General features: G+C 60.8%; 54 protein-coding genes, 1 tRNA gene and 1 pseudogene (2 of these 56 running past the window's edge). 33 read left to right on the forward strand and 23 right to left on the reverse strand.

What is annotated here, in order from left to right:
* Together CKW13_RS02390 and CKW13_RS02395 are read left to right on the forward strand one after the other, a co-directional pair.
* Positions 1 to 448, forward strand: the 3' portion of a protein-coding gene (locus tag CKW13_RS02390; RefSeq protein ID WP_095106594.1) for a glutathione S-transferase. 185 nt of this gene lie to the left of the window's left edge; only the last 448 of its 633 coding nucleotides appear in the window; its start codon lies beyond the left edge, outside the window; it ends in the stop codon at positions 446 to 448.
* A complete protein-coding gene (locus tag CKW13_RS02395) occupies positions 445 to 1389 on the forward strand; it encodes a Nudix family hydrolase (RefSeq protein ID WP_095106596.1) in 945 nt (314 codons plus the stop codon). The genes CKW13_RS02390 and CKW13_RS02395 overlap by 4 nt, the downstream gene beginning before the upstream one ends.
* 21 nt (positions 1390 to 1410) lie before the next feature.
* Here CKW13_RS02395 and CKW13_RS02400 read toward each other — a convergent pair whose 3' ends face one another.
* Genes CKW13_RS02400 through CKW13_RS02410 form a run of 3 tightly spaced genes read right to left on the reverse strand, consistent with a single transcriptional unit; the run spans position 1411 to position 4994 of the window.
* Complete coding sequence (locus tag CKW13_RS02400) at positions 1411 to 1992, reverse strand: cob(I)yrinic acid a,c-diamide adenosyltransferase (RefSeq protein ID WP_095106598.1); 582 nt, start codon at positions 1990 to 1992, stop codon at positions 1411 to 1413.
* Between the two features lie 2 nt (positions 1993 to 1994).
* Positions 1995 to 4031 carry a HAMP domain-containing sensor histidine kinase gene (locus CKW13_RS02405; RefSeq protein WP_095106600.1) on the reverse strand — a complete coding sequence of 679 codons (2037 nt, stop codon included), beginning with the start codon at positions 4029 to 4031 and terminating at the stop codon, positions 1995 to 1997.
* Positions 4032 to 4076: 45 nt separating this feature from the next.
* The gene (locus tag CKW13_RS02410) at positions 4077 to 4994 is read right to left on the reverse strand and encodes a putative 2-dehydropantoate 2-reductase (RefSeq protein WP_095106602.1); all 918 of its coding nucleotides are present in this window, start codon (positions 4992 to 4994) and stop codon (positions 4077 to 4079) included.
* 144 nt (positions 4995 to 5138) lie between these two features.
* Here CKW13_RS02410 and CKW13_RS02415 point away from each other — a divergent pair, with 144 nt between their 5' ends.
* A complete protein-coding gene (locus CKW13_RS02415; RefSeq protein ID WP_095106604.1) occupies positions 5139 to 5624 on the forward strand; it encodes a YajQ family cyclic di-GMP-binding protein in 486 nt (161 codons plus the stop codon).
* 134 nt (positions 5625 to 5758) lie between these two features.
* The gene (locus CKW13_RS02420; protein WP_095106606.1) at positions 5759 to 6601 is read left to right on the forward strand and encodes a mechanosensitive ion channel family protein; all 843 of its coding nucleotides are present in this window, start codon (positions 5759 to 5761) and stop codon (positions 6599 to 6601) included.
* Positions 6602 to 6881: 280 nt separating this feature from the next.
* On the opposite strand, the gene CKW13_RS02425 is transcribed toward CKW13_RS02420, so the two are convergent.
* Positions 6882 to 8195: an OprD family porin gene (locus CKW13_RS02425; protein WP_095106608.1), complete on the reverse strand. Its 1314-nt coding sequence runs from the start codon at positions 8193 to 8195 to the stop codon at positions 6882 to 6884.
* A 912-nt stretch (positions 8196 to 9107) separates the two neighbouring features.
* On the opposite strand from CKW13_RS02425, the gene CKW13_RS02430 reads away from it, so the two are divergent.
* The gene (locus tag CKW13_RS02430) at positions 9108 to 9533 is read left to right on the forward strand and encodes an HIT domain-containing protein (RefSeq protein WP_095106610.1); all 426 of its coding nucleotides are present in this window, start codon (positions 9108 to 9110) and stop codon (positions 9531 to 9533) included.
* Between the two features lie 3 nt (positions 9534 to 9536).
* Positions 9537 to 9743 (forward strand): SlyX family protein, encoded by a 207-nt coding sequence (locus CKW13_RS02435; protein WP_095106612.1) that lies wholly within the window; start codon positions 9537 to 9539, stop codon positions 9741 to 9743.
* Positions 9744 to 9810: 67 nt separating this feature from the next.
* Here the strand turns inward: CKW13_RS02435 and CKW13_RS24865 are convergent, their stop codons facing one another.
* Positions 9811 to 10413 (reverse strand): cold-shock protein, encoded by a 603-nt coding sequence (locus CKW13_RS24865; RefSeq protein ID WP_095106614.1) that lies wholly within the window; start codon positions 10411 to 10413, stop codon positions 9811 to 9813.
* 403 nt (positions 10414 to 10816) lie between these two features.
* Here CKW13_RS24865 and CKW13_RS02445 point away from each other — a divergent pair, with 403 nt between their 5' ends.
* The 18 genes from CKW13_RS02445 to CKW13_RS02530 all read left to right on the forward strand — a co-directional run bounded on the left by CKW13_RS02445 (position 10817) and on the right by CKW13_RS02530 (position 24750).
* Positions 10817 to 11287: a Dps family protein gene (locus CKW13_RS02445; protein ID WP_095106616.1), complete on the forward strand. Its 471-nt coding sequence runs from the start codon at positions 10817 to 10819 to the stop codon at positions 11285 to 11287.
* 288 nt (positions 11288 to 11575) lie between these two features.
* Positions 11576 to 11941 (forward strand): ribbon-helix-helix domain-containing protein, encoded by a 366-nt coding sequence (locus CKW13_RS02450; protein ID WP_095106618.1) that lies wholly within the window; start codon positions 11576 to 11578, stop codon positions 11939 to 11941.
* A gap of 178 nt (positions 11942 to 12119) precedes the next feature.
* Complete coding sequence (locus CKW13_RS02455) at positions 12120 to 12341, forward strand: FmdB family zinc ribbon protein (RefSeq protein ID WP_095106620.1); 222 nt, start codon at positions 12120 to 12122, stop codon at positions 12339 to 12341.
* Positions 12342 to 12449: 108 nt separating this feature from the next.
* Positions 12450 to 14225, forward strand: a complete 1776-nt coding sequence (gene aspS / locus CKW13_RS02460; RefSeq protein ID WP_095106622.1) for an aspartate--tRNA ligase — start codon at positions 12450 to 12452, stop codon at positions 14223 to 14225.
* A gap of 145 nt (positions 14226 to 14370) precedes the next feature.
* A complete protein-coding gene (locus CKW13_RS02465) occupies positions 14371 to 15117 on the forward strand; it encodes a YebC/PmpR family DNA-binding transcriptional regulator (RefSeq protein WP_095106624.1) in 747 nt (248 codons plus the stop codon).
* A gap of 140 nt (positions 15118 to 15257) precedes the next feature.
* The gene (ruvC, locus tag CKW13_RS02470) at positions 15258 to 15782 is read left to right on the forward strand and encodes a crossover junction endodeoxyribonuclease RuvC (RefSeq protein ID WP_095106626.1); all 525 of its coding nucleotides are present in this window, start codon (positions 15258 to 15260) and stop codon (positions 15780 to 15782) included.
* 115 nt (positions 15783 to 15897) lie between these two features.
* Entirely contained in the window at positions 15898 to 16506 is a 609-nt protein-coding gene (gene ruvA, locus CKW13_RS02475; protein WP_095106628.1) for a Holliday junction branch migration protein RuvA, read from the forward strand.
* A complete protein-coding gene (gene ruvB, locus CKW13_RS02480; protein ID WP_095106630.1) occupies positions 16507 to 17568 on the forward strand; it encodes a Holliday junction branch migration DNA helicase RuvB in 1062 nt (353 codons plus the stop codon).
* 139 nt (positions 17569 to 17707) lie between these two features.
* Positions 17708 to 18175, forward strand: coding sequence for a tol-pal system-associated acyl-CoA thioesterase (gene ybgC, locus CKW13_RS02485; protein WP_095106632.1), 468 nt, complete (start codon positions 17708 to 17710; stop codon positions 18173 to 18175).
* A complete protein-coding gene (tolQ, locus tag CKW13_RS02490) occupies positions 18165 to 18860 on the forward strand; it encodes a protein TolQ (protein ID WP_095106634.1) in 696 nt (231 codons plus the stop codon). Before ybgC ends, tolQ begins: the two co-directional genes overlap by 11 nt.
* Before the next feature lie 23 nt (positions 18861 to 18883).
* Positions 18884 to 19336: a protein TolR gene (gene tolR / locus CKW13_RS02495; RefSeq protein WP_161955761.1), complete on the forward strand. Its 453-nt coding sequence runs from the start codon at positions 18884 to 18886 to the stop codon at positions 19334 to 19336.
* The gene (gene tolA / locus CKW13_RS02500) at positions 19336 to 20415 is read left to right on the forward strand and encodes a cell envelope integrity protein TolA (RefSeq protein WP_095106636.1); all 1080 of its coding nucleotides are present in this window, start codon (positions 19336 to 19338) and stop codon (positions 20413 to 20415) included. Before tolR ends, tolA begins: the two co-directional genes overlap by 1 nt.
* Before the next feature lie 17 nt (positions 20416 to 20432).
* Positions 20433 to 21713: a Tol-Pal system beta propeller repeat protein TolB gene (gene tolB / locus CKW13_RS02505; RefSeq protein WP_176465027.1), complete on the forward strand. Its 1281-nt coding sequence runs from the start codon at positions 20433 to 20435 to the stop codon at positions 21711 to 21713.
* A 52-nt stretch (positions 21714 to 21765) separates the two neighbouring features.
* A complete protein-coding gene (gene pal / locus CKW13_RS02510; protein WP_003178634.1) occupies positions 21766 to 22263 on the forward strand; it encodes a peptidoglycan-associated lipoprotein Pal in 498 nt (165 codons plus the stop codon).
* A gap of 6 nt (positions 22264 to 22269) precedes the next feature.
* Complete coding sequence (ybgF, locus tag CKW13_RS02515; protein WP_095106640.1) at positions 22270 to 23103, forward strand: tol-pal system protein YbgF; 834 nt, start codon at positions 22270 to 22272, stop codon at positions 23101 to 23103.
* 167 nt (positions 23104 to 23270) lie between these two features.
* The gene (gene queE / locus CKW13_RS02520; RefSeq protein ID WP_095106642.1) at positions 23271 to 23918 is read left to right on the forward strand and encodes a 7-carboxy-7-deazaguanine synthase QueE; all 648 of its coding nucleotides are present in this window, start codon (positions 23271 to 23273) and stop codon (positions 23916 to 23918) included.
* A 1-nt stretch (position 23919) separates the two neighbouring features.
* Positions 23920 to 24612 carry a 7-cyano-7-deazaguanine synthase QueC gene (queC, locus tag CKW13_RS02525; RefSeq protein ID WP_095106644.1) on the forward strand — a complete coding sequence of 231 codons (693 nt, stop codon included), beginning with the start codon at positions 23920 to 23922 and terminating at the stop codon, positions 24610 to 24612.
* Between the two features lie 62 nt (positions 24613 to 24674).
* Positions 24675 to 24750 (forward strand) — tRNA-Lys (locus tag CKW13_RS02530).
* A 71-nt stretch (positions 24751 to 24821) separates the two neighbouring features.
* Here the strand turns inward: CKW13_RS02530 and CKW13_RS02535 are convergent.
* From CKW13_RS02535 to CKW13_RS02555, 5 genes are all read right to left on the reverse strand, one after another.
* A complete protein-coding gene (locus CKW13_RS02535; protein WP_095106646.1) occupies positions 24822 to 26060 on the reverse strand; it encodes an acetyl-CoA carboxylase biotin carboxylase subunit family protein in 1239 nt (412 codons plus the stop codon).
* A gap of 107 nt (positions 26061 to 26167) precedes the next feature.
* Positions 26168 to 27271, reverse strand: coding sequence for a mandelate racemase/muconate lactonizing enzyme family protein (locus CKW13_RS02540; protein WP_095106648.1), 1104 nt, complete (start codon positions 27269 to 27271; stop codon positions 26168 to 26170).
* Positions 27261 to 28340, reverse strand: a complete 1080-nt coding sequence (locus CKW13_RS02545; protein WP_095106650.1) for a hypothetical protein — start codon at positions 28338 to 28340, stop codon at positions 27261 to 27263. Before CKW13_RS02545 ends, CKW13_RS02540 begins: the two co-directional genes overlap by 11 nt.
* 122 nt (positions 28341 to 28462) lie before the next feature.
* A complete protein-coding gene (locus CKW13_RS02550) occupies positions 28463 to 29434 on the reverse strand; it encodes a hypothetical protein (protein WP_095106652.1) in 972 nt (323 codons plus the stop codon).
* Between the two features lie 263 nt (positions 29435 to 29697).
* Positions 29698 to 30201 carry a ClbS/DfsB family four-helix bundle protein gene (locus CKW13_RS02555; protein ID WP_095106655.1) on the reverse strand — a complete coding sequence of 168 codons (504 nt, stop codon included), beginning with the start codon at positions 30199 to 30201 and terminating at the stop codon, positions 29698 to 29700.
* Between the two features lie 73 nt (positions 30202 to 30274).
* On the opposite strand from CKW13_RS02555, the pseudogene CKW13_RS02560 reads away from it, so the two are divergent.
* The 3 genes and pseudogenes from CKW13_RS02560 to CKW13_RS24945 form a co-directional block, all read left to right on the forward strand.
* Positions 30275 to 30484: pseudogene (locus CKW13_RS02560) on the forward strand (ATP-binding protein); the annotation flags it as partial.
* Between the two features lie 397 nt (positions 30485 to 30881).
* Entirely contained in the window at positions 30882 to 31481 is a 600-nt protein-coding gene (locus tag CKW13_RS02565) for an AMP-binding protein (protein WP_095106660.1), read from the forward strand.
* Between the two features lie 140 nt (positions 31482 to 31621).
* Positions 31622 to 32008, forward strand: coding sequence for an acyl carrier protein (locus CKW13_RS24945; protein WP_371856215.1), 387 nt, complete (start codon positions 31622 to 31624; stop codon positions 32006 to 32008).
* On the opposite strand, the gene CKW13_RS02575 is transcribed toward CKW13_RS24945, so the two are convergent.
* Positions 31983 to 32363, reverse strand: coding sequence for a RidA family protein (locus tag CKW13_RS02575; RefSeq protein WP_095106663.1), 381 nt, complete (start codon positions 32361 to 32363; stop codon positions 31983 to 31985). The two genes, CKW13_RS24945 and CKW13_RS02575, sit on opposite strands and share 26 nt — an antisense overlap.
* A gap of 167 nt (positions 32364 to 32530) precedes the next feature.
* Between CKW13_RS02575 and CKW13_RS02580 the strand changes: the two genes are divergently transcribed.
* The gene (locus CKW13_RS02580) at positions 32531 to 33514 is read left to right on the forward strand and encodes a hypothetical protein (RefSeq protein ID WP_141233941.1); all 984 of its coding nucleotides are present in this window, start codon (positions 32531 to 32533) and stop codon (positions 33512 to 33514) included.
* Here the strand turns inward: CKW13_RS02580 and CKW13_RS02585 are convergent.
* Positions 33504 to 34412 (reverse strand): alpha/beta fold hydrolase, encoded by a 909-nt coding sequence (locus CKW13_RS02585; RefSeq protein ID WP_095106665.1) that lies wholly within the window; start codon positions 34410 to 34412, stop codon positions 33504 to 33506. The two genes, CKW13_RS02580 and CKW13_RS02585, sit on opposite strands and share 11 nt — an antisense overlap.
* 34 nt (positions 34413 to 34446) lie before the next feature.
* On the reverse strand, positions 34447 to 35244 hold the full coding sequence (locus CKW13_RS02590; RefSeq protein ID WP_095106666.1) for a crotonase/enoyl-CoA hydratase family protein: 798 nt from the start codon (positions 35242 to 35244) through the stop codon (positions 34447 to 34449).
* A 135-nt stretch (positions 35245 to 35379) separates the two neighbouring features.
* Between CKW13_RS02590 and CKW13_RS02595 the strand changes: the two genes are divergently transcribed.
* Entirely contained in the window at positions 35380 to 35964 is a 585-nt protein-coding gene (locus CKW13_RS02595; protein ID WP_095106668.1) for a TetR/AcrR family transcriptional regulator, read from the forward strand.
* Here the strand turns inward: CKW13_RS02595 and CKW13_RS02600 are convergent.
* From CKW13_RS02600 to CKW13_RS02610, 3 genes are all read right to left on the reverse strand, one after another.
* Positions 35958 to 38390 carry a TonB-dependent receptor gene (locus tag CKW13_RS02600; RefSeq protein ID WP_095106670.1) on the reverse strand — a complete coding sequence of 811 codons (2433 nt, stop codon included), beginning with the start codon at positions 38388 to 38390 and terminating at the stop codon, positions 35958 to 35960. The genes CKW13_RS02595 and CKW13_RS02600 overlap by 7 nt on opposite strands.
* A 101-nt stretch (positions 38391 to 38491) precedes the next feature.
* Positions 38492 to 39430: a FecR domain-containing protein gene (locus CKW13_RS02605; protein WP_095106672.1), complete on the reverse strand. Its 939-nt coding sequence runs from the start codon at positions 39428 to 39430 to the stop codon at positions 38492 to 38494.
* Positions 39430 to 39930 (reverse strand): sigma-70 family RNA polymerase sigma factor, encoded by a 501-nt coding sequence (locus CKW13_RS02610; RefSeq protein WP_095106674.1) that lies wholly within the window; start codon positions 39928 to 39930, stop codon positions 39430 to 39432. Before CKW13_RS02610 ends, CKW13_RS02605 begins: the two co-directional genes overlap by 1 nt.
* A 425-nt stretch (positions 39931 to 40355) precedes the next feature.
* Between CKW13_RS02610 and CKW13_RS02615 the strand changes: the two genes are divergently transcribed.
* From CKW13_RS02615 to CKW13_RS24595, 3 genes are read left to right on the forward strand one after another with little or no spacing between them, the layout of a single operon-like run.
* Positions 40356 to 41264 carry a YafY family protein gene (locus tag CKW13_RS02615; protein WP_095106676.1) on the forward strand — a complete coding sequence of 303 codons (909 nt, stop codon included), beginning with the start codon at positions 40356 to 40358 and terminating at the stop codon, positions 41262 to 41264.
* Complete coding sequence (locus CKW13_RS02620; protein ID WP_095106678.1) at positions 41261 to 42841, forward strand: hypothetical protein; 1581 nt, start codon at positions 41261 to 41263, stop codon at positions 42839 to 42841. The genes CKW13_RS02615 and CKW13_RS02620 overlap by 4 nt, the downstream gene beginning before the upstream one ends.
* Entirely contained in the window at positions 42838 to 45663 is a 2826-nt protein-coding gene (locus tag CKW13_RS24595; protein WP_256576489.1) for an AAA family ATPase, read from the forward strand. The genes CKW13_RS02620 and CKW13_RS24595 overlap by 4 nt, the downstream gene beginning before the upstream one ends.
* Here CKW13_RS24595 and CKW13_RS02630 read toward each other — a convergent pair.
* The 3 genes from CKW13_RS02630 to alkB form a co-directional block, all read right to left on the reverse strand.
* Positions 45660 to 49175, reverse strand: a complete 3516-nt coding sequence (locus CKW13_RS02630; RefSeq protein ID WP_095106680.1) for a hypothetical protein — start codon at positions 49173 to 49175, stop codon at positions 45660 to 45662. The genes CKW13_RS24595 and CKW13_RS02630 overlap by 4 nt on opposite strands.
* Before the next feature lie 161 nt (positions 49176 to 49336).
* On the reverse strand, positions 49337 to 49948 hold the full coding sequence (locus CKW13_RS02635; RefSeq protein ID WP_095106682.1) for a DNA-3-methyladenine glycosylase: 612 nt from the start codon (positions 49946 to 49948) through the stop codon (positions 49337 to 49339).
* Between the two features lie 4 nt (positions 49949 to 49952).
* Complete coding sequence (gene alkB, locus CKW13_RS02640; RefSeq protein WP_095106684.1) at positions 49953 to 50624, reverse strand: DNA oxidative demethylase AlkB; 672 nt, start codon at positions 50622 to 50624, stop codon at positions 49953 to 49955.
* A 249-nt stretch (positions 50625 to 50873) separates the two neighbouring features.
* Here alkB and nadA point away from each other — a divergent pair, with 249 nt between their 5' ends.
* Positions 50874 to 51932, forward strand: coding sequence for a quinolinate synthase NadA (gene nadA, locus CKW13_RS02645; RefSeq protein WP_095106686.1), 1059 nt, complete (start codon positions 50874 to 50876; stop codon positions 51930 to 51932).
* A gap of 58 nt (positions 51933 to 51990) precedes the next feature.
* Here the strand turns inward: nadA and CKW13_RS02650 are convergent, their stop codons facing one another.
* From CKW13_RS02650 to CKW13_RS02665, 4 genes are all read right to left on the reverse strand, one after another.
* Entirely contained in the window at positions 51991 to 52479 is a 489-nt protein-coding gene (locus tag CKW13_RS02650; protein ID WP_095106688.1) for an RDD family protein, read from the reverse strand.
* 96 nt (positions 52480 to 52575) lie between these two features.
* Positions 52576 to 52788: a cold-shock protein gene (locus tag CKW13_RS02655; RefSeq protein WP_003175786.1), complete on the reverse strand. Its 213-nt coding sequence runs from the start codon at positions 52786 to 52788 to the stop codon at positions 52576 to 52578.
* A 398-nt stretch (positions 52789 to 53186) separates the two neighbouring features.
* A complete protein-coding gene (gcvT, locus tag CKW13_RS02660; RefSeq protein WP_095106690.1) occupies positions 53187 to 54311 on the reverse strand; it encodes a glycine cleavage system aminomethyltransferase GcvT in 1125 nt (374 codons plus the stop codon).
* A gap of 40 nt (positions 54312 to 54351) precedes the next feature.
* A protein-coding gene (locus CKW13_RS02665; protein ID WP_095106691.1) for an L-serine ammonia-lyase crosses the window boundary here: on the reverse strand, positions 54352 to 55590 show its 3' portion. The gene runs 138 nt beyond the window's last position; only the last 1239 of its 1377 coding nucleotides appear in the window; its start codon lies beyond the right edge, outside the window; its stop codon occupies positions 54352 to 54354.

A 55590-nucleotide genomic window follows, 5' to 3' on the forward strand; every position in this document is an offset into this window, starting at 1 on the left:
CGGTGTGGTTGCCGACTCCCTGGCCATTGCCGAATACCTCAACGAAAGCTTTCCCCAGGCCCAACTCTGGCCAGCGGACAAGGCTGCCCGGGCCCAGGCCCGTTCGGCTTGCGCACAGATGCACAGTGGCTTTTTCGGCCTGCGCGCCAATTTGCCCTTTGACCTGAGCCGCAACGCGCCGTTGGTGCCGATGCCCGCCGAGGCTCAGGCCGATATCGAGCGCATGGCGGCGCTGTGGGCCGAGTGCCGGGCCCAATCCACCGAGGTCGGGCCATTCCTGTTTGGCGGCGCTACCTTGGCCGATGCCTTTTTCGCCCCTGTCGCCGTGCGCCTGCGCACCTATCAGGTGCCGCTGTCGGCAGCGGACGCGGCTTATGTCGAAACGATTTACCAGTGGCCGGCCTTTATGGCCTGGCACAAGGCTGGGTTGGAGGAAGTGGTACGGTGAAACGCGTTCATGTAGCGGCGGCGGTCATTCGTGATAGCGCCGGCAAAATCCTCATCGCCCGGCGTGCCGACACCCAGCACCAGGGCGGTTTGTGGGAGTTTCCTGGCGGTAAGGTCGAGGACGGCGAAGCGGTTGAGGCGGCCTTGGGCCGTGAGTTGCAAGAGGAGCTGGGCATCCAGGTCACGGCGGCGCGCCCTTTGATTAAGGTGCGCCACGATTACCCGGACAAACAGGTGCTGTTGGATGTCTGGGAAGTGTCCGGTTTTACCGGCGAGCCCCATGGCGCCGAAGGCCAGCCATTGGCCTGGGTGTCGGCGCGGGAGCTGGCGGGCTACGAATTTCCGGCAGCCAATCAGCCCATCGTTGCCGCCGCACGTCTGCCCAGCGAATACCTGATTACCCCCGAAGGCCTGGAAACACCGGCGCTGTTGCGTGGCATGCAAAAAGCCATCGCCAACGGCACACGCCTGTTGCAACTGCGCGCACCCAACGGCTACGACCCGCAATACCGCGACCTGGCGGTGGACGCCGTGGGCCTATGCGCGGGCAAAGCGCAGTTGATGCTCAAGGGGCCGTTCGAGTGGTTGGGGGATTTTCCGTCGGCGGGTTGGCACATCACCGCTGCACAATTGCGCAAATATGCGGACAAGGGCCGCCCGCTGCCGGCTTCGCGCTGGTTGGCGGCGTCCTGCCATAACGCTGAGGAGCTGTCCCTGGCCGAGCGCATGGGCGTGGATTTCGTCACCCTGTCGCCCGTGCAACCGACCCAGACCCATCCCGATGCCGAGCCTCTGGGTTGGGAGCAGGCGCGGCAACTGATCGCCCACTTCAGTAAACCGGTGTTTCTGCTCGGCGGTGTCGGCCCGGAGCAGCGGCAACAGGCCTGGGACGCGGGTGCGCAGGGTGTGGCGGGGATTCGGGCGTTTTGGCCGCAGGCTTGAGGGCGCCCCGACAGGCGCCGCTTAACCCTGCGGCTTACTCGCCGCTGCCCACAGTACTTCCGCCACCCCTTGGCGCTTGGCCACCAGGCGCGCGGCAACGAACAGCAAATCCGATAGCCGATTGATATACGCCAACCCCACGCCTTGCAGCGGTTCCACCGCGTTGAGCTGTTGGCAGCGGCGTTCGGCGCTGCGGGCCAGGCTGCGGCAGACGTGGGCCTGGGCGATCAGCAGCGAGCCGCCGGGCAGGATGAAATTCTCCAGGGGGCCCAGTTCCTCGTTCCAGCGGTCAATCGCGCTTTCGAGCTGTTCGATCTGCTCACTGTTGAGCGCCTGGTAGACCGGCATCGCCAACTCACCACCGAGGTCGAACAAACGATGCTGGCAGGGTGCCAGAACCTCAATGATCTCCTCCAGCCCGGGGCAAGCCAGGCTGGCCTCGGCCAACCCTGCCAGCAACACACCGAGTTGGCTGTTAAGGGTGTCCACTTCGCCAATGGCTTCGATGCGCGGGTGGTCCTTGGGCACGCGCCGCCCGTCACCCAGGCCGGTTTCGCCTTTGTCGCCGGTGCGGGTGTAAATCTTCGACAGGCGAAAGCCCATAGCTAACTCTCCAATACATTCTGTAGCGCGGTGACGGGCGGGCTACTCGCCAGGGGCAGGCGCAGGGTGAAGCAGGTGCCCTGGCCGAGGGTTGATTGCACTTCCATCTGGCCCTTGTGATTGTTGGTGATGATGAAATAGGACACCGACAGGCCAAGGCCGGTGCCCTGGCCGATTTCCTTGGTGGTGAAGAAGGGCTCGAAGGTGCGTTTGCGCACGTTTTCGCTCATGCCGATGCCGTTGTCCTCGACCTGGATTTCCGCCCACGGCGGGTTCAGGCGCGTGCGCAGGATGATCCGCCCCGGTTCGCAGGGGCCTTCGCGCAGGTGAATGGCCTGGGCGGCGTTTTTCAGCAGGTTGAGCAGCACTTGCTCCAACTCGTTGGCGGTGCCGGGCACGGGTTCCAGCGCCGGGTCGAACTGGCGTGTGATGGCCTGGCCCTTGAAGTCGAAGCCGATGGCTAGGTCAAAGTCATTGCTGGCGATTTCCACGGCTTGATCGATCAGCGCCGGCAGGTCGCACGGCGCCATCTGCCGGTTGCTACGGCGGCTGAAGCTGAGCATGTGGGTGACGATTTTTGCCGCACGGGCGCCGGCCTGCTGGATGCCATCGAGCAGTTGCGGCACTTCGCGGCTGTGCAGGTAGCGGTTGACGGTATCGAGCTCAACTCCCACTTGCTCGGCGTGTTCGAGGTTCTTCGGCAACTCGGGTGACAACCTGCGGCGGATGTTCTGCACGTTGTGCAGGATCGCCCCCAGGGGGTTGTTGATCTCGTGGGCCATGCCGGCCGCGAGGCCACCGACCGAGAGCATTTTTTCCGATTGCACCATCATTTCTTCCAGGGACAGGCGCTGGGTGATGTCGTCGATGCGGATCACCACCCCGCGCCCGGCACCGCCCATCAGCGGGTAGAAGGTCAGGGCGTAGTGCCGCGCCTCGTCGTCCTTGAACCAGGTCACGCGTTCGACCTTGGTCACGGTGTGTTCTTCGACGGTTTCCTTGAGTTGCGCCAGGAACGGTTTGAGTGGCTCGAAGGCGAGGAATATCGGCTGGTTCAGCGCTTCGTCCAGGCGCGTGCCGGAGAGGGCACTGGCCTCCTGGTTCCACTGGGTGACGTAGAGCTGTTCATCGAGGGCGATCAGGGCCGAGGGCATGGAGTCGATGATGCTGTTGAGGTAGTTCTGGAAACCGGTGAGTTTCTTCTCGATCTTGCTGCGCACCTGGACTTCCAGCTCCAGCTTGCGGTTGGTATGGCGGGTTTCTTCGGCCAGGCCCTGGGCCTGGTCGTAGGCTGCCTGGGAGTCGTCGCGGGCGCGTTTGAGTTGCTGCTCCCGGGCTTCGATGCGCGAGAGCATGGTGTTGAAGGCTTCGGCCAGGCTGCCGATTTCGTCGTGGTTGCCTCGTGATGCGCGCAGGGCGTAGTTCTCTTCCCGAGTGACCTGGCGCGACAACTCTTCGAGCTGGTGGATGGGCCGGGTAATCAGGCGTTTGATCTGCCGCGCGATAACCAGCCAGAGCAGGACGCTGAAGATCAGGATCCCTAGGCTGGCCGTCAAGGTGCCGGTATAGAAGGCCATGGGCAGTTCGCTGCTGGCCACCAGCAACAGGTGGCCTGGCGCTTGGCCGGCCCGGGGTAGGGCGATGACCTGGTTGCTGCGAAACTCGGTGACCTGCCAGGCCTCGATATGCCGATAGTGCATGGGCAGGTCGAGGTTTTCGCCGTGCTGCAACTGGGCCAGGCGCTTGCCGGTGCTGTCGTAGAGCGCTGCGGCCCGCAATGGCGTATAGCTGTTGAGTTCGTCGAGTAACAGCCGGGCGTTGTGTGGCGAATCCAGGGCCTGGGCCGCGAGGCTCGGGTTGGACACCAACCGGCCGATGGTCTGCAGGGCCTGGGGCGCCATGCTCTCCTGGGAGATCCAATAGGCGGCGCTGATAAAGGTCAGGTTGGCCACCAGCAACACAGTGGTCAGTAGCACCAGCAGGGCGGCGAGCAGTTTCTGGCCGACCGGCAGGTTTTCAAGGCGCTGGCGCAAAGGCATCGGGGTCGTCGCGAAAGGGGAATAGGCAGGCAGCGTAGCCGCTGCTCAGTCTGTGGGCAATCCGCCCGTGGCCAGGTGCGCGATGAGGCGCTGTTGCAATTGCTCGAGGTGGGGCAGGTTGAGCTGATGGCGCGTTGCTGCCGCGCAGGCGTAGCCGAGCAAGTAGCTGATTTCGGTGCGGCGCTGGTGGGCGACATCCTGGTACATCGACGAGTAGTTGGCGGCCGTGGCCTGGATTACCCGCTCCACTTCTGCGGGCAGATCCAGCGCGGCGGCGGGTTGGCCGCAATGTTCGAGCAACTCGCCCAGCTCGGCACAGAGGGTGGCCACTTCACAGTGGTGGGCCAGCAGGCCACCGTTGCGGCAACCGTGCAGTACCGTCAGAGGGTTGATCGCGCAGTTGAGGGCCAGTTTGCGCCACAGGCGTGTGAGGATGTCGGCGCTCCACTCATGGGGGATGCCGGCCGCGCTCAGATCCTCCAACCACAGCGGCGCCAGCGGTTGGCGCACGTCCCCCAGCCAGGTGAAGCCGTGGCCGGCGAACACCACGCGCCAGTCGCCGTCGCGAAAGGCACCTTCGGTGCTGGACGCAAAAATACACCGCGCCCCAGGCACCCGCGCGGCCACGGCGTCCTGGCTGCCGAGGCCGTTCTGCAGCAGGATCACCTGGGCGCCAGGCGCGAGGCGGTGGGCTATTTGTGCGACAGCGGGTTCGGCGTCGTAGGCTTTGCACGCTACCAGGAGGAGGTGGATGGGTTCGCCGGTGTCAGGCGTTTCGCCGGTAATGGCGTGGAAACTGGCATCACCTTGCTCCACCAGGGTCAAGCCGCCTACGGCCTGGTAGGCCACAAGGCGCGCAGCGTTGCGCAGGATCAACCGCACGGGCAGACCGGCGCGGGCCAGCCGTGTGGCCCAGAGGGTGCCCAGGCTGCCAGCGCCGAGAACGTGCCAAGGAGTGGCCATCAGCTTTTTGCTCGGTGGGGCAGGTGCATGTCAGGCTCGCAGCTTCGCAGGGGAAAGACCCGTTATAATCAGCGCGGATTTTAACCGCAAGCCGGGCGTGCTCCGTTTTCATCGAGCCACGCCCCTTTTTATTGGAGAAATGATATGCCGTCGTTCGACGTGGTATCGGAACTGGACAAACACGAACTCACCAACGCGGTGGAAAACGCCGTCAAAGAGCTCGACCGTCGCTATGACCTTAAAGGCAAGGGCAGCTTCGAGTTCAAGGAAAAAGACCTGACGGTCAACCTGACCGCTGAAGCGGATTTCCAGCTTGAAGCCATGATCGAGATCCTCAAGCTGGCCCTGGTCAAGCGCAAGATCGACGTGCAGTGCCTGGAGGTCAAGGACGCCTACGCTTCGGGCAAGGTCGTCAAGCAGGAAGCCGTGCTCAAGGAAGGCATCGACAAGGAGCTGGCGAAGAAAATCGTCGCCCACGTCAAAGACGCCAAGCTCAAGGTGCAGGCCGCCATCCAAGGCGAGCAAGTGCGCATCACCGGCAAAAAACGCGATGACCTGCAAGAGGCCATCGCCGCGCTGCGGGCCAAGGAATTCGGCATGCCGTTGCAGTTCAACAACTTCCGCGACTGATCCATGGGGTGGGAACCTCTCGGCGTTTTCGGCGTCCGAGGCCCCAGTAACGGCAGAAACCACCGGGCCAGCAGTGCCTGGGGTTTCTGCCGCTTGGTTTTGCGTGCCGGGAAGCCGGAAATAAGGAGAGTCAGATGGACTTAAATGCTGAAGTCGAGAACCTGGTCAAAGCCTCCCAGGCCTGGATCCCGATGATTATGGAATACGGCAGCCGCGTGCTGCTGGCCATCGTCACCCTAGCCATCGGCTGGTGGCTGATTAACAAACTCACCCACAAGGTTGGCCGTTTGCTCGCCCTGCGCAACGCGGACCTGGCGTTGCAGGGCTTCGTCACCAGCCTGGCGAACATCGTGCTCAAGGTCATGCTGATCGTCAGCGTGGCCTCGATGATCGGCGTGGAAACCACCTCGTTCGTCGCCGCCATCGGTGCCGCCACACTGGCCATTGGCCTGGCGTTGCAGGGCAGCCTGGCGAACTTCGCCGGTGGCGTGCTGATTCTGCTGTTTCGCCCATTTCGCATCGGTGACTGGATCGAAGCCCAAGGCACGGCGGGCACGGTGGACAGCATCCAAATCTTCCACACCGTGATTCGTACCGGCGACAACAAAACCGTGATCGTGCCCAACGGCATCCTGTCCAACGGCATCATCACCAACACTAATCGCCAGCCCACGCGCAAAGTGGTGTTCGACGTGGGTGTCGATTACGAGGCCGACCTGCAAAAGGCCCGTGAAGTGCTGCTGGAACTGGCCCGCGACGAACGCGTATTGGCCGACCCGGCGCCGGCGGCCGTGGTGTCTACCTTGGGCGACAGCTCGATCACCGTGTCGCTGCGGGTGTGGGTGAAAACGGCGGATTACTGGGACGTGATGTTCCACTTCAACGAACACTCGCGCGATCGTTTGAAAGCCGCGGGTATCGATATTCCGTTTCCTCAGCGCGTGATTCGCGTGGTTCAGGAATCGACCAACGCATAATTCTTGTCTGTTTGGTCAAGTATCGGAAGTTAACTCAAGAGGCTTATGGCCTCTTGAGTTTTTTATGCCTATGAAAATCAATGCTTTTATTTTTTGACGCATAACTAATGGGGGCCGTACCCGTGGCTCGGTAACTAGTCGAGCTTAGTTAGTTGGTTAGCTTGCTATTTAGTTGCTGGGGTTGTGCAACACCCAAGCCATAAAAAAGGCGCCCCCCATATTCAGGAGGGCGCCTTCTTAGTTACAGCAGCGTTTAGGGCGCTGTTGAACTACCAAGCGATTACAAGATGCTCAGTGGGTACTCAACGATCAGACGGACGTCGTTGTTGTTGCCGCTGTCACCCAGGGATTCGTTGGCGCGGTAAACCGCACTGCGGAAGCGGAAGGACAGATCCTTGGCCTGGCCTTCTTGCACTACGTATTTGGCTTCGTAGTTCCATTCGTGTTCTTTGCCTTCGCCATTGCCGCCGGTATCGATATTGTCACCGGTCACGTAGCGAGTCATCAGGCTCAGGCCAGGCACGCCGTATTCAGCCATGTTGATGGTGTACGCGGCTTGCCACGAACGCTCATCCTTTTGGTTGAAGTCGGAAATCTGGATGGAGTTGGCCAGGAACACGGTGCCGCCGCCATCTACGCCGTAGTAGTAGCCTGCGTCGCCGCTGGAGCGTTGGTGCGCGATGGTGAACTTATGGGAACCCAGGGTGTAGGCCGCTGCCAGGGACCAGATCTTGTTGTCGACAGCGCCTGCCAGCTCCTGGCCGTCGCCCTTGGTACGGTAACCGTTGAAGTCGAAGTTCAGCGACTGGCTGTCTGCGATTGGCAGGGTGTAGTTCAGGTTGACGTACTGCTTCTTGAAGTAGTCATCAATATCGGAAGCAGCGACGCCGCCTACGAAATTATCGGTGAACTGGTAAGTCGCGCCCGCGATGTTGGCGGCTGTCAGGCCTGGGGAGTGCTTGCCATTGATGCTGTCACGGCCCATGCCGGTTTGCGAACTCATGGCGCTGAAGCGGCCAGCGGACAGCTCCAGGCCTTTGATTTCCTTGCTGGTAATCAAGGTGCCGGTGGCGATCTCTGGCAGCAGGCGGCTGTCATCGGTGGAGAACACGGGGCTTGCAACGACTTGGTTGCCGTATTTGAGGACGGTGTCCGAAAGGCGGAATTTCACAGCACCGCCAGCGCGGGACTGAGTGTCTTCCGGTTGGCCCTCGCCATTGTTGGCGAACAGACCGTTACCCGCACGGCCCGAGCCGCCATCGAGTTTGACCGAGCCGCCGGCAAAGGCATCAACGCCCACGCCGATGGTGCCCTGAGTGAAGCCCGACTCAAAAGTCACCAGTTCGCTCAGGCCGGTGTCCTGACGATAGCCGCTAAGTTTGTTGTTAGGACCGCTGGTGTAGTTGCCGTTAGGCTTGCGAACGTTGCCGTTGCCATTCTTGAAGTCGCGGTTCATGTACTCCATACGAGTCTTTGCGACGAGCGAACTGTCTTCAACAAAGCCTTTGGACTCGTCCTGGGAGGACGCGATTGCGAACTGCGAGGTGCCTGCTGAAACAGCCAGTGCGATCATGCTCCACTTCATCACGCGCATCGTGATTTGCTCCTTTGGTTTTTAGAAGAGTGTTGCCGCTCCACCTGTTTTATTATCTGGGCGGCTCTTTCTTTTTGTGTCGGCGCAAACTTATATCACGCTGACAATGTTGGCGATACTTGCGCCTCTATCCTTTCGGCATCTTTACGACCATGTCGCAAACGGCTCGATAGGTGTCGCAAATTTAACCTCCTGCTGTCATCGTGCTGACAACTTTCACGCTGCTTTAGAGCCTTTGGCACGGATGAAAAAGACGTTGTGCCAAACCAGCGCGATCACCATGGGCAGCCTTGCCACTCTTGTTATGAGTCTTGAAGAGCACCCTGCTAGGAAGGTCTCTTTTCGACAATGGTGTGGGTGAATGCAACAAGCGTGCACAAATCCGATTTCTGTCGCTGTTTTTTTCTAAATACGCATGCTCCCCTGTAAAGGCCTCATAAAGCCGGGGGTTGAGCGGATTTTTTTGGGGCTTGACGCAGGTTTTTTCCTGGTATTCAGCGTCGGTGGACGAACCCGTTATTTCAAAACGTTACCGGTTCACACCGAACGCTGGGTAGACGGCGGATGCTCGACGCACTAAGAGTAGCCGCGCCGCGCGTTTTTGGTGCGCAGGCGATGAGCGGTCTTTTGCGGGCGGCTCGGGGGAGCGTGCAACGCCGGCAAGGTTACTGCGGGGGATAGTGCTTAATTGAAACCGCCGCCCACCCCGATTGCCCTGAATGGTGCATCAGCGTAAAAAATGTCCGATTTTGGGGCGTGTGCTGGTAGGGGGAGCCTGCCCGGTAACCCTATTGTGCCCTGGCCCGTGAAGGCAGGTGCATTCGCAGGTATGCTGCTGGCCTGCAGCCCGATTTTCCGTGTCAAGGCCGGGAGCCGGGCAGACTTCAGATCAACTGAGCGGGAGTACGCCCAGTGTTTGCTTTAGATGCACGACTTGAACAAGACACCCTCGTTATCGGGGATTTCCCCCTGTCGCGGTTGCTGCTGTCCAATGATTCGACTTACCCATGGTTCATCCTGGTGCCCCGTCGCGACCAGATCAGTGAGTTGTTCGAGCTCGACACTGGCGACCAGCAGCAGCTGTGGCTGGAAACCACAGCGTTGGCGGAGTTACTCAAGGATTTGTTCGACGCCGACAAGATGAATGTGGCGACCCTTGGCAACGTCGTCAGTCAATTGCATATGCACGTTATCGTGCGCAAGCGCGACGATGCCGCCTGGCCGGCGCCGGTTTGGGGCAAACATCCGGCCAACCCTTATAGTGCAGAACAGGCCGCGGCGATTCGTGCGCGTTTGCGCCCGGTGCTGACTGACAACTTCATCTTCGTGGAGAATTGAGCCATGAGCCTGGAAAACCGAGTGACCGAACTGGAGAGCCGCCTTGCTTTTCAGGATGACACCATCACTGCCTTGAATGATGTGCTGGTGGCTCAGCAACGTGTGGTCGACCGTTTGCAACTGCAAATGGCCGCGCTACTCAAACGCCAGGAAGAAATGGTCGGGCAGTTCGAGACCTTCGAGCAGGACGCGCCGCCGCCTCATTATTGAGGGGCTGATCGCCAGGCAATAAAAAACCGCGAGCAGCCTGGCTGCCTCGCGGTTTTTTTTTAGCCGATCAGCGGCGCGGCAGGGCAGCGATCACGTCTTCGGCTTGCAGGCCTTTGTCACGGTTCATCACCGAGAACTCAACACGCTGGCCTTCGACCAGGACGCGGTGGCCTTCGCCACGAATGGCGCGAAAGTGCACGAAGATGTCATCACCGGAATCGCGGGAAATGAAGCCAAAACCCTTGGAGGTGTTGAACCACTTCACCGTACCGGTATCGCGGTTGCTCATGTCGTAGCTTTGGGAGGCGGCGACCGGCGATGAGGTATAGAAGCTGATGCCCAAGTGCAGTAGCACCGCCAGCAAAGCGGTCAAGCCGCTGACCAGAATGGCCGGTTGACCGGCGATTACCGGTAATGGCGCGAGCAGGGTAAGGATTTGCAGGACTACGGCAAGGACCAGCAGCGCGCTGACCAGGTTTTGCAGCTGATGGCGCGGACCTTTGTTCCAGTAAGGAATGACGGGGGCCAGGACCAGGTTGAGCAGGCCAAAGAACGCCAGGTACAGCGCATCGGGTTGTTCCAGGTAAGGGACGGCTTCGGATCGCAGACTGGGAATAAAGGACAGCAGCAAGGCTGCCGCGCCCGTTAGCAGGTGGACGATTTTCAACATTTTGATTAACTCACGTTAAGACGGATCACAAGGAAGAGCGGATTGCGTACGGTTCGCTTCTGAACAGTGTGAGGCGCTGGACACGTACGCAGATCAGCCTATGCGCGGCGCCCAGGTAGACGGGCGCAACGACACACGGTCTATTTAACAGCAAAGGCTGCACCTACTCAAATCCGGTAACAGCTCACTTTTCCCGCGGCCCAGGGGCTGCGCCCCGATTTTTGCGGGCGAAGGCCTGATCTAGACAGGTGGGGCGGTGAATTGCGCTTGTCTGGCCCTTTGTCGGTTGCCCCTATCGCGCGTTGGAGGAGCGGGTGGCAATCAAGCCTGCAAGCCCCCAGGACTCTTGCTAGAGTGGCCTTGCACCTGCTGGATGAGTTCAATCATTTTTTAGGGGATAAACATGGCTATTGATATTGGTATCAGCGAAGAAGATCGCAAATCGATAGTAGAGGGGCTCTCGCGCCTGCTGTCGGATACGTATGTACTTTATTTGAAGACCCATAACTTTCACTGGAACGTTACCGGGCCCATGTTTCGCACGCTGCACTTGATGTTTGAGGAGCAATATAACGAACTGGCCTTGGCCGTCGACGCTATTGCCGAACGTATTCGTGCCTTGGGTTTTCCTGCGCCGGGTGCTTATTCAGTTTATGCGCGGTTGTCTTCCATAAAAGAAGAGGAGGGTGTGCCCAGCGCTGAAGATATGATAAGGCAACTTGTGCAAGGGCAAGAGGCGGTGACACGTACCGCGCGAGGTATCTTTCCTTTACTTGACAAAGTGAGTGATGAGCCTACTGCAGATCTATTAACTCAGCGTATGCAAGTACACGAAAAAACCGCATGGATGCTGCGTTCTCTACTCGATCACTGATTGCGTTTTTTGGCGCGAGCGATGCCGTTAGGCAGCGCTCGCGCAAGGCTTTTCTGGGGTTGGGAGTGGCGCTGGGTTGGGCAATCCAATTCGGTGTCTTTGGTTTTAATGTGGTATCCACTTATATTTATAATATTTTAACGGGATATAAATCGCTCCCCTATTGTTGGCTTGTCCTACAGCTGTAGTCATAAAGTCGTCTGGATATAAATATCTGGTTAAGCTTTTATAAGTAACAGATTGTTTATTTTCTGTCGAAATAATACGCGGCAAAGGAGTGTCAAGGTAATGGGGAGAGGGGTAGGTAAAGGTATAAGGGAAATAAGCCGCTTTCAGGATGTAAAGGTTGATCCTTTTGTTCGTGAGTTTGATATGGGGTTGGCTCAACCGTTGTCTCGGTCGGTGCGATTGAACGGCTTTGCAACTTGCCTGCGGCTTGAACAAGTTTACTGGGATATTTTGGCCGATATTGCCAAGGTCAACAGTTGTACCGTGAGTGCGTTGCTTTCCTATGTTGATCGGGAAGTTCACCTGCGCCATGGCGGGGTAAAGAATTTCAGTGGATTGGTGCGGGTCGTGTGCGTAGTTCATAGCTTGAAAGAGGGAGGAGGCTTTCGGTTCAAGGCCGGTCAGGCTGGCAGGCTCGAGGTTTGATCCGGATCGGCGTGTGCGAATGCGCCGGTGATAGCGTTGGGTTGAGGGGGCAGGTGCAGCAGGCGTCCCGCTGTGGGCTGCACAGGCTCGATTTAATGGATATAATCCCGCTCTTTGCTGTGTAGTCCAGGCTCTTGTGCGGGCTCGGGCTGTAGAACGGATTTGCGAGACGTCCCCCATGCCCATGTATGACTATCAATGTGCTTCCTGCGGTCATCAGTTGGAAGCCATCCAGAAGATCAGCGCCGCGCCGCTGGTCGATTGCCCGGCCTGCCAGGCCCCGCAGTTGCAAAGAATGCTATCGATGCCCGGTTTTCGCCTCAGTGGCTCGGGCTGGTACGAGACCGATTTCAAGACCGGTGCCAAGAAGAACCTGGCCGGTGGCGACAAAGCTGACTAAGTTGAACTCCACGCGCGAGGTCTTGCCTCATCGGGCGCCCGGTTCAGGGTGCGGCGGTAGGCGAGAGCTCCAACCGAATGTCGAATTACGAGAAGTGAAATCACCATCATGATGCGCAGCCATTATTGCGGCCAACTGAACGAGAGCCTGGAAGGTCAGGAAATTACCCTTTGCGGATGGGTCCACCGTCGTCGCGACCATGGCGGGGTGATTTTCCTCGATATCCGTGATCGTGATGGTCTGGCCCAGGTGGTATTCGATCCGGACCGCGCCGAAACCTTCGCCGCTGCCGACCGTGTGCGCAGCGAGTACGTGGTCAAGGTCACCGGCAAGGTGCGCCTGCGTCCGGCCGGCGCCGGCAACGCCAACATGGCTTCGGGCATGATCGAAGTGCTGGGTTATGAACTCGAAGTGTTGAACGAAGCGGAAACCCCGCCGTTCCCGCTCAACGAGTTCTCTGATGTTGGCGAGGAAACGCGCCTGCGCTACCGCTTCATCGACCTGCGTCGCCCGGAAATGCTCGAGAAGCTGCGCCTGCGTTCGCGCATGACCACCAGCATCCGCCGCTACCTGGACGAAAACGGCTTCCTCGACGTCGAGACGCCGATCCTTACCCGTGCCACGCCCGAGGGTGCCCGCGACTACCTGGTGCCAAGCCGCACCCACGCCGGCAGCTTCTTTGCCTTGCCGCAATCGCCACAGCTCTTCAAACAGCTGTTGATGGTCGCCGGCTTCGATCGCTACTACCAGATCGCCAAGTGCTTCCGTGACGAGGACCTGCGTGCCGACCGCCAGCCGGAATTCACCCAGATCGACATCGAAACCAGTTTCCTCGATGAAAAAGACATCATGGGCCTGACCGAAGGCATGATCCGCAACCTGTTCAAGGAAGTGCTGGATCTGGAGTTCGGCGAGTTCCCGCACATGACCTGGGAAGAGGCCATGCGCCGCTACGGTTCCGACAAGCCTGACCTGCGTAACCCGCTGGAACTGGTGGACGTTGCCGACCAGCTCAAGGACGTCGACTTCAAAGTGTTCAGCGGCCCAGCCAACGACCCGAAAAGCCGCATTGCGGCTCTGCGCGTTCCGGGCGGGGCGAGCATGCCGCGCAGCAAGATCGACGACTACACCAAGTTCGTCGGCATCTACGGTGCCAAGGGCCTGGCGTACATCAAGGTCAACGAGCGCGCCAAAGGTGTCGAAGGCTTGCAGTCGCCTATCGTCAAGAACATCCCCGAGGCCAACCTCAATGTGATCCTCGATCGCGTTGGCGCAGTCGATGGCGATATCGTGTTCTTCGGTGCCGACAAGGCCAAGATCGTCAGCGAGGCCCTGGGTGCACTGCGGATCAAGGTCGGTAACGACCTGAACCTGCTGACCTGCGAATGGGCGCCAATGTGGGTCGTCGACTTCCCGATGTTTGAAGAGAACGACGACGGCAGCTTCACTGCGCTGCACCACCCGTTCACTGCACCCAAGTGCACCCCGGCCGAACTGGAAGCGAATCCGGCGACCGCGTTGTCCCGTGCCTACGACATGGTGCTCAACGGCACCGAGCTGGGTGGCGGTTCGATCCGTATCCACCGTAAGGAAATGCAGCAATCGGTATTCCGCCTGCTGGGGATCAGCGAAGCGGAACAGGAAGAGAAGTTCGGCTTCCTGCTCGATGCCCTGAAGTACGGTGCTCCGCCCCACGGTGGCCTGGCCTTTGGCCTGGATCGCCTGGTGATGTTGATGACCGGTGCGCAGTCCATCCGTGAAGTGATCGCGTTCCCGAAAACCCAGAGCGCTGCGTGCGTCATGACCCAGGCCCCAGGCCTGGTGGACGCCAAGGCCCTGCGTGAACTGCACATTCGCCTGCGTGAACAGCCCAAGGCTGAGTAAGGGCGAACGGGCGGGCTGCCTGAAGGCGCGGTAGTTTTCATGCAGTCTGCTAAGGCGCATCTTCGGATGCGCCTTTGCGTTATGCGGTTTGAATCCTGCCTGGGGCAGGGCGTGTGAGGTTGTTTAAGAATTCTGGAGTCGTGTTATGGCTGGCCATTCCAAGTGGGCGAACATCAAGCACCGCAAAGAGCGTCAGGATGCCAAGAAAGGCAAGATTTTCACCAAGTGGATCCGTGAGCTGACGGTCGCTGCCCGCCAGGGCGGCGGCGATCCGGGCTCCAACCCGCGTTTGCGCCTGGCCTTGGATAAAGCCCTGGGCGCGAACATGAGCCGCGATATCATCGACCGCGCCGTGGCGCGTGGCGCGGGGGCTGCGGACACCGACGACATGGTCGAGCTGACCTACGAAGGCTACGGCCCGGGCGGCGTGGCGGTGATGGTCGAGTGCATGACCGACAACCGCAATCGCACGGCCGCGGCGGTGCGCCACGCTTTCAGCAAGTGTGGCGGCAACCTGGGCACCGACGGTTCGGTGGCCTATCTGTTCGAGCGCAAGGGGCAGATCAACTTCGCGCCAGGCACCGACGAAGACGCGCTGATGGAAGCGGCGATGGAGGCCGATGCCGACGACGTGGTGACCAACGACGACGGTTCCATCGACGTGTTTACCTCGTTCTCCAGCTTCTATGCGGTGCGTAATGCCCTCGAGGCCGCAGGCTTCAAGGCGGCGGATGCGGAAATCGTCATGTTGCCCACCACCAGCGCCGAGCTGGACCTGGAGGGCGCCGAAAAGGTGCTCAAGCTGATCGACATGCTGGAAGACCTGGACGACGTGCAGAACGTTTACTCCAACGCGGACATTGCTGATTCGGTGGCCGAACAGTTGGGTTGATGGCTTCAAACCTTCGGGTGGCTTGCCCGCAATTGTGTGGCCTCGTTGCAACTGATCCACTGAGGCGGTTGTATCGCGTGCAAGCCTGTACCCACCGCCGGCGCTATGCTGGCTCAATTTCCCTCCGACCCGCAGGCGTTATGACTCTTATTCTTGGCATCGACCCTGGCTCACGTATCACTGGCTACGGCGTGGTACGCGATACCGGCCGCGGTTGTGTCTATGTGGCATCAGGGTGCATTCGTACCGGTGCTGGCGAATTGCCCGAACGCTTACAAATCGTCTATCGCGGCGTGCGCGAGGTGATCCAGACCTACGGGCCGGTCACCATGGGCATCGAAAAGGTGTTTATGGCGCGCAACGCCGACTCTGCCTTGAAGCTGGGCCAGGCCCGGGGCGCGGCGATTGTCGCGGGGGTGGAGGAAAGCCTGGAAATTGCCGAGTACACCGCCACCCAGGTCAAGCAGGCTGTGGCCGGGACGGGCGCGGCGAACAAGGAAGTGGTGCAGATGATGGTGATGCACTTGCTCAAGCTCACCACCAAACCGCAGATCGACGCCTCCGATGCCCTGGCGATCGCCATTTGCCATGCCCACACCCGTTCCAGCCTGTTGCCTCATGGCCTGGGAGCGGCACGTAGCCGTGGCGGTCGCTTGCGTCTCTGATAGCATCGGCGCAGTCATTTCGGAAGTTGAGTGTTTTGGGCCTGGGTTGTCGGCCGCTTCACTCACTCCGCTACCCGCCAGCCTTTGCGCTGGCCAACGCTCAGGGATCTGAAACGTGATTGGACGCTTGCGCGGCACCTTGGCTGAAAAACAGCCGCCGCACCTGATTCTGGATGTAAACGGCCTGGGGTATGAGTTGGAAGTGCCCATGACCACGCTTTATCGACTACCGTCGATCGGTGAGCCCATCACGCTGCACACCCATTTGGTGGTGCGCGAGGATGCCCAGTTGCTTTATGGCTTCATTGGCAAGCGTGACCGCGATTTTTTCCGCGAGCTGATTCGCCTTAACGGCGTCGGCCCCAAGTTGGCCCTGGCATTGATGTCGAGCCTGGAAGTCGATGAGCTGGTGCGTTGCGTGCAGGCCCAGGACACCTCGGCGCTGACCAAGGTACCGGGCGTGGGCAAGAAAACCGCCGAGCGCCTGCTCGTGGAACTCAAGGACCGCTTCAAGGCCTGGGAGACCGTGCCGAATATGTTTGCCTTGGTGCCGAATCAGCCGGATGCGCCGATCCCCGTGGCCACCGCTGAAAATGATGCGGTTAGTGCGTTGATTTCCCTGGGCTACAAGCCGGCGGAAGCCAGCAAGGCGATTTCCGCCATCAAGGAGAAAGGTTTGAGCAGCGAAGACATGATCCGCCGTGCCCTGAAGGGAATGATTTAAGTGATTGAAGCTGATCGTCTGATTACCGCCAGCCCCGGCCCGCGGGACCGCGAGGAAGTCCAGGACCGGGCGATTCGCCCCGTCAGCCTGGCTGAATACATCGGCCAGCCCACGGTTCGCGAGCAAATGGAGTTGTTTATCCAGGCAGCACGCGGGCGCAATGAGTCCTTGGACCATACGCTGATCTTCGGCCCGCCAGGCCTGGGTAAGACCACCCTGGCCAATATCATTGCCCAGGAAATGGGCGTGTCGATCAAGAGCACCTCGGGCCCGGTGCTGGAACGCCCCGGTGACCTGGCGGCGCTGCTGACCAACCTCGAGCCGCACGATGTGCTCTTCATCGACGAAATCCATCGCCTGTCACCCATCGTCGAAGAAGTGCTGTACCCGGCCATGGAGGACTTCCAGCTCGACATCATGATCGGCGAGGGCCCGGCGGCACGCTCGATTAAGCTCGACCTGCCACCGTTCACCCTGGTGGGTGCCACCACGCGCGCGGGCATGCTCACCAACCCGCTGCGGGATCGTTTCGGCATCGTCCAGCGCCTGGAGTTCTACAGCACCGCCGACCTGGCCACCATCGTTAGTCGTTCGGCGGGCATCCTCGGTTTGCCGCTGGACCCTGAAGGCGCGTTCGAGATCGCCCGCCGTGCCCGGGGCACGCCACGGATCGCCAACCGCTTGTTGCGCCGGGTCCGTGACTTTGCCCAGGTCCGCGCCAAGGGGCATATCACCAAGGCGATTGCTGACCTGGCGCTGAACTTGTTGGATGTCGATGAGCGCGGTTTCGATCATCAGGACCGGCGCCTGCTGCTGACCATGATCGAGAAGTTCGATGGCGGGCCGGTGGGTGTCGACAGCCTGGCCGCCGCCATCAGCGAAGAACGCCACACCATTGAGGATGTACTGGAGCCTTACCTGATTCAGCAGGGCTACATCATGCGCACACCGCGGGGGCGGGTGGTGACCCGGCACGCTTACCTGCATTTTGGCTTAAACATTCCGTCACGTATGGGCGACAGGCCTGTGGCAGACGAGTTTTTGGACGTTGTGGGCGATTAAAGGGTGTCTTGTCAGTGATTTATTTCTGCGTTGTGAGGTCTTATACGCTTCAGTGTCGGACTTTTCGCTTGAAAGGTGCGCAAGAATGGAAAAACAGTTGCCTGGCTGGATTGGCAACCTGAGGAGTAAGCACTAGAGTATGCGCGCGCAAAACGGGCTTGAGTCGTTCGCACATCGTTGTCGCGTTTATTACGAGGACACCGATGCCGGCGGCATCGTGTATTACGTTAATTACCTAAAGTTTATGGAGCGGGCTCGAACCGAGCGGCTACGTGAGTTGGGCTTTGCCCAATCGCAGCTGGCCGGCGAGGACCTGTTGTTCGTCGTGCATTCCAGCGAAGCGCGTTACCACGCCCCGGCGCGACTGGACGACGAGCTCCTGGTAAGTGCACAAGTAATCGAATTGAACCGGGCCAGCCTGCGCTTTTTGCAACAGGTCAGGCGAGCCACGGATAACGTGCTGCTCTGTGAAGGGCAGTTTTTGGTGGCCTGTGTGCGCGCCGATAGTTTGAAACCCCGGGCCATTCCCGAAGCTCTACGTGCGGCCTTTGCCGGCGTGAGCGGCGCGGGTAAACATTCAGAGCAGGAGATAAAGCGTGGAAGCTAACGTCGTCGACCATTCCTCCATGTGGAGCTTGGTCAGTAATGCCAGCATCGTTGTTCAGTTGGTAATGCTGACGCTGGTGGCCGCATCGGTCACTTCATGGGTCATGATTTTTCAGCGCAGCAACCTGCTGCGCGCCGGTCGACGTGCCCTGGAGAGCTTTGAAGAGCGCTTTTGGTCGGGTATCGATTTGTCCAAGCTCTATCGTCAGGCGGGCAGCAATCCCGATCCGGACTCGGGTGTGGAACAGATCTTCCGTGCCGGCTTCAAGGAATTCTCCCGCTTACGCCAGCAGCCCGGTGTAGACCCGGAAGCCGTAATGGAAGGCGTGGCCCGCGCTATGCGCGTGGCCATTTCCCGCGAGGAAGAAAAGCTCGAGCAAAGCCTGCCATTCCTGGCGACCGTGGGTTCTGTTAGCCCCTACATCGGTCTGTTCGGTACGGTCTGGGGGATCATGAACTCCTTCCGCGGTCTGGCCACCGCCCAGCAAGCGACCCTCGCCACCGTAGCACCAGGCATTGCCGAGGCCCTGATTGCCACCGCGATCGGTTTGTTCGCGGCCATTCCAGCCGTTATCGCCTACAACCGCTTTGCCGCGCGTAGCGAAACCCTGATTAGCCGCTACTACACCTTCGCCGATGAGTTCCAGGCGATCCTGCACCGCAAAGTGCACACCAGCGAAGAATAAGCAGGTATTTCCCGATGGCGTTAATCGCTAGAGCTCGCAAAAAGCGCAAGCCGGTTGCCGAGATGAACGTGGTGCCTTACATCGACGTGATGCTGGTGCTGCTGGTCATTTTCATGGTGACCGCGCCCATGCTCAATCAGGGCGTGAAGGTTGATCTGCCCAAGGTTTCCAGCGAAGCCTTGCCTCAGGACAACAACACCCAGGTCCTGACCATTTCGATCAAGGCTGACAAGACCTACTACTGGAACCTTGGCAGCGAAGTCGATACCGACAAGCAGCAGGACAAGGCCATGACCTTGCCGCAGATGACCGACGCGGTGACCAAGATCATTCGTGCCGGCAACGAAGGCGGCAAGCACACCCAAGTGTTCATTCGCGGGGATAAAACCGTCGATTACGGCGCGGTCATGGGGGCCATGGGCGGGTTGCAGAAAGCCGGGGTCGGTAATGTTGGCCTGATTACCGAGGCGCCCTGATGCAACAACAGCGAGAGCCCACGGCTTCGGAAAGCTACTTCTGGCCGAGTGTCTGGGCCATAGCCTTGCACGTTCTGGTATTTGGCATGCTGTTCGTCAGCTTTGCCTTTACGCCGGAGCTGCCGCCGGCCAAACCGATCGTCCAGGCGACCCTGTACCAGCTCAAGTCGAAAAGTCAGGCGACCACCCAGACCAATCAGAAGATTGCGGGTGAGGCGAAGAAATCCGCCGCGCGCCAGACCGAAGTCGAACAGATGGAGCAGAAGAAGGTCGAGCAGGAAGCGGTAAAAGCTGCGGAACAAAAGAAAGAAGAGGCGGCTCAAAAGGCCGAGGAAGCAAAGAAGGCCGACGAGTCCAAGAAGGCTGACGAAGCGAAAAAGGCCGATGAGGCCAAGAAAGCCGACGAAGCCAAGAAGACCGCTGAGGCGAAAAAGGCTGAAGAGAAACAATTGGCTGATATAGCCAAGAAAAAAGCCGAAGAAGAAGCCAAGAAGCTGGCAGAAGAAGAGGCCAAGAAAAAGGCCGCTGAAGAAGCCAAGAAGAAAATAGTCGAAGACGCGAAGAAAAAAGCGGCTGACGACGCCAAGAAAAAAGCCGAAGCGGACGAGGCGAAAAAGAAAGTCGCCGAAGACGCCAAGAAGAAAGCGGCTGCCGACGCAGCCAAGAAAAAGGCAACGGAAGCCGCGCGCAAGTCGACCGAAGAGAAAAAGGCCCAGGCCTTGGCTGACTTGCTATCCGACACCCCGCAACGTCAGCAGGCTTTGGCCGACGAGCAGGGCGATGAAGTCGCCGGCAGTTTCGACGACCTGATTCGCGCCCGCGCTGCGGAAGGTTGGGCGCGTCCTCCTTCGGCCCGCAAGAACATGACGGTAGTGCTGCAAATCGGCATGTTGCCGGATGGAACGGTCACATCGGTAACGGTAGCCCGCTCCAGCGGTGATGGCCCGTTTGATAGCTCTGCGGTCGCGGCGGTCAAGAACATTGGTCGCCTGACGGAAATGCAGGGAATGAAGCCGAGCGATTTTGCTCCCTATCGTTCATTCAAGATGACATTCACACCTGAGGATCTAGCCTTGTGAGAAACCTTCTTCGAGGAATGCTTGTCGTTATTTGCTGCATGGCAGGCATGGCGGCGGCAGACGAAAAAAACATCCTGGTCACCAGCGGTAGCGATCGGGCCACCCCGATCGCGGTAGTGCCGTTCGGCTGGCAGGGCGGCAGCGTGCTGCCGGACGATATGGCGGAAATCATCGGCAACGACCTGCGCAACTCGGGTTACTACTCGCCGATCCCCAAGCAAAACATGATCGGCTTGCCCACTCAGGCTAGCGAAGTGATCTACCGCGACTGGAAGGCCCTGGGCGCCCAGTACATTATGGTCGGCAGCATTGTCCCGGCGGGCGGTCGCCTGCAGGTGCAATACGCGCTGTTCAACGTCTCTACCGAACAGCAAGTGCTGACCGGCAGCGTCTCGGGCAGTGTCGATCAGTTACGCGACATGGCCCACTACATCTCTGACCAGTCGTTTGAAAAACTCACCGGCATCAAGGGCGCGTTCTCTACCCGCATGTTGTACGTGACGGCCGAGCGTTTTTCGGTGAACAACACCCGCTACACCCTGCAGCGCTCCGACTATGACGGCGCCCGCGCAGTGACCCTGCTGCAATCGCGCGAGCCTATCCTGTCGCCGCGTTTCGCTCCCGATGGCAAGCGCATCGCTTATGTGTCGTTCGAGCAGAAGCGCCCGCGCATCTTCGTTCAGCACATCGACACCGGCCGTCGCGAGCAGATCACCAACTTCGAAGGCCTGAACGGCGCGCCATCTTGGTCGCCCGATGGTTCGCGACTGGCGTTCGTGCTGTCCAAGGACGGTAACCCGGATATTTATGTAATGAACCTGGGGTCGCGCCAGATTTCCCGCGTGACCAGCGGCCCAGGCATCAACACCGAACCGTTCTGGGGTAAGGATGGCTCGACCATCTACTTCACCTCCGACCGGGGCGGCAAACCGCAAATCTACAAAACCAGCGCGAGTGGCGGTGGTGCTGAGCGGGTGACTTTTATCGGTAACTACAACGCCAACCCTAAGTTGTCGGCCGATGAAAAGACCCTGGTGATGATTCACCGGCAGGAAGGCTTCACTAATTTCAAGGTCGCGGCCCAGGATTTGCAGCGCGGAAGCGTAAAAATCCTTACAGATAGCACACTTGATGAGTCGCCTACTGTTGCACCCAACGGCACCATGGTAATCTACGCCACCCGCCAGCAGGGCCGGGGAGTCTTGATGCTCGTGTCCATTAATGGACGCGTAAGGCTCCCGCTTCCTACCGCTCAAGGCGAAGTCAGAGAACCTTCCTGGTCCCCTTACCTGAACTGACGCGGCGCTACACGTTTTACTTAACACACTGGGGTTCATTAGGAGTTTCACGATGGAAATGCTGAAGTTTGGTAAGTTTGCTGCGCTGGCTCTGGCCATGGCTGTAGCTGTAGGTTGCTCGTCCAAAGGCGGCGACAACGCCGGTGAAGGCGCTGTTGATCCAAACGCTGGTTACGGCGCTAACACTGGTGCTGTAGATGGCTCCCTGAGCGAAGAAGCTGCTCTGCGCGCAATCACCACCTTCTACTTCGAATACGACAGCTCGGACCTGAAGCCAGAAGCCATGCGCGCTCTGGACGTTCATGCCAAGGACCTGAAAGCAAACGGCGCTCGCGTTGTTCTGGAAGGCAACACCGACGAACGTGGTACTCGTGAGTACAACATGGCGCTGGGCGAGCGTCGTGCGAAAGCCGTTCAGCGCTACCTGGTACTGCAAGGTGTTTCCCCAGCTCAGCTGGAACTGGTTTCCTACGGCGAAGAGCGTCCAGTTGCTACCGGCAACGACGAGCAGTCCTGGGCTCAAAACCGTCGCGTCGAACTGCGTAAGTAATTCGTCATGCGAACGTGCCGTCGTGCTGTAACTGTTCTGGCTCTCAGCCTCGCACCGCTTGCGGTGTGGGCTGCGGTTCCTGTGGTCGATGACAACTCTGGCTATAACAATAGCGGGAGCAGTTATCCGCCTGCGGGTTACGGTACGAACGGCGCCTATGCCGGGGGAGGGGTTTCGACCCCTGTCTCGGCACAGGGCGAGCTGTTCAACCAACTGCAACAAATGCAGGAACAAATCGCACGCCAACAAGGTGTGATTGAAGTTCTGCAAAATGATGTCTCGCGCATGAAGCAGGAAAACCTGGAGCGATACCAGGATCTTGATCGGCGCATAGGAACCGGCGTTGCACCAGCCGCGACTCCTGATAATTCTTCTGCCGGTGGCGATGTCAATGCCGCCGGTGCAGCTGCCGCAGCTGCCGCAGCGGCCAGCCAGGCCCCCGCAGCCAGTAGCGAGCCGGGTGACCCGGCGAAGGAAAAGCTTTATTACGACGCAGCCTTCGACCTGATTAAGGCCAAGGATTTCGACCGGGCCAGCCAGGCTTTCTCGGCGTTCCTGCGCAAGTATCCAAACAGTCAGTATGCGGGCAATGCCCAATACTGGCTGGGCGAAGTCAACCTGGCCAAAGGCGACCTGCAAGGTGCCGGCCAGGCATTCGCCAAGGTCAGCCAGCTCTATCCCAAGCACGCCAAAGTGCCGGATTCGCTGTATAAACTGGCCGATGTGGAACGCCGCCTGGGTCATGCCGATAAGGTAAAAGGCATCCTGCAGCAGGTTGTTGCCCAGTATCCGGGGACTTCTGCCGCACAACTGGCCCAGCGAGACTTGCAGCGCATGTAAAGGCTTGTTTGCCAGAATCAAAGAAACCCGCGCTTGTCGCGGGTTTTTTCGTTAGAATCCACGCCCTTTTTATGAAACACGCTTCCTGGCGTTTGCGCGTTGGCGCGATGCCCTGAAGTGCCTGACGGAGGCGGACAGCCTGTTTAGCTGTTACGCCCGTGGCGACTATGCAAGACACATTGAGAATCACCGAAGTTTTTTACTCGTTGCAGGGTGAAACGCGCACGGCTGGCCTGCCCACAGTTTTTGTGCGGTTGACCGGCTGCCCTTTGCGTTGCCAATACTGTGACAGCGCCTACGCCTTCAGCGGCGGCACCCTTCGCACCCTCGACGACATCGTCGAGCAGGTTGCAGGCTTCAAGCCGCGCTACGTCTGCGTGACCGGCGGCGAGCCCTTGGCCCAACCCCATGCCATTCCCTTGCTCAAGCGCTTGTGCGATGCCGGTTACGAGGTCTCTCTGGAAACCAGTGGCGCCCTCGACGTATCGGCCGTGGATAGTCGCGTCAGCCGGGTTGTGGACCTGAAAACCCCTGGGTCGAAAGAGGCCCACCGCAACCGCTACGAAAACATCGAGCTGCTGACGCGCAACGATCAGGTCAAGTTCGTGATCTGTTCGCGCGAAGACTACGATTGGGCGGTGTCCAAGTTGATCCAATACGGCCTCGATCGTCGCGCCGGCGAAGTCTTGTTTTCGCCCAGCCATCACGACTTGAGCGCCCGCGACCTCGCGGACTGGATCGTGGCAGACAACTTGCCCGTACGTTTGCAGTTGCAAATGCACAAATATCTTTGGAACGACGAGCCGGGGCGCTGAAATGACTGAACAACTCAAAACAGAAGAAAAACGTGCGGTGATCCTGTTGTCCGGTGGCCTGGACTCGGCGACGGTAGTGGCCATGGCACGGGCCGAGGGCTATAGCTGCTACACCCTGAGTTTCGACTATGGCCAGCGCCACCGTGCCGAATTGGATGCCGCCGCTCGGGTCGCCCGTGATTTGGGCGCGGTCGAGCATAAAGTCATCGGTCTGAACTTCAATGGTATGGGCGGTTCCGCCCTGACTGACAGTTCTATCGACGTCCCCGAAGCGCCGAGTGAGGGAATTCCCGTCACCTACGTGCCAGCTCGCAATACCGTGTTTCTCTCCCTGGCGCTTGGCTGGGCTGAAGTGCTGGGTGCCCGTGACATCTTCATCGGCGTTAATGCGGTGGACTACTCCGGCTACCCGGACTGCCGTCCTGAGTTCGTCGAGGCATTCGAGCGCTTGGCCAACCTGGCGACCAAGGCGGGCGTGGAGGGGCAGGGCTTCCGCATCCAGGCTCCGCTGCAAAACCTCAGCAAGGCACAGATCGTTCAGGCCGGCGTGAAGCTGGGTGTGGACTACGGCCTTACCGTGTCTTGCTATCAGGCAGACGATAACGGCCATGCGTGTGGCAAATGCGATAGCTGTAGATTACGTGCGGACGGCTTCGCAGCGGCAGGAATCAGCGATCCAACACCTTATTTCTGATTTATTTCAAATAAGGTATTGAATAGTCCTTAAAAATCAGTATTATACGCGCACCACACAGCGGGTCGTTAGCTCAGTTGGTAGAGCAGTTGGCTTTTAACCAATTGGTCGTAGGTTCGAATCCCACACGACCCACCATTTTTAAGCAGTTTTGAAAGTCTGGAAGGCCCACGAAAGTGAGGATTTCCGGATTTTTTTTTGCCTGAAAATCAAGAGATGCGTACTTTCGACTCGATTGTCGATGTCAACTCAAGTAGTTGTGCACACAGATCTTCATATTCAGTCGCGCAGGCAACGACTTCACCTAAGAAGCCCGAGTTATCTTGTGGATTGTCCGTAACCTGATCTCCGGGTTGTTTTGCATATCGGTAATCCTGCACTTCGATGCCGAGCTCAGCGCCGACTCGTTCAATATCCGGAAGCGAGATCAACACTCCTGGCTTTGGTGCTTTAATCAGCCGAATTCCGGAGTAGCGCTGGGCAACAGGCGATTTTTCTTGAACGGCGCCAGTGACAGCCCACCTCACCCATGTGTCCCACGGGTTGAAATCTTTAAACGATAACGCCGCCAGGTCCCAAATACGCAGTCCAGCAGGACGCATGTTTGTTTCTACCGCCGCAGTGAACCCGCAGCGCGAGAATATTTCGTTGTGATACGCACCGCCATTGGGCACAAGTCGCAGCATGTGATGTCCTGCCGTATCGATTTGTTGGCGGATGTCCCGTGGCAGCGGTGCGGGTACTATCTGTTGTACTTCTGCTCGATAGGTTCCCATGGTTGTTTGTTTTTCGGTGATCCACGTACACCCGGCCACATAATCCCAACTGTATTCTTGAGCATGCTCAATCAGTTCTTCGACGATAATTCCGGCGTCGTGATATTTCTCCAGATCTGACCAGATTGCCTCGCACTGTCCAAGTGACGGGACGACATAGCAACCGCGACTGTTTCCTTCGTTAGCCGGTTTTGCGAAAGCTCGCCCGCCGAGCTCAGCCACCACAGTCTGGAACTGCTCCTTTGATCGAACATGAACGCAACGGATGGGCTTGTATCCTCGCGGATGATTTGTGATCTGGGTGTCTCGGTTGCGAAAGATACGCTTGTCGAGGCCTGCAATTGCGTCGTGGGGCTCAACCCCAGGAAGCCCGAAATGCAGGGCAAGGTTTGCACCAAGCAGCACTCCTCGGTCGGAAAACGGCAGTATGCCAATCGGCTTCAGTTCGAGGCGGTCGAGTTCCAGGCATACCAATCGGGTCGATTCTTGCACGGCGTCATAAGCTAGGGTGCATGCAAACACTTCGTCGGCGGCTTGATAATCGGCGTCTTCGATTTTCTCTGTTACTAGCAGCAGCTTCGCATTGAAGAGCTGTTGACATGCCCGCCGTATCTTGGGGATGTCATAAATTCGAACATTATTGTATCCAACGACAATCAGGCATTTTTCCATATGTTTGTTACTCCTATGTAGGCATCGCATCTGGCGCTTAATGAATGTACTGCAACGTTGAAAGCCCTACTTTTACTATTCGTTTGTCTGAGCCTGGCTCTAATTTGTTAATTGATTGTGTTTATTAGTTCCAAACCCTCGATCCCTTGTATTCCTAGTCCAGGCTGTTCACTCAACACCACGGTGTTGGCAGCCATCGTGGCTCCACCCATAACAGGGTTGCTCGCGATCAAGGCTATAGCATCCAGATCAATGAACCTGAAATCCCTGCCAGAGCAAAAACTTGCCATTGCCGCTATTCCAATGGGCGATTCCATAAGGCACGTCGCAGCGCAAATCTTGGACCTCAGACGCGCCATTTCGTAGGCTGCTCTTGCGCAACGTATGCCGCCGAGCTTCATGAGTTTTATTGCCAGTCCGTCGACCAAGCCGTTACTTGTAAGAACAATTGCTTCCTGTACTGATGAGCAACTTTCGTCCGCTATTATGGGGATGTTTGAGGCAGCGCTTATTCGCGCAAGAGCGTGATGTTCTGTTGATCGCACAGGTTGTTCGATAAACGATAGGTTTGCGCCAATCGCCGTGACACGTTCGGCAAACGTCAAGGCGTCCTCTTCGCTCCATGCTTGATTGGCGTCAACTCCAATTTCAATTGTTTTTTCCACGGCGCGTCGGATCTCTTGAACCCGAAGAAGATCATCTTCTATACCCTGTGGAGATCCAAGCTTGATTTTCAATGTAGTAAAACCGTTGCTTACGGCAGTACAAGCATCGTCAATCATCTCGTCGAGGCAGTTGTGGGAAATGGAGATGCCCGTAGTTATTTTATTGTGGCGGCCGCCGAGGAACCGATAGAGCGGAACACCGACGGCTTTAGAACTTAGGTCGTGCAAGGCGATGTCGATTGATGCTTTTGCCGCCGCGTTTGCGCTGATGCTGTGATCTATCGTGGTCAGTGTTTTTTCGAGGTTGGATACGTCGTTGCCCACCAATTTTGGTGCGAACACATCCCCCACTACCGATATTATCGAGTCGAGGCTTTCACTGCTCGTTCGTATCGAGGGGGTAGCAACACCGTAACCACGTAGTCCACAAACTGTCTCAACTTCGATGACTATATCTTCGGTGCTTTCGACACGACGAACGGATGATATGAACGGTTTTTTAAGAGGGATACGCAATAAATTGATCGAAATACTCTTAACTCGCATCGTGTTGCCTACCTTGAGCGCTATAGTCTGTTTTAGTATTTAAAAAAAGGACTGCGGCGATTATCAAAAATGTAATTCCGGTCAATGCCAGGATTTGGCCGGAAATCTCGACAGGAAAGTAGCGCGAAATCAAAGCACCCAATCCCCCTCCTGCACCGACCGAGAGTTCTTTTATGAACAGACAGTTGTCCCGCGCACCGAATACATCTAAGTAGCTGGCAAAACATTCGATCAAGGAAAGAATCAATACCCAGACAAGTGCGCCGGCTAATGTCTCTACATGGAAAATACCCAGGCTCGCTATTACGCATAAGCCACAGAGCATGGTTGCCCACGTTATAATCATCGCGGCTCTATCGCTGGCGAACTTTCCTATGATATGGATCACCACTTTTTGAAAAGCAACTATGAAGACGCTACTGGCTAGTACGACGAGTCCATACCACTGTGTGAGAGAGCCCAAGGTGGAGACAATGTACTGAGGTAGTAATGTGAATGGCGCATACAGTTTGATGCCCATGGTCAGGCCTAGCAGCACCCAAGCCAGGCGAATGGGCCTGGATACATTCTTTCCGGCAGGTAGTTCTATGTGTGTTCGTGACGCAACAATGTGCCGGGCAACATATGAGGCAACTAGTAGAAAGACGAAACTTATCAGTGCGATAGTGGTGTTGTTTTGTATGGGCAGTGAAAGCGTTATACCTGCAAGAATTACCCCGCAGTTTATTGCTATCTTGTTTTGCGCGGCTGCACCTATGTTTTCAGATGCATAGGCTCTAATTAAATATCCCGCGACGCTAACCCCAATCGCCAGGCACGTCGCTCCGATCACAAAAAAAACCTGGTTGGGGAGCAAAATCAATGCGCTGCCCAGGGCGGCTAGCAAGGTCGCAGCTGGGATGGCATTGGCTTGCAACCGCGAGAAAAAAAATGACGAGAAGACTAAAAAAAAGCGGCTGCCAAAGACGAGTATCGCGTTGGAAATAGGATCAAACCACACTGTGGCCCGCCCCATAATCGTGTACAGGGACGTTGCGATGATAAGTCTGACAAGGAAGGCGCCTTTCATTGAATTGCCTTGAGCGAGTTAAGGATTTTTATGCCATTGCAGTTGGCGTTTTCGCTGGCTGGATCGTTTGGCCGTTATATATATTGCGGCGTTCAAGGTTCTGTTTTTCAGTTCTGAAGGTTTCAAAGGTAATTGCCATAGTCTTGCTCGAGAGATAGGTTGTGCCTCGGCCCTTTACTTCGGAATAGAAGTCTTGGGGTTTCCCGGAATTTGGTTGTTTGTGCTTGATTGGCGGCGACGCCAATGTTCAAGTTTATAATGGGGCGGGCGTGCAGTGCTTTGTGGTTCGCCAAAATAAAAAACGTGCCGGTGGTGGCGGCTGAATAAACTGGCGTCCACGAGGGAATGCCCTGTCTTATATTTTTAATCAAACCCGCGTCGCGAGGGTCGGTTGCTATCATACGTTCTCCGACCTCAGTATCGATGCGAAAATCAAGATGCAGTTGAATGCCGTAGGTTGGGTCGTATTGAATTAGTTTTCGCTCAAGATTTTTCGACAATCTCACGTTCTTTCCCGAGCGGAAGACGGCCGTCATTTGCGCAAGTTGGTGTAGTTCTGAATTATCGAGATGGTCAGTAACGTTTTTTGCAAGAAAGCACTGTGTGGGGGTGCGGGTTTTGTCGCGGCAGACCGTAAGGGCAAGAAGGTCAGTTGGTTGCGTTTCGTATAGATCATCGGAGTGGGGCGTAATCTCACCGTATCCGTTTCCCCAGTCGCGGTATTTTTCGGCTCCAGGCTTCAGAAACAGGGCCTTGTGATTTTCATAGGGGTACTTGATATCTCGAAGATGAAAAAGCTCGCACAGTGCTTCGTGAGTAATGAGCGCCAGGTAATAGTCGTCGGTGTGGAATATGCCAGTAAAGCAAACGGCGGAGATGCCATGTTTTCCGACATTATCGAAGTAATACCTGTCGTCTCCCCGCAATGTCAGGCTGAGAAGTGAAATTAACTGTAGTTTCAGTGCATGGTTTGACAGGCACAGGTCATGATTTTTCCACCAGCTTTCGATGTGCTCGCAAACATACTCTACATTGCGTGTAACAACGCGTTCTTGGTGAAGTTGTTCTCTTATGAACTGTGGTGTCAGTTGCATTTTCAAGTCCCTTTAAAGTTGCTGTGGAGAAATCCATATCTCTTTTACAGGTGTTTTGTGCTGTGGAGTCGTAAGGTGCTCAGCTTCGCGGTACACAAAAAGATATTGAGCCAATCCGCATGGGCGTGGTGAGCTCGGTCAGGCGAACAATATTGTGAGGAATATTTACGGATAACCAGTCCAAGTGCAAAGAAAAGAGGGTTCCTACATCTTCGTGGGATTTTGCTGTCGGCAAATCAAAACAATATGTGGGCCACTCAATGTTAGAAGTTGTTCAACCAGCGACGTAGGCGTTTACGCGCGTTGGCGTAGGGTGAAGACGTGTTGAATTGGATCATGCGCCCCAGTGTCCAGCGGTCATGCCAGGGGTGTTCGTAGAGATCAGCATTGCTTTGGTTTTGTATGAACGAAACGATTCGCCCCTTTGCCACGCACAGACGTTCGAGCAGGTGCCCATAAGCGATGCCCTCATAGTCTCGGTAGAACTTTTGGGCGAGTTGACCGAGTTCGTTGCCTTTGAAACCTGTGTCGGGATAGTCGATGGGTTGCCCGGCGGCGCTCCTGTCTATCCATTTGAGAACCAACTCATTCCAGCCCACCAGGTAGGCGACCAAGTCGCACAGGCTCATCCGGGTGCCTTTGACGTGGCCCTCTAGGGTGCGCTCCATGGCCCGTTGCGCCGGGATGCTGTTCAAGTCTTCGATAAGCCGATCAAAGGTTGAGTTGATCGCGTCCAGCAACTGATCTTTGTTTTGCGGCACTGTCATTGGTTTTCTGCCTTTGTCGTCAACGCTTTGAGTTTCGCATCAAGATAGCTGTTCGTGCCTGCGGCACATCAATGTGTTCGAGCCGATGACCCGCGGCACCGAGGCCGACAATGAGGTACGCAGTGTCGGGTTGGGTCTGTTTATCGTCAGGGAAATCGTCCAGTCCCATGGCGGGGATTTAGGGGTTAGTTCCCATGTGCAGGACGGAACTGCGTTCGATGTGTGTTTTCCGGGCTCTGCTGCGTCGCTACAACGCCGACCTACCGAGAATGGGTGTGGATAAGGTCGCTCTGGCGCTTAGTTTGTGGTTACTCGGGAGCGGATAATCGACGATACAGTTCCTGTACATCAGCGACCTGTACTTCACAGGTCCAGCCTGGGGTAAGCGGCGCGATCTTTAAAAGATCGATGATGCTTTCCGTGGGGCCGGAGAGCTGGGCGTTGACTTTCCAATTGCGTCGATTGGCAGAGGCACGTCCACATATCCCGTTTCGCCAGAAAAACCATTGGAAGCAACACCAGTCGATTTATAAAAAATCGCTCTAAGGCAATAAAAATACATTCTAAAAAACTGTTATTTCTTACAGGTCTCAAGTGTTTTTAGCAGTGGCAGCCTATGCCCCGGTTGTCGAGTTTGCAGTTGGTGAGTTGACCCAAGGATTACTTGAAGAGAAGCAGTCATGGCCGGTGAAACCCTTGTGAGCCTGTTTGGGAAACAGGCTCGCTTGACCCCCGAGGCACTGGCGGTTGTCGGGGTAGACAGGACGTTGACTTACGCAGCGCTGGACCGGCTCAGCTCGCAGGTGGCGGCGTATCTGCAATCATTGGCCATCGGCCTGGGTGACCTGGTGTTAGTCCAGGCGCACCGCTCGGTCGAGTTGATCGTGGCCTTGCTGGCGGTCATCAAGACGGGCGCGGCATTTGTGCCGCTGGACCGGCAACTGCCCTTGGCGCGCAAGGAATACATCGCCCGGCAATGCAATGCCGCGTTGGTGTTATCCACTCACCCCAGCGATAGCTGGCCGATACTGGCGTGCCGAGTCGAGACCGTCGCAGGCATCCTGGCGTCGCCCACGGCAGTGCCTTTTCGCCCTGTCGACGTCAGCCCCACGGACGCCATGTACGTGATTTTTACGTCCGGTACGACGGGCAACCCCAAGGGCTTGGTGATCGAGCATCACTCGGTTTTGGGGTTGATCCGCCTGCACAACCGTGACCTGGGGATTGATGCCAGTAGCCGGGGTACCTTAATGGTGGTGGTGGAGGGCGTGGGCACGTAAGCCGAGAAACGCCTCGTGGCCTTTTTTGTACCGCGCAATAAATAAAAGCACGCACCCACAGCGCCTGATCGCCGGTTTGCGCCACCGCCAGCCTCGAGCTCAGCCGTTTCAGCGGGCCCGGCCAGCGGCCGCTGGCACAGATCTGGTTTGAGCTGCTGGGCCACGGTGACGTTGACCCGGATGCGCATTTTTTTGAGGTGGGCGGGCATTCCCTGCGGGCGGCGGCGCTAGCGACCCAGGCGTCACGCCATTTTCGGGTGCCCGTGACGGTGGGTGATATCTACCAGCACCTGGTATTCAAGGCGCTGGCGGCGGGTTCGCGTCTATTGAGCTGTACCAGCACAACTACCACTGGGATCGCAGCCAGACAGCGGCCATGCTGGCGGGCAGCGCTATTGTCGAGTCGCGGTTCGAGGGGCCCGTGCTGGCCCGCTATCTGCAGCACTTGCGGCCCTGAGGGCGCGGGAGAGTGCGGGCACGCCAACGCGTGCCCTGAACGTGTCAGCCCTTGGCCGCCATCGCGGTGACTTCCACGCGCATGCCTTCGACCGCCAGCGCCGCCACGCCCACCGCGGCGCGCACCGGCCAGGGCTTGGCGAAGAAGCGCTGGTAGACCTGGTTGAACGCGGCGCGGTCGGCCATGTCGGTGAGGTAGATGGTCAGGTGCAGGACGCGGTCCATGGAGCTGCCGGCGTTTTCCAACGCCAGCTTGAGGGCCTGCAAGGTGCATTCGCTTTGCTCGACGATGCCGCCCAGTTCCAGGCTGCCATCGGCGCGCGTGGGGATTTGGGTGGACACCAGCAAACCGGCGAAACCGGCAACGTCCGAGGAGATGGATTGCGGGTCGGGGTCGGGCAGGAAAGTGAGGTCGTGGTTGGCCATGGGGGCTCTCGTGTTGGCTGGGGAAAGTCGGCGGCCAGTTTACATAAACCCCACCCTCCTCGCGTCGTAGCAAGCGGGCTCGCCTGCTTGCTACTGGCCTACCCTGCGGGATTCCGCTAATGCCATAATGATGGCATTACCGACGAGCGGTCACACAGGATCTGGAAATGGCAATGCATCGCGCAATACCGGCAATCGTTCTGGCGTTGGCCTGCCACGCGGGTGTGGCCCTGGCGGACGACAACGACACCTACGGCTCTTTCGGCGCCCAGGTTACGGACGGCAGCAGCCTCAAGCAGTACAACCGCTTTCTCGACAAGTTGTTCGAGTCCGCCACCTGGGCCTCGGTGGGCTCGGTGCGCCAGGGCGCGCCCAATGACAACTTCGCGATGTACAGCGCGTTGTCCGGGGTGTTCGCCGGGATCGTCAAGGAAAGCGGCGGCGCCGACATCCCGCCTTACGCCAGCGACGCCCTGAACCTGAAAACCATCGGCGGCTTTCGCGCCTACGCCCGCCAAGCCACGCAGAACCCGGCCTTCGTCGCCGACGACACCTCCTGTGGCGCGGCGGTGACCTTTGTTTACCCGGCGGGCATCGCCGCGCTGTTGATCGTTGCGCGGCCCGTCTACGCCACCGGCTACGTGCCCACCCGCGAAGAAATCAACAGCATGGGCGTGGGCATCAACCAGCAAGTGACCCAGGACGCCGAGTACCTGAAAAAACTCTGCGCCAACCGCAAGGACCAGCAAGTGGTCCAGGGTTACTACAACTTCTACAACATGCTCAATGCCGACCTGCCCTCGACCCTGGCCAGCGTCGACAAGGACTACAACGCGCGCAACTACCCTTTCGTCGCCACCCTGACGTGCGGCATGGGCGGGCAGAACATGAACGTGATCGCCTGCTTCAAAAGCACCGACCTGAAGATCACCACCGACAACCAGGGCAAGCTCTACAAGATGTTCAACCTGGGCGACGCCGGGACGATCGACAAGCAAGGCCTGCACATCGACCTGCCCGAGCACTTCGCCATCGAAGCGCAGAACAGCCAGCAGACCCTGATCCTGGGCCTGACCATCAAGGACCGCGCCGGCAAGGTGGTGTACGCCGACCAGCAAGGCCAGTACGGGGTGATTTCGATCAAGCACTGACCGGGGTTGGCGCGGCTTCGCGTGCGGCGGCGGTAGCGCCCGCGCGTTGCAGCCAGGCCAGGATGTCGTCCCACAAGGGCTGGGCGTCGGCGCGAAAGTAGCCCATGTGCCCGATGGCTGGGCTGCCAGGGCGCGGTTGCAGGTCGAGGCGGGTCAGCGGGGCCTGGCGATAGGCTTTGACGAACGCATCGCACGAGCGCGGCGGCGCCCAGGGGTCGTCCACCGACGTGGCGAAAACGCACGGCGTGCGCACGCTGGCGTAGAGCGGCACGACGTGGGCCATTTGCGGGTCGTCAAAGTAGTAGTGGGGGAAGGCGCACCAGCGCTTCCAGTCCTGATACACCCCCAGCGGCAAGTCGTCGCCCATGCCCAGCACACTCCAGGCCATGTAGCCCTTGGCGGCCACCAGTGCCGGGAGCACGAAGGTCCACAGCAAGCGGGTTTTCCACGCCTCGGCCGGGGCCATCCAGCCGCTCCAACCCGCGCCGCTGCCCAGGCTGTAGCAGGCCGTGAGCGCGTCGTGGTTGGGCAGCAGGCCGATGGCGTGGCCGCCGAACGAATGGCCGACCCAGTACAGCGGCAGCGGTTCCTCGCGCAGCAGGTCCACGGCCGCGGCCAGGTCTTGGTAGGCCCAGTCCAGGTACGACATGGCAAAGCCCTTGAGGGACACCGGGCGTGATTGGCCGATGCCGCGGTAATCCAGGGTCAGCACATTAAAGCCCAGGCCCGCCGCGTGTTCGGCGAAACGCCGGTAGAAGCGCTGCTGCACCCCGGTGGCCCCGGCCACGATCAGGTTGCCTTTGGCAGTGCCCGCGGCCCTGTAGCGCACGGCGCCCAGGCGATAGCCGTCGCGGGCGAGCAGGGTGAAGGTGTCGGTATGGATCGGCGTCGTGGGCATGGTCGGGTTCCGTTCAGTGCCGGGAGGGGTTGGCTCAGCGGCCGGTGAATACCGGTTCGCGCTTTTGCAGCATGGCCATCACCCCTTCGCGGGCGTCCTGGCTTTTGATCTGCGTCAGCAGCGCTGCGTTGAGCTGGCTGAATGCCGCTTCATCGCCCGCCGCTTGCGCGAGGAAGGCCGACTGCAACGTCGCCCGAACGGCCAGCGGTGCAGCTTTGGCGATGCGTTGCGCATACTCGATAGCCCGCGGCAGGGTTTGGCCGGGTTCGACCACTTCGGTGAGCAGGCGCATGCCCCGGGCCTGTTGCGCGTCGAAGGTTTCCCCGGTGAGCAGGTAACGCATGGCGTCGGCCCACCCGGCGGCGCGGGTGAAGCGCACGGTCGAGCCGCCGGCCGGGGAAATCCCGCGCAGCACTTCCAGGTGAGCGAAGCGCGCCGTGGTGTCGGCAACGACGATATCGGCGTTGAGCATCAACTCGATCCCCGCCGTCCAGCACGTCCCTTGTACCGCCACCACCACCGGTTTGGTGCGCCGGGGGCCGGACACGCCCCAGGGGTCGATGCCTTCTTGCGGGTAGTGGAAGCCGCCGCTGGCCAACTTGGGGGTCAGCTCCATCAAGTCCAGCCCCGCAGTGAAGTGCTCGCCGTGGGCGAACAGCACCGCGCACCGCGCCTCGTCCTGGCGCTCGTACTCCCCCAGCGCCAGGGACAGGTCTGTCAGCAGGGCACTGTCAAACGCATTGCGTTTGCCGGCCCGATCCAACCCGATAAAAAACAGATCGCCCCGTTGCTCGCGGGTTACCCGGCCTGCGCCACTGTTGTCCTGGCTCATCTATCACGCTCCTCAAGGTTACTGACCATTCGTTCGGTAACAAGAAATTAAACGAACGTTTGGTAATCGTCAAATTGAGGCGGGTAGGCTTATGCCATAGAATCACCGCCAGTGATCGCCAGTAGGAAAACCCCCGTGCGCCCCTTGAAAATCCCCCGTGATGAACTGCTGCAACGCTGTGCCTGTACGTTCAAGCGCCTGGGCTACCACGGCACCACCATGGATGCGCTGGCCGGCGCGTGCGGCTTTACCAAGGCGTCGTTCTACCATCACTACTCGAACAAAGAGTTCCTGCTGCGCGACGTCCTGGAGTGGACGCACCAGCGCGCCAGCACGCTGCTGTTTGCGTTGGCCTATGACGAGGCCCTCACGGCCCACGAACGCCTGACGAAAATGGGGCGCCGGGCAATGGGTATGTTCCAGGACGATGCGATTGGGTGCCTGATGGGGGTGATCGCGGTCGATGCCAGCTACGGTAAGCCGGAGTTGATGGCACCGATCCGCGCTTTTTTCGATGACTGGGCCAAGGCTTTTGCCCATTTGTTGGGCGAGCAGTTGGGCGAAGTGCAAGCCTTGGTCGTGGCGCGGCGCTGGGTGGCCGATTATGAGGGGGCCATTTTGTTGGCGCGGGTCTATGACGACCCGGCCTATATAGAGGCGGTGACCGAGCGGGCGTTGGCGCTGCTGGGGCCCGGCGCACCCCCCAGCCAAACTCAGTAGGCATACCTCAACGTCGTCATGAAGTTACGCGGCGCACCGTACAGGCCTGCCGCGGTGGTGGTCAGGTATTCCTTGTCGAACAGGTTGTTGACGTTCAGCGAAGCGCTGAGCGCCGGGGTGAGCTGGTACTTGGCCATGGCGCTGACCAGCGCATAGCTGCTCTGGCTGGTGGCGTAGCTCAGGTCGTAGCCGGTTTCGCTCTGCCAGTTCACGCCGCCGCCCAGGGTGAGCTTGTCCAGCGCGCCGGGCAGGCGATAGGTACTGAACAGCTTGACGCTGTTGCGCGGGATTTCGGTAACGATGCGCCGGTCGTCGTCGCTGAAGCTGACGCTGTAGGAGTAGCCCCCGCTCAGTTGCCAGCCTTCGCTCAGCTCGCCGTTGATCTCCAGTTCCACCCCTTCGCTGGTGGTGCCGTTTTCGGCCTTGTAGGCCTGGAAGCCATTGGGCGCCAGTTTGTTGCCATCGGCCACCGCCAGGTTGTCCTGCTCGACACGGAACAGTGCCAGGCTGGTGTTCAGGCGTCCTTCATAGAACCCGGCCTTGAGGCCCAACTCGTAGCCGGTGCCCTCTTGCGGGTCCAGGGGCGTGCCGTTGACGTCGCGCACCGAGGCCGATTGCGGGTTGAAGATCTGGGTGTAGCTGGCGTATGCGGTCCAGGTGTCGTCCAGGTCGTAGACGAAGCCAGCGTAGGGGATGAACACGCCGGTTTCGCTGCGTTGGGTTTCACTGCGCACGCCGGTGTTGAGGCGGCTTTTGCTGTCGCGTTCCCAGTCCACTACGCGGGCGCCGAGGATCAGGCTGGCGGCGTCGGTCAGGTGCCAGCGCGAGGTCAGGTAGGCGCCGTACTGGGTTTCGGTGAGGTCGCTTTCGCCGATCTGCTTGAACTGCGGTTTGGGTGTGCTGCCGTTCCAATGGTAGATGTCGGGGATGCTGCCGTTGTAGCCCGAGCTTGGGCGCTGCCAGCCGCCGTAGTTGGGCGTGCCGCGTTCTTCCAGGCGCGACAGGGTCACGCCGGCGATCAATTCGTGCTCGCGGCCCAGCAGTGGGAAGCCGCCGGTGAGGTAGGCGTCAACGCTGTCCTGTTCGGGTGTGGCCTGCCAGCGGGTGGGCATGATGACGGCGCCGGCGCCGGTTTGCGGGTCGATGTTGCCGGACATGTAGCTGACCACCGTGTCGTAGTCGTTGCGCGCGTGGCTGTATTCGAGCTTGCCGCTCCAGCCGCTGTCGAAGTGGTGTTCCACCGAGGTGAACAGGGTGCTCTGCTGGCGATCGTAGTAGCTCCAGTCGGGCGAGGTGTTGAACGAGTGCTTGATGTCGGTGCGCCCACCGGTGGTGGTGAACAGCGGGAACCCCGTGCGCATGGGCGCGTTGGTGTGGGTGGTCTGCTGGCTCAGGCCCAGGGTCAACAGGGTGGCGTCGCTCAGGTCCAGCTCGGTGATGCCGTACAGGGTGGACAGTTCCTGGCTGAAACGGTCGACCCAGGCATGCTGCTCTTTCTGGTCGGCTACCAGGCGTGCGCGCAGGGTGCCGCTGTCGTTCAGCGCACCGCCCACGTCCACGCTCAAGCCGTAGCGGTCCCAGTTGCCGGCCTCGGCGGCGAGGATCACCTGGGGCGCGGCGGTGGGGCGCTTGCGGATCAGGTTGATGGTGGCCGACGGGTTGCCCAGGCCGCTGATGAGCCCGGTGGCGCCGCGCACCACTTCGACGCGGTCGTACATCGCGGTGTTCTGGGTGTAGTTGTCCATGTTCGCGGCGGTGGGCACGCCGTCGATTTCAAAGTTGCGGATCGGGAAACCGCGGGACATGTACACCGTGCTGTCGGCCCCCAGGCTTTCGCGGATCACCGTGATGCCGGTGGTGGCGTCCATGGCGTCGGTGAGGTTGTCCAGTTTCTGGTCTTCCAGGCGCTGGCGGGTGAGCACCGTGACCGACTGCGGGGTTTCCTTGAGGGCCAGGTTCAGGCGCGTCGAGCTGCTGGAGGAGTCGCTGGTGTACGAGCCACTGCCTTCGGTGGTGGCCCCCGGTGCCTTGCCGGAAATGGTCAGGGCGCTCAGTTGCAGTGCGGTATCGCCCGCCGCCTTGGCCGGGATCAGCACATAGCCGCCATTGCTGCGGCGCTCGGCATGCAGGCCGCTGCCGGCGAGCAGCCGCTGGAGGCCCTCTTCGACCGAATAGTTGCCTTGCAGGCCCGGGGTTTGCAGGTGCTGGGTCTGCTCGCTGGCAAACGACAGGGTGACCCCGGCCGTGGCGGCAAACTGGCTGAGGGCGTCGGCCAGGGCACCGGCGCCGATGCTGTAGTGCGCCACCTGGGCCTGGGCGACGGCCAGGGTCGGCAGCCCGGCCAGTGGCGCGGCGCTCAGGCCCAGCAGCGCCAGGTGTACAGCGCTGGCCAGGGGGCGGGCCGCTCGCAGAGAGAAACGAGGCATGGAAATGTCCTTGGGTGGGAGAGCACATATGCGGCGTTTATTGCCGCTTCAGTGCATGGCCGGATGAGAATGAAAATCGGCAACCCCCGCGCCAGGGTTTTTCATGCGGGCTCCACCCGCACCCAATAACGGGTCAAAAAACGTACCCGCACCGGCAGGGAAGTGGCCAGGTTTTCCAGCAGGGTGTCGCTGTCGTCCAGGCGAAACGCGCCGGACAGGCGCAGCCCCGCCACCGCGTCGCTGCACTGCAACACGCCGGGGCGGTAGCGGGCGATTTCGCTGAGCAACTCGCCCAGGCGCCAATCCACCGCCATCAGCATGCCCCGGGCCCAGGCGTCGCTGCCGGCGGGCAGGGCGCTGGGCGGGGCCAGGTCGAAGCTGCCTTGCTGGCCGGCGTCCAGGCGCAGCACCTGTTGGGGGGCGTGGCGCGGGCGCAGTTCCACCGCGTGCTCCAGCACCTGCACCTGGGTGTGCCCGGCTTCGCTGCGCACGCAAAACCGCGTGCCCAGGGCGCGCACGCTGCCGTGGCGGGTGTGGACGACAAAGGGCCGGCCGGCGGGGTCGGCGGCGGTCTGGATGAGGATCTGGCCGTGGTGCAAGTGGACCTGGCGCAGGTGGGCGCTGTAGTCCACGTCCACCGCGCTGTGGGTGTCGAGGTCCACTTGGCTGCCGTCGGCCAGTGCCACGTGGCGGCGCTGGCCTTTGGCGGTGCGGTACTGGGCCAGCCGCGCCGGCAACGGCTCCAGGGCCAGGGCCCCCCAACCGGTGGCGCCGGCCGCCAGCAGCACGCCCAGCACCTTGACCACCGCCCGGCGTTTGGCGCGGGCACCGGCCAGGGTGGGCAAGGCCACGTCCTGGGGCAGGGCGCCCAGTTGCCGTTGCAGTTTCTCGACCCGCGCCCAGGCCTGGGTGTGGGCCGCGTTTTCGGCCAACCAGGCGCGCCAGGCTTGGCGCTCCTGCTCGCTGGGCGGCGCGGCGCTCAGTTGTACGTACCAGGTGGCGGCGGCCTTGAGGACCTGGCGGTCGAGGGCGGCGGGCATCAGTCTTCCACCAGCAACAGGCAATGGGCCATGGCGTTAATCATGTGTTTTTTTACCGTGGTCACCGACACGCCCAGGCGCTGGGCAGTGGCCACGTAGCTCAGGCCTTCGAGCTGCACCGCGAGGAAAATCCGCCGGGTGCGCTCGCCCAGGTCATCGAGCATGGCGTCCACGGCGGCCAGGGTTTCGAGGATTTGCAGGCGGGTTTCGGGGGAGATGTCCACGGCATCGGGGCGTAGCGCCAGGGTTTCTAGGTAAGCCTGCTCCACGGCACGGCGGCGGAACTTATCAATCAGCAACGCCCGGGCGATGGCACTCAGATAGGTGCGCGGCTCACGAATGGCCTCGGCATTGCGGGCCATCAGCACCCGCACGAAGGTGTCCTGCGCCAGGTCCGCCGCATCGCTGGAATTACCCAACCGCGCCCGTAGCCAACCGTTCAGCCAACCGTTGTGGTCGCGGTAGAGCTGGTGCAGCACAGGAGACGTGGAGGTGGGCATGGGCAGGGTCGTTATTGAGAATGATTATTTATTATTGTTTGCGAAAACCACCGAGCCTGACAAGTGCCAGGTGTCAAATGGCTATGACTGCGGTCATGGGAGCCAGGCTTGCCGGCGATGGCAGCTTCAAGATGGCTATCGCGGGCGGGCCCGCTCCCACAGTTGAACGGTGGTGTGGGTAGGATTTTCATTTTTCCTCTGTGGGAGCGAGCCTGCTCGCGATGGCGGCACTGAGTGGCCGTGACGAATGGCAGGGAGCGGACAGTGGCTCCCACTGGGAAGGGGGCGCTAGCGAGTCATCAGAGGAAGTGCTTGATTCCACGAAAATTGATGGCACATTGATGTGCAAATGAAATTGTACTGACATCACCTGTCAGTGCGTCTGCGTAAGCTCGCGTCATCTTCCAACGGATCTGGACATTCCCATGCCTTCCCCGCCCCACGACACCCTGGCCAATCGCCTGGCGCAGATCCTTGTGCAGTTGAATCAGGGCGAACCGGTGTGCCGCTATGACCTGGCGGACCGTTTTGGGGTCAGCGAGCGCACCATCTACCGCGACCTCAATCGCCTGGGCGGCAGTGTCGAGCGTCTGGCAGACGGGCGTTATCGCCTGAGCACGGCGTCCCAGGGTGCGCTCGACCCCCGGGACCTGGAGGTGTTTGCCAGGCTCACCGGGGTCAAGGGGTTGTTCCCCGACAGTGGCCACCGCTTTTTGCGCTCGCTGATCGACCCGCAGGCGCCGAGCCAGTTTCTGGTCAAGGGCCATCACCACGAAGACGTGCGCCCCCGCGACCGCCAGTTCCAGCAACTGACCCAGGCCATCGCCCAGCACCAGCGCTGCCACCTGCTGTACGGCGAAAAGCCCCGTGAGCTTGAGCCCTATCGCCTGGTCAACAACAAGGGCATCTGGTATTTGGCCGCCACCGAAAACGGCCAGTTGAAGGCGTTCAGCCTGGGCCGCATCAGCCTGCTGCGGGTGGGGCGCGAGACGTTCACGCCGTGCCCGACCATCGCGCGGCAGATCGAAGAAGACGACGACATTTGGTTCAGCACCACCAAGGTCCAGGTACGCCTGAGCGTCGCCCCCGCCATCGCCTATTACTTTTTACGCCGCGCCGTGGTGCCCGCCCAACAGGTGCTGGACCACGCCGCCGACGGCACGCTGACCCTCAGCAGCGCGGTCGGCCACGCCAACCAGATTCTGCCGATCATCCGCTATTGGATGCCCCATGTGCGCGTGCTTGAGCCCGCGTGGCTCGCCGCGCAATTGCGCAACGAACTCGAACACTACTTGCAGCACGCCCCACCGCCCCCTACAGGAAGCCAGCCATGAATCAACAGGTAAACGGTCCCGACGCTAACGCACTGACGCCGCTGGACCCTGAGCTGTTGTCCAGCGAGCAGTACCAGGAACACCAGGCCGACGCCGTGGAGCAGAACGTCTTTGGTGGCGAAGAAAACGCCGTCGCCACCACGGCCCTGGTGGCGCAGTTCGTGCAATCGCGCGAGCAGCAGGCCGAGCGGCCGCTGGAAGACTGGCTGGACGAAGAATTCAGCAAACACCCGCACCTGTGGCAGAGCCCCGCCCAACGCCAGGCCAGCGCCAAGGAAGTGATCGAGTCGGTCACCCATGGCTACGCCGCGTCGCGCTCGTTGCACGAACACCTGGCCCGCGGCCAGAGCGAGGCGAGCTGGGTCGCCCGCGAGCTGGAAAAAGCCGCCGGGGTTGCCGGCAACGTGGGCGTCGGCCGCTACGCCACGGCCATCGACGTCGCCCTGGCCGAGGCCACCGCGGGCGCGCGGGTGATGATTACCAACAACAACGGCGATATCAGTTTTTCGCCCAACCTCGACGGCTACATCGCCGAGCAGCACCACGTCGATACGTTCAACATCGACGCGGTGACCAAGGGCAGCGAGTACCGCGCCCGGGTGGTCAACTCCAATGAGCTGAATTCGGTCGATATCCAGATCGTCGACGGCCAGGGCAACGTGGTCCACGAGTACCAGTCCAAGTACGGCGCCGACGCCGAGGCCACCGAACGCCTGTTCAAGCGCGGCGAGTACGGCGAGCAGAAGCGCCTGGTGCCCGAAGGCCAGGCCAAGGACGTGCCCGACAGCACCGAAACCATCGAAATCGACGGTGTGCAGTCCGAGCCCCTGAGTAAAGAGCAGGCCGGCGAATGGCAGCGCAAAGCCCGCGAAGAAGCCGAAGCGCGGCAATACGACTGGAACGACACCAACCGCATCAACATTGCGAAGAACCTTGGCAAACAGGCGTTGATCGGCGCCGGTATCGCCGCCAGCCTGCAAGGCGTGCGGATTCTGGCGCGCCGCGCGTGGAACCGCTTCAAGGGCCGCGAGAACCCGGCGGCCAGCGCCGACCTCAAGGCGTTCTTCGACAGCTCCCTGGACAGCACCCTGCAAGTGGCGACCCAGGTGGCGGTGTCTGGCGCCCTGGTGGTGGCGGCGAAAAACGGCCTGCTGGGCCCGGTGCTCAAGCGCACCCCGGCCGGGCGCATCGCCAACATCGCCTGCATCGCCGTGGCCAACGCGAAAATCCTGCACAAACTGGCCAAGGGCCAATTGAGCGGCGGCGAAGCGGTGGAGTTGATGGGGCAAACCACCGTCTCCACCCTGTGTTCCCTGGCCGCGGCCTCCAAGGGCGGGGCCATGGGCGCGAGCATTGGCACCGTGTTCGGCCCGCCGGGTATCGTGGTCGGCGGGTTTGTCGGCGGCGTGCTGGGCGGCATGGCCGGTGGCGTTATCGGCGAGCGCGCGTTCAACGCCGGTAAACACCTGGTCAAGACCGCCGTGGCGGTGGTCAACAGTGTCTCGGCCAGCCTGGCCGAAGGCGCGCGCAACCTGGCCAAGGGCCTGGGCAACTTGGCCAAGGGGTTGTTCGCATGAGCGCCGCCTTCACCGCGTTGCAAGTCAAGCTCCACGCTCACCTGGCGGCCGGTTACCCGGGGTTCTACATCCACTCGGGCGAGGAGGCGCGGGTTGACCGCATCCTGATGCGCCTGGGCGAGGAGGCAGGCCTGCACCTGATGGAGTGGAACCTGGCCTATGGCTGGGTCAATTTCACCACCAAGCAGCCGCGCACCGCAGACGCCCAGACCGACCTGGCCCATTGCCTGCCGATGCTGGCCGATGAAGACCTGGGCGACAAACTGATCGTCATCAAAGACGCGCGCCTGGCCCTGGAAAACCAGCCCCTGGCCATTGCGCGCCTCAAACAGTTGCTCAACCGCATCCAGCGCCATCACCGTGGCCGCTGCGCCGTGGTGCTGGTGGGCGAGAGCCTGTTCGTGCCGCCCCAGGTCGAAGCGCAAATGACCTTGCTGGCGCTGCCATTACCGGGGCGCGAAGACATCCTCGCCCTGGTACAGCGCTGCGCCAGCGAGCTGCCCCTGAGCATTCCCCGGGCGTTGCTGCCGCGCCTGGTGGCCACGTGCAGCGGCTTGAGCGAAGAGGAAATCCGCCAGGTGCTCGCGATGGTGCAGCCGTTGCACCCGCAACTCGACGACGGGGCATTGAGCCTGATCCACCACGAAAAAGAGCAGATCATCGCCAAAAGCGGTGTGTTGGAGATGATTAAGGTCGGCGAAACTGCCCACCACATCGGTGGCCTGGAAAACCTCAAGCATTGGCTCAAGCGCCGCGCCGAAATCTTCCGCCGCCTCGACGAGGCCGGGCAGGCCGGCGTCACCGCGCCCAAGGGCGTGCTGATTGCCGGGATGCCGGGGTGCGGCAAATCCCTCACCGCCAAGGCCGCCGCCAACCTGTTCCAGTTGCCGCTGCTGCGCCTGGACATCGGCTCGCTGCTGGGCAAGTACGTCGGCGAAAGCGAGCACAACATGCGCCGCGCCCTGACCATGGCCGAAAGCGTCAGCCCCTGCATCCTGTGGATCGATGAACTGGAAAAAGCCTTCGTCGGCATCGGCAGTGGCGAAGGCAGCGAGGTGTCGTCCCGGCTGTTTGGCTACTTCCTGACCTGGATGCAGGAAAAAACCGGGGCGGTGTTCGTCATCGCCACCGCCAACAACATCAGCGCGCTGCCCGCCGAGCTGCTGCGCAAGGGGCGTTTCGACGAAGTGTTTTACGTCGGCTTCCCCAACGCCCAGGAACGCTCGGCGATCCTCGCCATTCACCTGGGCGAGGACTGGGCGGGCTTCACCGAAGCCCAGCAACAGACCCTGGCCGCGCTATGCCGCGACTACTCCGGGGCGGACATCCAGAACGCCGTGGGCGAGGCCCGCGAAAGTGCATTCCTCGACGGCCATGCCCTGGCCCACGAAGACGTCGAACGGGCGATCCGCGCCACCGTGCCGCTGCGCGAAACCCTGCGCGAGCAGGTCGGCAAGTACGAAATCCTCTTCGAGAAACTCAAGCTCAAACCCGCCTCGCGCATCGACGGCTTGAGCATCGCCCAGATGATCCAACTCACCGACAGCCCCAACCCGGTGCGCCGCAACGAGGTGGCGTGCCACCTGGAATGCCCCGACGACCTGCTGGAAAAACTCAGCCGCGACCACGACCCGCAAGTGCGCCTGAGCGTGTACCGCAACCCCAACTGCACCGAACGCCTGCTGGCCGCGTGCCTGAGCAAGGACAAGCGCGCGGCGGATTTCGACCTCGACGCTTACCACCTCAGTTGCCTGCACCCGCGCGCGCCCATGGACCTGCTGGCCAGTGAGCTGGGCAAGTGGAACGGCAGCGGCGAGCACATCCAGGAAGCCGCGCTGCTGGCCTGCACCCACCTCACCGACGACGTGCGCCTGGCGCTGTTTATCCAGAGCAAGCAGCACTCCACGCGCCTGGCTATTTGCCAGAGCAGTTGGCTGTCACCGCCCTTGCAAGGCCAGTTGCTCGACAGCCTGTGGGAGGTCAAAACGGTCAATACCGGCCTGCAAATGCAAGCGCTGATCGCCAACCCGGTGCTGGACCCGGCCCACCACAAGCGCATTGCCAACCACCCCGTCGAAGACATGGTCGATAGCTTGCTGGTGCTGGAGAACCTCTCGGAGCACGCCCAGGCCATTCTCGTGGGCGACGGCCGGCACTTCGAGGCCTTGGCGCAGAACCCGTGCATCGGCAAACACGCGCAGTTGTCGCTGCTGTTATCGGCGTTGCCGGAACACGCCAGTGAGGTGCTGGAGGCGCTGAAACCGGACTCCACCTCGCCGTTCTTCCACCAGACCTATGAGTCGCTGCCGTTTCGCAGTTGGCGCTTTCAGACGGTCTACCAGGCGCTGTCGAAGAACCCCAACCTGTGCCCCGAGGCGGTGAAAGTGCTGGTGGCCTTCGAGCAAAGCGATGAACTGTCGACGATTATGTTCAACCTGGCGCGCAACCCGGCCCTGCCGCCGAGATGGCAAATGGCGTTCGCGCAGGGCGATAACGAGCCGTTGAAACGCCAGTTGGCCGACAACCCCAACCTGCTGGCCGAGGTGGCGGTGCAATTGAACGAGCAAGGTGTCGAAGCCGCCGAACAGGTGGCAGGTACTGGCGCGGTGATGGGCACCATGGGCTCGTTGATCCCTGGAGTCGGTGCTTCGGTCAACAGCGCGGTGCTGGCGGCCTTGCACAGCGTGGCGGCCGGCAAGGCCAAGGCCAAACCAGCCACCCTGGCCGACCTGCTCAAGGGCCATGCCGAAGGCCAGGTCGGCACGGTGAAGCTCAAGGCCGGCGGCTTCTTTGGCGCGTTCTTCGACTCGGGCAAACCCTAGGCCGACTGGCCAGGCTCCTCGGGTGGCACCTGGGGCGCGGGGAAGTCTGCCAGCAGGTCGCTGATCTCGGGTTTTTCCTGTAGCGGTGGCTTGAGCGGCGCCAGGCTCGCGAGAAACTGCGCCCACGGGTCGGGCCCTTGCGTGACTTGCGCCAAGGTGAGGGGCACGTTGAGGGCGTCGCTCAACGCCTGGCTGGCGCTCATCAGGTGTCGGTCAACGATGAGGCTGGCAATCTCGTCGGTGCGCGGGGAATTGAGGGTGTTGGGGACGAGCGGCAGCGGTTGATCCTGGGGCGCCGGCACAGCGGGCAACTGTTGTGCCAGGGGCCGCAGGCGCACCCGGGATACCGCATCGGTGATGGGCTCCGTGCCGCTTAAATGGGCGCTCAGGTCGAACGGGAGCTGAATCACCGCATCCGGTTCGGTAGAGGTGAAGGCGTTGTGGTGGTCTTCGCTCAGGTCCTGACGGGCGACGATCAAAAACTGGGTGGCAAACACCTCGAAAATCTGTACGGCGCCCTGGTAGACACAGCGCAGCAGGAGGCCGTAGTGCGCCCTCGGCGCTGTCGCGGCGGCGGTTGGCGTAGCCAGGGTGAAAAAGCTCAGGTGCCCGTATTCCAAGGCTTCGCGTTGAGCCCGTGACAGTTGGGACAGTTCGTAGCAGAGGATCTCGATGTACGCCTGTTTGATTTTCATGACCTGGCTATCGAACGCAGCGGCATACAGGCTCTGGGCGTCGTTGAGCCGAGCAAACTCGCGGGACAGGCTCGGGTAATCGATCTGCCCACCGGGGCAGTGCCACTGTTGGGCGCGGTGCTTGAGTTGCGCGGCGCTGTGCAGCTCCACCAGCGAATACAACCGGGCATCGGCCGAGGGGGTGTCGCCGGGGCGCCTGGCCAGGAGGCGCTGTTCCAGGGCGGTGTTGTTGGGGAAGACCCAGCGCAGGTCGGCCAGGGCGCTCTGGTGCAGGGTCACGACAGGTTCTTCCAGGCTTTGCAGCGCCGCTATCAGCGCTTGGCGCTGGAGGTTCAGGGCTTTGATCGCGGCCCGGTAGTCCTTGGGCGGGAAATGGGCTTTGCGTTCGAGGATGCCATTGACCACCGCCCAATCGAGGATGAACTGCACCGCGGCATCGGAATCGAGAAAGACGCGGCGGGTCGGGTTGGTGGGGAGATGGCTCAGGGCAATGATGTCCAGGTAGGTCGCTTCATGGGATGAGCCCAGCCGCAAGTGCTCCAGGTACAACACGTGCTGCCTGACGATCAGCCAGATCTGCGAACTCATGTGCGGTGCCGAACTCTCGATGCCCCGCAGCAACAGCTCAGGCGCCGTGCCTGCGAGCAACAGGTGCATGGCCAGTGGGCGTTGTAGCCAGCCTATGCCGCTTTGCGCCAGGTGCTCATCCAGGCTCTGGTAGACCGCGCCGGAGCGCTTGCCCCAGTTGTCGCTGTCCATCAGGTCGAATCCCGCTACCTGGTTGCTGAGCACGGAAAAGTCGGGGTCCAGGCTCAAGAGCAGGGCCGTCAGGGTTCTCGCGTTGCGGTGCGCGCGGGCGAACAGAGGCGTGTCATCGCCTGGCGGCCAGGTCGTGGCCGTGCCCAGGCGTTCGGCCAGGTGCTGCGCCCGGGGGCTGTTGAGTATCCGCGCCAGCAGATAATCCCCTTCGGCACGGATGCCAGGCACGAATTTGTCCTCCACCTGGGCCTGGCTCAAGTAGTGCAGCAGGTTGGGGTGGGGCTCGGGCACCGTGGTGGCGATGATGCCCAGGATGTTCTGGCGCTCGGTGGCCGTCAGCCGTTGCACGGTGCTAAGGGCTTCCTGCAGGGCCCGCCAGTAGCTGCCCAGCAGGGGTGGGTTGCGCAGCTTGATGCGCAGCAGCCGCGTGCCCACTGCCGCCCGGCTGGTGGGGTGTAGCCCGCCGAGGCGGTAGAGGGCCATCAGTTGCTTGAAGGTGGCGCTCGCATCGCTGCTGATCTCCCCGCCCGTCTTGCTTGCCCGTTCAAACAGCGCCTGCGTCAGGTCATGCAGCCCCTCCACGGCCTGTACCGCGTCCTGTAGTTGTACGCGCAGGCCACTTCGTGTGCGGGCAGTGATGCGGCGGTCAGCGCTTAGCCGGATCGGGCTGTCGGGCGACAATTGATGGGCGCTGGCGATCTCCTGAAAACGTGGGTGTTGCGTCAATTCGCGCAAGTGCTGCGCGGCGGCCGCCAGGAAGGGGCGATAGGTATGCGGGTCGACCTCGATGACGGGCCAATCGTCCATTTCGCTCAGCGGTTTGTCGGTGGCCAGTAGGGCTTGGGTCAGGCTGTAGTAGTCGTTGTGGGCACCGATGTGGCGCTGATGGCTGCGCAGGTCGGAAGCGGAAAAAGCACACTCGCTGACCGGCACGAACGCGGGCGGCTGGCGTTGGCGCAGGCGGTAAATCAGCGCGTCGAGTTCATGGGCGTTGGTGGCCGGGGTGAGATCGTAGGCGTGCAGCAAGGCCTGGAGGCTGAAGGTGCGGTTGGTGTGCACCTCGATGTCGAGTTGGACCAGAAGCTGGTTCAAGGTGTGCCACGGCGCGCCCAGGCCCGCGTCGATCAGGGTGCCCGCCGGCAGGCTAGGCCTGGTGTTGGCTGGCGCAACGGGGAAAAGCCCCTCCTGGGCACGGGCGTAGTAGCGGCGCGATGGCGGTATGGGCTGGCCGGAGTCGAGGGCGTGGGCATGATAGTCGCGGATTAACTGCTTGAGCTGCCTGGAAGCTGTGTCCATGGTCCGCGCCAGCCAGGAACCGGACCCCAGAATCACCCGCTGCTGGTTCAGGACCGCGAGGTCGATGACACGGTTTTCGCGCGAGGCCTGGTCACGGTGAGCGGCAAGCACCTCGGCCAAGTGTTGGAAGTCGCTGTATTGCTGCTCCAGCTCATTGTGGATTGCCGAGAGGGAGCGGCCCTGTTCGGTAAACAGGGGAAAGGCCTGCAGGCTGCCCAACTCCTCAAGCATTTGCCGGGCTTGCGGGCGGTTGTGCGGCAGGGGGTAGCCGTGAAACGCCAGGATCGACGCCAGGGGCAGCGCCGGTTCTGCTTCGTCGATATACGCCAGCCCCAGGTTCGCCACATCAATGCTGTGGGCCACGCTGAGGATGGGGTTGGCCAGCGCCCGCCAGCCGCTGTCATCGTCCAGGGTAAAGGTGACCGGGCCTGTTGGGGTGCTGGCCTGCAATGAAGTGCTGTGTAGCACCAGGCTGTCGAGCTTGAGCGCGTGGCGCTTGGCCCAATCGAGGAAGGCCGGGGCGTTGATGGCCTTGCGGTACACGCTCAGCCAATGGCCCAGGGTCGAGTGCTGCGGCACTGCACGCTTACCCGGTTCGCCCAGGCCTTGGGTGCCGGTGTTGGCCATGGCCCACAGTTCGTTGTACAGGTGGGTAATCAGGCGCGGGTCTTGTACCCCCGGCAGTTGCAGCCCGACGCCGGACTCCAGGGGCCAGGACAGCGGGTTGTGCTCGTCAGTGTCGAGGGGGGGAGATTGATTCATGCAGGGCGCTCCGTCGGCGAGCGCTCCACGGTGAAGCGCTCAGGCAGGCTTGATCCTGTTCGGTTGGCGGCGCCGCACATAGATGCCGGTTCAGCGCGGTGTGTAGCGGGTCTCGGATGGAACGGCAGGCACAGCGCCTGGGAGGGAGTAAGCCGCTGGGCTCAGACGCGCCACAGGTACCATGCGGCCACGGTACGGTGCGGGCTCCAGGCCTGGGCGAGCGCGCTCATCTGCCGGGCGGTGGGGCGGGCCGCCAGGCCCTTGAGGCGGCGATAGCCTTCGCATACGCCGAAGTCGTCGGCGGGCAGGATGTCCAGGCGTTCGAGGGTGTAGATCAGGAGCATCTCTACGGTCCAGCGGCCGACGCCGCGCAGGCTCACCAAACGCGCGATCAGCGCTTCGTCGTCCATTGCCATGGCTTCTGCGTAGCCAGGCACCAGGCCACTTTCGGTGGCGGCGGCGATGCCGTGCAGCGTCTGCAACTTACGCGCTGAAAAGCCGCAGGCGCGCAGGGCCTCGGGGGCGGTGGCCAGCAGTTGCGCGGGGCTGGGGAACGCCTGCCCGGGGTACAGCGCCAGCAGGCGCCCGAGAATCGCCTCGGCGGCGCGGGCGTGCAGTTGCTGATAAGCGATAGCCCGCACCAGCGCTTCGTAAGGGTCGCGGGTAGGTTTGGCGGCATGCAGGCACGGGCCGACGCGGGCGATATGGGCGGCCCAATCGGCATCCAGCGCACTGAGAAATTGGCTGGCGCGGTGCAAGGCGTCTGCGTTCATGGCCTCAACCGGCCTTGCGCATCGTCAGGTTGATGCGCCGTGCGCCCAGCAACGGGTGCTCGCCGGCCTTGAGGGGCAGCACGCCGTGGTAGCGCAAACGGTCGGCGCCGCCCCACACCGCCACATCGCCGTGCAGCAGGGGGATGCGCAGGGCCTTGTCGCTGCGCTCGAAACCGCCGAATTGGAACACCGCCGGCAGGCCCAGGGACACCGAGACAATCGGGTGCTCGAAACTGCGCTCGTTGCGGTCCTGGTGCAGCGACAAACGCGAACCGGGCAGGTAGTGGTTAATCAGGCAGGCATCGGCGGCGAAATCGGCAAAGCCTGCGGCCAACGCGGCGGCTGTGGCCAGTTCGCTGAAGGCCTCTGGCATCGCCGGCCATGGCGCCTCGCGCAGCGGGTCCAGTGGGCTATAGCGGTAGCCGCGGTGGTCGCTGGTCCAGCCCAGGCTGCCGCAATTGGTCAAGGCCACCGACAAGGTAAAGCCGCGCACGGTGACCATATGACGAAAGGGCGAAGTGGCCTGAATCGCCTGTAACGCCGGCAGCAACTGATCCACCCAAGGCAGCGCAAACCCGCGCAACACCCAGGCCTGGGCGCCGATCTGCTGGGTGGTGGGCTCGGGCGTGTGGTGGGCGAACAGGTCCGGGGTGTGTGGGCCGTTGGGGGCTGGCATGGCAGATCTCACTCAATTGACCCGGTAGCAAGCGGGTTGTGGGGCAGTCTATACCCAGCGCGCCACGCGCATCACTGCGACTCTTGCGGTGTATGGCAGGGCTTTTGAATCGGCCGGTTATTCTGTAGCCTTGCGCAGCTTCAACGCTGTCCACCTGATGACTTTCCATTCTCCCGGCGGTATCCGAAAGGGTCCGGAGCCGGGTGTATACTCGACTTTCGCGCGAAAGCGCCTGCAGGTCTTGCGATCATGACGCACATTTCCGAACGCCTTCTGGTACAAGCCCACCTCGACGCCAAGCAGCCCAAACCGCTGACCGCCGCGCAAGAGGCCGATTACCGTGCCGCCATCGCCGCCGAGCTCAAGGCTCAGGACGCGGTGCTGGTGGCGCACTTTTATTGCGACCCCGTGATCCAGGCCCTGGCCGAGGAAACCGGCGGCTGCGTGTCCGACTCCCTGGAGATGGCCCGCTTCGGCAACGCCCACCCGGCCAAGACCGTGGTCGTGGCCGGGGTTAAGTTCATGGGCGAGACCGCGAAAATCCTCAACCCGGAAAAACGCGTGCTGATGCCTACCCTGGAGGCGACTTGCTCCCTGGACCTGGGCTGCCCGGTGGAAGAATTTTCCGCTTTTTGCGACCAGCACCCCGAGCGCACGGTGGTGGTTTATGCCAACACGTCGGCGGCGGTCAAGGCGCGTGCCGACTGGGTGGTGACGTCCAGTTGCGCCCTGGAAATCGTCGAAAGCCTGATGGACAACGGCGAAACCATCATCTGGGGCCCGGATAAACACCTGGGCACCTACATCCAGCGCAAGACCGGCGCCGACATGCTGCTCTGGGACGGTGCGTGCATCGTCCATGAAGAGTTCAAGTCCAAGCAGCTCGAAGACATGAAGGCCCTGTACCCGGACGCCGCTGTCCTGGTACACCCGGAGTCGCCGACCTCGGTGATCGAATTGGCCGACGCCGTGGGCTCCACCAGCCAGTTGATCGCTGCCGCCCAGAGCCTGCCGAACAAGACCCTGATCGTGGCCACCGACCGCGGCATCTTCTACAAGATGCAGCAGCTATGCCCGGACAAGGTCTTTATCGAAGCGCCCACCGCCGGCAACGGCGCCGCCTGCCGCAGTTGCGCCCACTGCCCGTGGATGGCGATGAACACCCTGGAGCGCACGCTGCAATGCTTGCGCGAAGGCTCGGGGGAGATTTTCGTCGACCCGGCGCTGGTGCCCCAGGCCATTCGCCCGCTCAAGCGCATGCTCGACTTCACCGCCGCCGCGCGGCTCAAACTGTCGGGCAACGCCTGAGGGTTTAAGCCGGATAAAAAACGCCCCGACTGGTTCGGGGCGTTTTCGTGTAGGCGCTTTACTTTTTCTTCTTGGGCACCCGCACCACGCAGGTGTCGGAATAGATGTCGTGCCAACTGCGTTTTTGCTTGTCCACCAGCACCCAGAAAAAACCCAGGCCCAGGCACAGCAGCGATGCAATCGACACCACAAAGCGCAGCAGCGCCTGCCACAGGCTGATGGCAGTGCCGTCGGGGTTTTGCACACGCACGCACCACACCTGCATGCCCAGGGTCTGGCCGGACCAGGTCCAGAACTTGGCGAAGAAGCCAAACAGCACGAACAGCAGCACGGTGGACAGCAAAGGGTCACCGTCCAGGGCGCCGGACTCGGTCAAGGTGCGCATGCGTTCTTCGCCGATAATGGCCATTTGCACCATCTTGTACAGGCCGGCGGTGCAGATCAGCAGGGCGGTGCACAGCAGGAAGTCGTAGAACATGGCAGCCAGGCGACGGCCGAGGGTGGCGACGGGGAAGTCGCCCTGGGGCGTGAGCGGGTGTTTCGACATGACAGCCTCTGGCCAAAAAAGAAGCCATTTTACGGCTTTACGCCCATAAAAAAGCCTCTGATGTCAGCATCAGAGGCTTTTTGTCGAAGCGGTGAATCAGGCTTCGGCTTGTACTTCATCAGCCTGCATGCCTTTTTGGCCCTGCACGGCGACGAAAGTGACTTTTTGGCCTTCTTTCAGGCTCTTGAAGCCGTTGCCCTGAATGGCGCGGAAATGTACGAACAGATCCGGACCGCTTTCTGGAGTGATAAAACCAAAACCTTTCTCGTCGTTAAACCACTTGACGGTGCCGCTCTGACGTTGGGACATTTCTTATTTCCTTTGAAGCAATAAATTGATGGCAGCCTCTTTCGCAGGAAAGAGCACTGGGGCTGGTTGCAGGAAAGTAAGAGACGTCGAACGGGTTGTAGCAAACTTATGGCTACTGCCCAGGTCACGGTTCTAAGCGACCCATGCAAACACAGTTCGCGAACTCTACGCCAACTAATGGAGAAAAGACAACCCCCTCAAGGAGCCCGTTTTTGCTGGGCTTTGAGCCAGGTCAATGAGTGCGGTGGGTTTATTCGATAGTGCTGTTCAATTGTTTTCGTAGGTTATAAGCAAAGTTCACTATCGAAATAGTGAGCGCTTGTGTGCACTGTTTTATGGCGGTTGCGTTACAGATTAGTGCACTGTTACGCAACCGCGTTACTTATAGAAACAGTCAATCAACCACGGTAGTAGCGTTGTGGAACAAAGGGCATCTTGCTTACCACCATAGGTACTTGCTTGCCTCGCACAATCGCCCAAACGACGGTATCGAGCGCCAGGTAGGCGCTGTCCACGTAGCCCATGGCCAGCGGCCCACCGAGGGTCGGGCCGAAGCCGCCGCTGCACACGGTGCCGATGCTGTCGCCCGCCTGGTTGACGATCTCGGCGCCTTCGCGCACCGGTGTGCGTTCCTGGGGCAGGAAGCCCACGCGCTTGCGGCTCACGCCGTCGCGCTGCTGGGCGAAGATGGCCTCCGCGCCGGGGAAACCACCGGCACGCGGCCCGTCGGCGCGGCGGGCCTTGGAGATGGCCCACAACAGGCCCGCTTCGATGGGCGTGGTTTGGGCGTTCATGTCATGGCCGTAGAGGCACAGGCCGGCCTCCAGGCGCAGGGAGTCGCGGGCGCCAAGGCCGATGGCTTCGACTTGCGGCTCGGCCAGCAGGGCGCGGGCCAGGGCCTGGGCGTTCGCGGCGGGTACGGAAATCTCGAAGCCGTCTTCACCGGTGTAACCCGAGCGGCTGACGTAGCAGTCCACGCCCAGCAACTTGAGGCTGGCGAACTGCATGAAGGTCATGCTGTTCACCTCAGGGGCCAGGCGCGCCAGCACCTTGACCGCTGCCGGGCCTTGCAGGGCGAGCAGGGCGCGTTCCTCGAACAGTGCCTCGATCTGGCATTGCTCGCCGATGTGCTGGCGCAGGTGCGCCAGGTCCTGGTCCTTGCAGGCGGCGTTGACCACCAGGAACAACTCGTCATTGCCCAGGTTGGCCACCATCAGGTCGTCGAGGATGCCGCCGCTTTCGTTGGTGAACATGGCATAGCGCTGCATGCCCACCGGCAGGTCGAGGATGTCCACCGGCACCAGGGTTTCCAGGGCTCTGGCGGCATTGGCGCCGGTGAGGCGGATCTGGCCCATGTGGGACACATCGAACAACCCGGCCTGTTCGCGGGTGTGCTGGTGTTCCTTCATCACGCCCAGAGGGTATTGCACCGGCATGTCGTAGCCGGCGAACGGCACCATGCGGGCGCCGAGTTCCAGGTGCAGGGTGTGCAGCGGGGTTTTCAACAGGGTTTGGGTGGACATGTGCAGCTCCTGAAAAATGCGCGGATGGGCGTGGCGGCCCTCAGCACTCGATGATGTTCACGGCCAGACCGCCACGGGCGGTCTCCTTGTATTTGCTTTTCATGTCGGCGCCGGTCTGGCGCATGGTGCGGATGACTTTATCCAGGGAGACGAAGTGCTGGCCGTCGCCGCGCAACGCCATGCGTACGGCGTTGATGGCCTTGACCGAACCCATGGCGTTGCGTTCGATGCACGGCACCTGGACGAGGCCGCCGATGGGGTCGCAGGTCAGGCCCAGGTTGTGTTCCATGCCGATCTCGGCGGCGTTCTCCACTTGCTGGACGCTGCCGCCGAGCACTTCGCACAAGGCCCCGGCCGCCATGGAGCAGGCCACGCCGACCTCGCCCTGGCAGCCCACTTCGGCGCCGGAGATGGAGGCGTTTTCCTTGTAGAGGATGCCGATGGCGGCGGCGGTGAGCAGAAAGCGCACCACCCCGTCGTCGTTGGCGCCGGGGATAAAGCGCATGTAGTAATGCAGCACGGCGGGGATGATGCCCGCCGCGCCATTGGTGGGCGCGGTGACCACGCGCCCGCCGTTGGCGTTTTCTTCGTTGACCGCCAGGGCGTAGAGGTTGACCCAGTCGAGCACCGACAGCGGGTCGCGCAGGGACGACTCCGGGTTCTGGCACAACTGCCGATGCAGCGCGGCGGCGCGGCGCTTGACCTTGAGCCCGCCGGGCAGGATGCCTTCGTTGCTGCACCCCGCGGCGACGCAGTCCTGCATCACTTGCCAGATGTTGAGCAACCCGGCGCGGGTCTCGGCCTCCGGGCGCCAGGCGCTTTCGTTGGCCAGCATCACCTGGCTGATGGGTAGGCCATAGGTGGCGCAGTGGCCGAGCAGGTCCTTGGCGCTTTTGAAGGGGAAGGTCAGGGGCGTGGTGTCTTCGACGATGCGGTCGGCCCCGGCGGCGCCTTCATCGACCACGAAACCGCCGCCCACGGAGTAATACTCGCGGCTGCGGATTTGCAGGCCGGCGCTGTCGAAGGCGCGAAAGATCATGCCGTTGGGGTGGAAGGCCAAGGGCTTGCGGATCATGGCCAGGTGTTCTTTCTCGTTGAACGCGATGCTGTGTTCGCCGAGCAGGTTGAGGCGGGCGCTGGCACGGATGTCGTGCAGGCGTGCGGCGACGGTGTTGGTGTCGACGCTGTCCGGGTGCTCGCCTTCCAGGCCCAGCAACACGGCCTTGTCGCTGCCGTGGCCTTTACCGGTGGCCCCGAGGGAGCCGTACAACTCGACTTT

The organism is Pseudomonas sp. Irchel 3E20, assembly GCF_900187645.1.
In the GTDB taxonomy this organism is placed as follows: Bacteria; Pseudomonadota; Gammaproteobacteria; order Pseudomonadales; family Pseudomonadaceae; genus Aquipseudomonas.

What these genes read in the sequence shown, in the direction of transcription:
- ybgC (WP_095106632.1), top strand. Translation starts at nt 17,708, where the DNA reads ATGCGCGCGCAAAACGGGCTTGAGTCGTTCGCACATCGTTGTCGCGTT.
- CKW13_RS02465 (WP_095106624.1), top strand. Translation starts at nt 14,371, where the DNA reads ATGGCTGGCCATTCCAAGTGGGCGAACATCAAGCACCGCAAAGAGCGT.
- queC (WP_095106644.1), top strand. Translation starts at nt 23,920, where the DNA reads ATGACTGAACAACTCAAAACAGAAGAAAAACGTGCGGTGATCCTGTTG.
- CKW13_RS02590 (WP_095106666.1), bottom strand. Translation starts at nt 35,244, where the DNA reads ATGAGCCAGGACAACAGTGGCGCAGGCCGGGTAACCCGCGAGCAACGG.
- alkB (WP_095106684.1), bottom strand. Translation starts at nt 50,624, where the DNA reads ATGCCAGCCCCCAACGGCCCACACACCCCGGACCTGTTCGCCCACCAC.
- pal (WP_003178634.1), top strand. Translation starts at nt 21,766, where the DNA reads ATGGAAATGCTGAAGTTTGGTAAGTTTGCTGCGCTGGCTCTGGCCATG.
- tolA (WP_095106636.1), top strand. Translation starts at nt 19,336, where the DNA reads ATGCAACAACAGCGAGAGCCCACGGCTTCGGAAAGCTACTTCTGGCCG.
- CKW13_RS02600 (WP_095106670.1), bottom strand. Translation starts at nt 38,390, where the DNA reads ATGCCTCGTTTCTCTCTGCGAGCGGCCCGCCCCCTGGCCAGCGCTGTA.
- CKW13_RS24595 (WP_256576489.1), top strand. Translation starts at nt 42,838, where the DNA reads ATGAGCGCCGCCTTCACCGCGTTGCAAGTCAAGCTCCACGCTCACCTG.
- CKW13_RS02420 (WP_095106606.1), top strand. Translation starts at nt 5,759, where the DNA reads ATGGACTTAAATGCTGAAGTCGAGAACCTGGTCAAAGCCTCCCAGGCC.
- CKW13_RS02605 (WP_095106672.1), bottom strand. Translation starts at nt 39,430, where the DNA reads ATGCCCGCCGCCCTCGACCGCCAGGTCCTCAAGGCCGCCGCCACCTGG.
- CKW13_RS02535 (WP_095106646.1), bottom strand. Translation starts at nt 26,060, where the DNA reads ATGGAAAAATGCCTGATTGTCGTTGGATACAATAATGTTCGAATTTAT.
- CKW13_RS02615 (WP_095106676.1), top strand. Translation starts at nt 40,356, where the DNA reads ATGCCTTCCCCGCCCCACGACACCCTGGCCAATCGCCTGGCGCAGATC.
- CKW13_RS02650 (WP_095106688.1), bottom strand. Translation starts at nt 52,479, where the DNA reads ATGTCGAAACACCCGCTCACGCCCCAGGGCGACTTCCCCGTCGCCACC.
- CKW13_RS02455 (WP_095106620.1), top strand. Translation starts at nt 12,120, where the DNA reads ATGCCCATGTATGACTATCAATGTGCTTCCTGCGGTCATCAGTTGGAA.
- CKW13_RS02450 (WP_095106618.1), top strand. Translation starts at nt 11,576, where the DNA reads ATGGGGAGAGGGGTAGGTAAAGGTATAAGGGAAATAAGCCGCTTTCAG.
- CKW13_RS24865 (WP_095106614.1), bottom strand. Translation starts at nt 10,413, where the DNA reads ATGTTGAAAATCGTCCACCTGCTAACGGGCGCGGCAGCCTTGCTGCTG.
- CKW13_RS02565 (WP_095106660.1), top strand. Translation starts at nt 30,882, where the DNA reads ATGGCCGGTGAAACCCTTGTGAGCCTGTTTGGGAAACAGGCTCGCTTG.
- CKW13_RS02445 (WP_095106616.1), top strand. Translation starts at nt 10,817, where the DNA reads ATGGCTATTGATATTGGTATCAGCGAAGAAGATCGCAAATCGATAGTA.
- CKW13_RS02405 (WP_095106600.1), bottom strand. Translation starts at nt 4,031, where the DNA reads ATGCCTTTGCGCCAGCGCCTTGAAAACCTGCCGGTCGGCCAGAAACTG.
- CKW13_RS02415 (WP_095106604.1), top strand. Translation starts at nt 5,139, where the DNA reads ATGCCGTCGTTCGACGTGGTATCGGAACTGGACAAACACGAACTCACC.
- queE (WP_095106642.1), top strand. Translation starts at nt 23,271, where the DNA reads ATGCAAGACACATTGAGAATCACCGAAGTTTTTTACTCGTTGCAGGGT.
- CKW13_RS02620 (WP_095106678.1), top strand. Translation starts at nt 41,261, where the DNA reads ATGAATCAACAGGTAAACGGTCCCGACGCTAACGCACTGACGCCGCTG.
- CKW13_RS02540 (WP_095106648.1), bottom strand. Translation starts at nt 27,271, where the DNA reads ATGCGAGTTAAGAGTATTTCGATCAATTTATTGCGTATCCCTCTTAAA.
- CKW13_RS02545 (WP_095106650.1), bottom strand. Translation starts at nt 28,340, where the DNA reads ATGAAAGGCGCCTTCCTTGTCAGACTTATCATCGCAACGTCCCTGTAC.
- CKW13_RS02400 (WP_095106598.1), bottom strand. Translation starts at nt 1,992, where the DNA reads ATGGGCTTTCGCCTGTCGAAGATTTACACCCGCACCGGCGACAAAGGC.
- nadA (WP_095106686.1), top strand. Translation starts at nt 50,874, where the DNA reads ATGACGCACATTTCCGAACGCCTTCTGGTACAAGCCCACCTCGACGCC.
- CKW13_RS02410 (WP_095106602.1), bottom strand. Translation starts at nt 4,994, where the DNA reads ATGGCCACTCCTTGGCACGTTCTCGGCGCTGGCAGCCTGGGCACCCTC.
- CKW13_RS02630 (WP_095106680.1), bottom strand. Translation starts at nt 49,175, where the DNA reads ATGAATCAATCTCCCCCCCTCGACACTGACGAGCACAACCCGCTGTCC.
- CKW13_RS02635 (WP_095106682.1), bottom strand. Translation starts at nt 49,948, where the DNA reads ATGAACGCAGACGCCTTGCACCGCGCCAGCCAATTTCTCAGTGCGCTG.
- CKW13_RS02555 (WP_095106655.1), bottom strand. Translation starts at nt 30,201, where the DNA reads ATGACAGTGCCGCAAAACAAAGATCAGTTGCTGGACGCGATCAACTCA.
- tolB (WP_176465027.1), top strand. Translation starts at nt 20,433, where the DNA reads ATGCTTGTCGTTATTTGCTGCATGGCAGGCATGGCGGCGGCAGACGAA.
- CKW13_RS02435 (WP_095106612.1), top strand. Translation starts at nt 9,537, where the DNA reads ATGAGCCTGGAAAACCGAGTGACCGAACTGGAGAGCCGCCTTGCTTTT.
- aspS (WP_095106622.1), top strand. Translation starts at nt 12,450, where the DNA reads ATGATGCGCAGCCATTATTGCGGCCAACTGAACGAGAGCCTGGAAGGT.
- CKW13_RS02550 (WP_095106652.1), bottom strand. Translation starts at nt 29,434, where the DNA reads ATGCAACTGACACCACAGTTCATAAGAGAACAACTTCACCAAGAACGC.
- ruvC (WP_095106626.1), top strand. Translation starts at nt 15,258, where the DNA reads ATGACTCTTATTCTTGGCATCGACCCTGGCTCACGTATCACTGGCTAC.
- CKW13_RS02575 (WP_095106663.1), bottom strand. Translation starts at nt 32,363, where the DNA reads ATGGCCAACCACGACCTCACTTTCCTGCCCGACCCCGACCCGCAATCC.
- CKW13_RS02425 (WP_095106608.1), bottom strand. Translation starts at nt 8,195, where the DNA reads ATGCGCGTGATGAAGTGGAGCATGATCGCACTGGCTGTTTCAGCAGGC.
- gcvT (WP_095106690.1), bottom strand. Translation starts at nt 54,311, where the DNA reads ATGTCCACCCAAACCCTGTTGAAAACCCCGCTGCACACCCTGCACCTG.
- CKW13_RS02580 (WP_141233941.1), top strand. Translation starts at nt 32,531, where the DNA reads ATGGCAATGCATCGCGCAATACCGGCAATCGTTCTGGCGTTGGCCTGC.
- CKW13_RS02585 (WP_095106665.1), bottom strand. Translation starts at nt 34,412, where the DNA reads ATGCCCACGACGCCGATCCATACCGACACCTTCACCCTGCTCGCCCGC.
- ybgF (WP_095106640.1), top strand. Translation starts at nt 22,270, where the DNA reads ATGCGAACGTGCCGTCGTGCTGTAACTGTTCTGGCTCTCAGCCTCGCA.
- CKW13_RS02655 (WP_003175786.1), bottom strand. Translation starts at nt 52,788, where the DNA reads ATGTCCCAACGTCAGAGCGGCACCGTCAAGTGGTTTAACGACGAGAAA.
- CKW13_RS02610 (WP_095106674.1), bottom strand. Translation starts at nt 39,930, where the DNA reads ATGCCCACCTCCACGTCTCCTGTGCTGCACCAGCTCTACCGCGACCAC.